The 55,437-nt window shown below is 60.1% G+C and carries 57 protein-coding genes and 1 pseudogene; 26 read left to right on the top strand and 32 right to left on the bottom strand.

Annotated features, from left to right (window positions below; genetic code table 11):
* Positions 1 to 571: 571 nt before the first annotated feature.
* Complete coding sequence (locus AC4PS7_RS27720; RefSeq protein ID WP_236267730.1) at positions 572 to 901, top strand: hypothetical protein; 330 nt, start codon at positions 572 to 574, stop codon at positions 899 to 901.
* An 8-nt stretch (positions 902 to 909) separates the two neighbouring features.
* On the opposite strand, the gene AC4PS7_RS27725 is transcribed toward AC4PS7_RS27720, so the two are convergent.
* Positions 910 to 1,545, bottom strand: a complete 636-nt coding sequence (locus AC4PS7_RS27725) for a LysE family translocator (protein WP_047543873.1) — start codon at positions 1,543 to 1,545, stop codon at positions 910 to 912.
* Between the two features lie 127 nt (positions 1,546 to 1,672).
* Between AC4PS7_RS27725 and AC4PS7_RS27730 the strand changes: the two genes are divergently transcribed.
* Entirely contained in the window at positions 1,673 to 2,044 is a 372-nt protein-coding gene (locus AC4PS7_RS27730) for a PH domain-containing protein (protein WP_010206413.1), read from the top strand.
* Between the two features lie 42 nt (positions 2,045 to 2,086).
* Positions 2,087 to 2,248 (top strand): annotated as a pseudogene (locus AC4PS7_RS27735) (DUF3916 domain-containing protein); the annotation flags it as partial.
* 87 nt (positions 2,249 to 2,335) lie between these two features.
* On the opposite strand, the gene AC4PS7_RS27740 reads toward AC4PS7_RS27735, so the two are convergent.
* Together AC4PS7_RS27740 and AC4PS7_RS27745 are read right to left on the bottom strand one after the other, a co-directional pair.
* Positions 2,336 to 2,713 carry a c-type cytochrome gene (locus AC4PS7_RS27740; RefSeq protein WP_010206414.1) on the bottom strand — a complete coding sequence of 126 codons (378 nt, stop codon included), beginning with the start codon at positions 2,711 to 2,713 and terminating at the stop codon, positions 2,336 to 2,338.
* Between the two features lie 43 nt (positions 2,714 to 2,756).
* Complete coding sequence (locus AC4PS7_RS27745) at positions 2,757 to 3,188, bottom strand: bleomycin resistance protein (RefSeq protein ID WP_021492136.1); 432 nt, start codon at positions 3,186 to 3,188, stop codon at positions 2,757 to 2,759.
* Positions 3,189 to 3,398: 210 nt separating this feature from the next.
* Here AC4PS7_RS27745 and AC4PS7_RS27750 point away from each other — a divergent pair, with 210 nt between their 5' ends.
* From AC4PS7_RS27750 to AC4PS7_RS27770, 5 genes are all read left to right on the top strand, one after another.
* Complete coding sequence (locus AC4PS7_RS27750; protein WP_010206417.1) at positions 3,399 to 3,779, top strand: response regulator; 381 nt, start codon at positions 3,399 to 3,401, stop codon at positions 3,777 to 3,779.
* A 195-nt stretch (positions 3,780 to 3,974) separates the two neighbouring features.
* Positions 3,975 to 4,589: a biliverdin-producing heme oxygenase gene (locus AC4PS7_RS27755; protein WP_010206418.1), complete on the top strand. Its 615-nt coding sequence runs from the start codon at positions 3,975 to 3,977 to the stop codon at positions 4,587 to 4,589.
* Positions 4,586 to 6,829, top strand: a complete 2,244-nt coding sequence (locus tag AC4PS7_RS27760) for an ATP-binding protein (protein ID WP_010206421.1) — start codon at positions 4,586 to 4,588, stop codon at positions 6,827 to 6,829. The genes AC4PS7_RS27755 and AC4PS7_RS27760 overlap by 4 nt, the downstream gene beginning before the upstream one ends.
* A gap of 593 nt (positions 6,830 to 7,422) precedes the next feature.
* Positions 7,423 to 9,309, top strand: coding sequence for an alkaline phosphatase D family protein (locus AC4PS7_RS27765; protein WP_492179853.1), 1,887 nt, complete (start codon positions 7,423 to 7,425; stop codon positions 9,307 to 9,309).
* Between the two features lie 137 nt (positions 9,310 to 9,446).
* Positions 9,447 to 10,460: a sensor domain-containing diguanylate cyclase gene (locus tag AC4PS7_RS27770; protein ID WP_492179854.1), complete on the top strand. Its 1,014-nt coding sequence runs from the start codon at positions 9,447 to 9,449 to the stop codon at positions 10,458 to 10,460.
* A gap of 12 nt (positions 10,461 to 10,472) precedes the next feature.
* Here the strand turns inward: AC4PS7_RS27770 and AC4PS7_RS27775 are convergent, their stop codons facing one another.
* The gene (locus AC4PS7_RS27775; RefSeq protein ID WP_485616948.1) at positions 10,473 to 11,501 is read right to left on the bottom strand and encodes an amino acid ABC transporter substrate-binding protein; all 1,029 of its coding nucleotides are present in this window, start codon (positions 11,499 to 11,501) and stop codon (positions 10,473 to 10,475) included.
* Between the two features lie 144 nt (positions 11,502 to 11,645).
* Between AC4PS7_RS27775 and AC4PS7_RS27780 the strand changes: the two genes are divergently transcribed.
* Positions 11,646 to 12,545, top strand: a complete 900-nt coding sequence (locus AC4PS7_RS27780) for a LysR substrate-binding domain-containing protein (protein ID WP_154847691.1) — start codon at positions 11,646 to 11,648, stop codon at positions 12,543 to 12,545.
* Between the two features lie 83 nt (positions 12,546 to 12,628).
* Entirely contained in the window at positions 12,629 to 13,879 is a 1,251-nt protein-coding gene (locus AC4PS7_RS27785) for a 2-aminoadipate transaminase (protein WP_047543870.1), read from the top strand.
* Here the strand turns inward: AC4PS7_RS27785 and AC4PS7_RS27790 are convergent, their stop codons facing one another.
* Positions 13,880 to 14,005, bottom strand: coding sequence for a hypothetical protein (locus tag AC4PS7_RS27790; RefSeq protein WP_373422435.1), 126 nt, complete (start codon positions 14,003 to 14,005; stop codon positions 13,880 to 13,882).
* Between the two features lie 217 nt (positions 14,006 to 14,222).
* On the opposite strand from AC4PS7_RS27790, the gene AC4PS7_RS27795 reads away from it, so the two are divergent.
* Positions 14,223 to 14,942, top strand: a complete 720-nt coding sequence (locus AC4PS7_RS27795; RefSeq protein ID WP_010206432.1) for a hypothetical protein — start codon at positions 14,223 to 14,225, stop codon at positions 14,940 to 14,942.
* Positions 14,943 to 15,073: 131 nt separating this feature from the next.
* Here the strand turns inward: AC4PS7_RS27795 and ptaA are convergent, their stop codons facing one another.
* The 8 genes from ptaA to hmpA form a co-directional block, all read right to left on the bottom strand.
* Positions 15,074 to 16,168, bottom strand: coding sequence for a pyoverdine biosynthesis transaminase PtaA (gene ptaA / locus AC4PS7_RS27800; protein WP_492179855.1), 1,095 nt, complete (start codon positions 16,166 to 16,168; stop codon positions 15,074 to 15,076).
* 145 nt (positions 16,169 to 16,313) lie between these two features.
* Positions 16,314 to 17,201, bottom strand: a complete 888-nt coding sequence (gene cyoE / locus AC4PS7_RS27805) for a heme o synthase (RefSeq protein WP_003194050.1) — start codon at positions 17,199 to 17,201, stop codon at positions 16,314 to 16,316.
* An 11-nt stretch (positions 17,202 to 17,212) separates the two neighbouring features.
* The gene (gene cyoD / locus AC4PS7_RS27810) at positions 17,213 to 17,554 is read right to left on the bottom strand and encodes a cytochrome o ubiquinol oxidase subunit IV (RefSeq protein ID WP_010206434.1); all 342 of its coding nucleotides are present in this window, start codon (positions 17,552 to 17,554) and stop codon (positions 17,213 to 17,215) included.
* Positions 17,554 to 18,180, bottom strand: a complete 627-nt coding sequence (locus AC4PS7_RS27815; RefSeq protein WP_010206435.1) for a cytochrome o ubiquinol oxidase subunit III — start codon at positions 18,178 to 18,180, stop codon at positions 17,554 to 17,556. The genes cyoD and AC4PS7_RS27815 overlap by 1 nt, the downstream gene beginning before the upstream one ends.
* A 3-nt stretch (positions 18,181 to 18,183) precedes the next feature.
* A complete protein-coding gene (gene cyoB / locus AC4PS7_RS27820; protein ID WP_010206436.1) occupies positions 18,184 to 20,202 on the bottom strand; it encodes a cytochrome o ubiquinol oxidase subunit I in 2,019 nt (672 codons plus the stop codon).
* A 3-nt stretch (positions 20,203 to 20,205) separates the two neighbouring features.
* Positions 20,206 to 21,147, bottom strand: coding sequence for a ubiquinol oxidase subunit II (cyoA, locus tag AC4PS7_RS27825; protein WP_010206437.1), 942 nt, complete (start codon positions 21,145 to 21,147; stop codon positions 20,206 to 20,208).
* Positions 21,148 to 21,939: 792 nt separating this feature from the next.
* Entirely contained in the window at positions 21,940 to 22,446 is a 507-nt protein-coding gene (locus AC4PS7_RS27830) for a disulfide bond formation protein B (protein ID WP_010206438.1), read from the bottom strand.
* A 214-nt stretch (positions 22,447 to 22,660) separates the two neighbouring features.
* Positions 22,661 to 23,842 carry an NO-inducible flavohemoprotein gene (gene hmpA / locus AC4PS7_RS27835; protein ID WP_044287851.1) on the bottom strand — a complete coding sequence of 394 codons (1,182 nt, stop codon included), beginning with the start codon at positions 23,840 to 23,842 and terminating at the stop codon, positions 22,661 to 22,663.
* 147 nt (positions 23,843 to 23,989) lie between these two features.
* Here hmpA and norR point away from each other — a divergent pair, with 147 nt between their 5' ends.
* Positions 23,990 to 25,513, top strand: coding sequence for a nitric oxide reductase transcriptional regulator NorR (gene norR / locus AC4PS7_RS27840; RefSeq protein ID WP_010206441.1), 1,524 nt, complete (start codon positions 23,990 to 23,992; stop codon positions 25,511 to 25,513).
* A 71-nt stretch (positions 25,514 to 25,584) separates the two neighbouring features.
* Here the strand turns inward: norR and AC4PS7_RS27845 are convergent, their stop codons facing one another.
* The gene (locus tag AC4PS7_RS27845; RefSeq protein WP_492179856.1) at positions 25,585 to 26,496 is read right to left on the bottom strand and encodes a DMT family transporter; all 912 of its coding nucleotides are present in this window, start codon (positions 26,494 to 26,496) and stop codon (positions 25,585 to 25,587) included.
* A 138-nt stretch (positions 26,497 to 26,634) separates the two neighbouring features.
* Between AC4PS7_RS27845 and AC4PS7_RS27850 the strand changes: the two genes are divergently transcribed.
* A complete protein-coding gene (locus AC4PS7_RS27850; protein WP_045791642.1) occupies positions 26,635 to 27,510 on the top strand; it encodes a helix-turn-helix domain-containing protein in 876 nt (291 codons plus the stop codon).
* Here the strand turns inward: AC4PS7_RS27850 and AC4PS7_RS27855 are convergent.
* The 8 genes from AC4PS7_RS27855 to AC4PS7_RS27890 all read right to left on the bottom strand — a co-directional run bounded on the left by AC4PS7_RS27855 (position 27,507) and on the right by AC4PS7_RS27890 (position 37,804).
* Positions 27,507 to 30,008: a LuxR C-terminal-related transcriptional regulator gene (locus AC4PS7_RS27855; RefSeq protein ID WP_492179857.1), complete on the bottom strand. Its 2,502-nt coding sequence runs from the start codon at positions 30,006 to 30,008 to the stop codon at positions 27,507 to 27,509. The two genes, AC4PS7_RS27850 and AC4PS7_RS27855, sit on opposite strands and share 4 nt — an antisense overlap.
* Before the next feature lie 167 nt (positions 30,009 to 30,175).
* A complete protein-coding gene (locus tag AC4PS7_RS27860) occupies positions 30,176 to 31,534 on the bottom strand; it encodes a DUF1329 domain-containing protein (protein WP_010206446.1) in 1,359 nt (452 codons plus the stop codon).
* Between the two features lie 26 nt (positions 31,535 to 31,560).
* A complete protein-coding gene (locus AC4PS7_RS27865; RefSeq protein ID WP_492179858.1) occupies positions 31,561 to 33,351 on the bottom strand; it encodes a DUF1302 domain-containing protein in 1,791 nt (596 codons plus the stop codon).
* Between the two features lie 483 nt (positions 33,352 to 33,834).
* Positions 33,835 to 34,746, bottom strand: a complete 912-nt coding sequence (locus tag AC4PS7_RS27870; protein WP_010206449.1) for an SDR family oxidoreductase — start codon at positions 34,744 to 34,746, stop codon at positions 33,835 to 33,837.
* Between the two features lie 173 nt (positions 34,747 to 34,919).
* Positions 34,920 to 35,825, bottom strand: a complete 906-nt coding sequence (locus AC4PS7_RS27875) for an alpha/beta fold hydrolase (protein WP_010206450.1) — start codon at positions 35,823 to 35,825, stop codon at positions 34,920 to 34,922.
* Positions 35,825 to 36,607 (bottom strand): class II aldolase/adducin family protein, encoded by a 783-nt coding sequence (locus AC4PS7_RS27880; RefSeq protein WP_010206451.1) that lies wholly within the window; start codon positions 36,605 to 36,607, stop codon positions 35,825 to 35,827. The genes AC4PS7_RS27875 and AC4PS7_RS27880 overlap by 1 nt, the downstream gene beginning before the upstream one ends.
* A gap of 149 nt (positions 36,608 to 36,756) precedes the next feature.
* Positions 36,757 to 37,443 carry an LrgB family protein gene (locus AC4PS7_RS27885; RefSeq protein WP_010206453.1) on the bottom strand — a complete coding sequence of 229 codons (687 nt, stop codon included), beginning with the start codon at positions 37,441 to 37,443 and terminating at the stop codon, positions 36,757 to 36,759.
* On the bottom strand, positions 37,433 to 37,804 hold the full coding sequence (locus tag AC4PS7_RS27890; RefSeq protein ID WP_010206454.1) for a CidA/LrgA family protein: 372 nt from the start codon (positions 37,802 to 37,804) through the stop codon (positions 37,433 to 37,435). Before AC4PS7_RS27890 ends, AC4PS7_RS27885 begins: the two co-directional genes overlap by 11 nt.
* Positions 37,805 to 37,902: 98 nt before the next feature.
* Here AC4PS7_RS27890 and AC4PS7_RS27895 point away from each other — a divergent pair, with 98 nt between their 5' ends.
* Positions 37,903 to 38,799 carry a LysR family transcriptional regulator gene (locus tag AC4PS7_RS27895; protein ID WP_137206600.1) on the top strand — a complete coding sequence of 299 codons (897 nt, stop codon included), beginning with the start codon at positions 37,903 to 37,905 and terminating at the stop codon, positions 38,797 to 38,799.
* On the opposite strand, the gene AC4PS7_RS27900 is transcribed toward AC4PS7_RS27895, so the two are convergent.
* Entirely contained in the window at positions 38,780 to 39,235 is a 456-nt protein-coding gene (locus tag AC4PS7_RS27900; RefSeq protein WP_021492149.1) for a flavodoxin, read from the bottom strand. The genes AC4PS7_RS27895 and AC4PS7_RS27900 overlap by 20 nt on opposite strands.
* Positions 39,236 to 39,372: 137 nt before the next feature.
* Here AC4PS7_RS27900 and AC4PS7_RS27905 point away from each other — a divergent pair, with 137 nt between their 5' ends.
* Positions 39,373 to 39,840, top strand: a complete 468-nt coding sequence (locus tag AC4PS7_RS27905) for a PAS domain-containing protein (protein WP_010206458.1) — start codon at positions 39,373 to 39,375, stop codon at positions 39,838 to 39,840.
* Between the two features lie 65 nt (positions 39,841 to 39,905).
* Positions 39,906 to 40,511, top strand: coding sequence for a hypothetical protein (locus AC4PS7_RS27910; protein WP_047543853.1), 606 nt, complete (start codon positions 39,906 to 39,908; stop codon positions 40,509 to 40,511).
* Between the two features lie 2 nt (positions 40,512 to 40,513).
* On the opposite strand, the gene AC4PS7_RS27915 is transcribed toward AC4PS7_RS27910, so the two are convergent.
* Positions 40,514 to 41,464 (bottom strand): MerR family transcriptional regulator, encoded by a 951-nt coding sequence (locus tag AC4PS7_RS27915; protein ID WP_492179859.1) that lies wholly within the window; start codon positions 41,462 to 41,464, stop codon positions 40,514 to 40,516.
* Positions 41,465 to 41,680: 216 nt separating this feature from the next.
* Here AC4PS7_RS27915 and AC4PS7_RS27920 point away from each other — a divergent pair, with 216 nt between their 5' ends.
* The 6 genes from AC4PS7_RS27920 to AC4PS7_RS27945 are packed head-to-tail and all read left to right on the top strand — an operon-like array spanning position 41,681 to position 44,606.
* Positions 41,681 to 42,238 carry an antibiotic biosynthesis monooxygenase gene (locus AC4PS7_RS27920; protein ID WP_010206465.1) on the top strand — a complete coding sequence of 186 codons (558 nt, stop codon included), beginning with the start codon at positions 41,681 to 41,683 and terminating at the stop codon, positions 42,236 to 42,238.
* 57 nt (positions 42,239 to 42,295) lie between these two features.
* Positions 42,296 to 43,006 carry a dihydromonapterin reductase gene (gene folM, locus AC4PS7_RS27925; RefSeq protein WP_044287863.1) on the top strand — a complete coding sequence of 237 codons (711 nt, stop codon included), beginning with the start codon at positions 42,296 to 42,298 and terminating at the stop codon, positions 43,004 to 43,006.
* Between the two features lie 20 nt (positions 43,007 to 43,026).
* Positions 43,027 to 43,581, top strand: a complete 555-nt coding sequence (gene folE / locus AC4PS7_RS27930) for a GTP cyclohydrolase I FolE (protein ID WP_010206467.1) — start codon at positions 43,027 to 43,029, stop codon at positions 43,579 to 43,581.
* Positions 43,582 to 43,583: 2 nt separating this feature from the next.
* Positions 43,584 to 43,955: a dihydroneopterin triphosphate 2'-epimerase gene (gene folX, locus AC4PS7_RS27935; RefSeq protein WP_003176029.1), complete on the top strand. Its 372-nt coding sequence runs from the start codon at positions 43,584 to 43,586 to the stop codon at positions 43,953 to 43,955.
* Positions 43,956 to 43,978: 23 nt separating this feature from the next.
* A complete protein-coding gene (locus tag AC4PS7_RS27940) occupies positions 43,979 to 44,275 on the top strand; it encodes a DUF1244 domain-containing protein (protein WP_010206472.1) in 297 nt (98 codons plus the stop codon).
* Positions 44,268 to 44,606: a HopJ type III effector protein gene (locus tag AC4PS7_RS27945; protein ID WP_010206473.1), complete on the top strand. Its 339-nt coding sequence runs from the start codon at positions 44,268 to 44,270 to the stop codon at positions 44,604 to 44,606. The genes AC4PS7_RS27940 and AC4PS7_RS27945 overlap by 8 nt, the downstream gene beginning before the upstream one ends.
* Before the next feature lie 186 nt (positions 44,607 to 44,792).
* Here AC4PS7_RS27945 and trxB read toward each other — a convergent pair whose 3' ends face one another.
* Positions 44,793 to 45,755 carry a thioredoxin-disulfide reductase gene (gene trxB, locus AC4PS7_RS27950; RefSeq protein ID WP_010206474.1) on the bottom strand — a complete coding sequence of 321 codons (963 nt, stop codon included), beginning with the start codon at positions 45,753 to 45,755 and terminating at the stop codon, positions 44,793 to 44,795.
* Positions 45,756 to 46,038: 283 nt separating this feature from the next.
* Between trxB and cysZ the strand changes: the two genes are divergently transcribed.
* Both cysZ and AC4PS7_RS27960 read left to right on the top strand, forming a co-directional pair.
* On the top strand, positions 46,039 to 46,806 hold the full coding sequence (gene cysZ, locus AC4PS7_RS27955) for a sulfate transporter CysZ (protein ID WP_010206475.1): 768 nt from the start codon (positions 46,039 to 46,041) through the stop codon (positions 46,804 to 46,806).
* Positions 46,807 to 46,860: 54 nt separating this feature from the next.
* Positions 46,861 to 48,063 (top strand): glycosyltransferase family 4 protein, encoded by a 1,203-nt coding sequence (locus AC4PS7_RS27960; protein WP_252959824.1) that lies wholly within the window; start codon positions 46,861 to 46,863, stop codon positions 48,061 to 48,063.
* Here the strand turns inward: AC4PS7_RS27960 and AC4PS7_RS27965 are convergent.
* The 7 genes from AC4PS7_RS27965 to rplU form a co-directional block, all read right to left on the bottom strand.
* The gene (locus AC4PS7_RS27965) at positions 48,032 to 49,135 is read right to left on the bottom strand and encodes an NADH:flavin oxidoreductase (RefSeq protein WP_021492154.1); all 1,104 of its coding nucleotides are present in this window, start codon (positions 49,133 to 49,135) and stop codon (positions 48,032 to 48,034) included. The two genes, AC4PS7_RS27960 and AC4PS7_RS27965, sit on opposite strands and share 32 nt — an antisense overlap.
* Before the next feature lie 221 nt (positions 49,136 to 49,356).
* Positions 49,357 to 49,839, bottom strand: coding sequence for a glutathione peroxidase (locus AC4PS7_RS27970; protein WP_010206483.1), 483 nt, complete (start codon positions 49,837 to 49,839; stop codon positions 49,357 to 49,359).
* A gap of 101 nt (positions 49,840 to 49,940) precedes the next feature.
* Positions 49,941 to 50,405, bottom strand: coding sequence for a CreA family protein (locus AC4PS7_RS27975; protein WP_045791638.1), 465 nt, complete (start codon positions 50,403 to 50,405; stop codon positions 49,941 to 49,943).
* A gap of 15 nt (positions 50,406 to 50,420) precedes the next feature.
* Positions 50,421 to 51,539, bottom strand: a complete 1,119-nt coding sequence (gene proB / locus AC4PS7_RS27980; RefSeq protein ID WP_031290869.1) for a glutamate 5-kinase — start codon at positions 51,537 to 51,539, stop codon at positions 50,421 to 50,423.
* Between the two features lie 109 nt (positions 51,540 to 51,648).
* On the bottom strand, positions 51,649 to 52,872 hold the full coding sequence (gene cgtA, locus AC4PS7_RS27985) for an Obg family GTPase CgtA (protein ID WP_010206489.1): 1,224 nt from the start codon (positions 52,870 to 52,872) through the stop codon (positions 51,649 to 51,651).
* Positions 52,873 to 53,064: 192 nt separating this feature from the next.
* Positions 53,065 to 53,322: a 50S ribosomal protein L27 gene (rpmA, locus tag AC4PS7_RS27990; protein ID WP_003176049.1), complete on the bottom strand. Its 258-nt coding sequence runs from the start codon at positions 53,320 to 53,322 to the stop codon at positions 53,065 to 53,067.
* A 34-nt stretch (positions 53,323 to 53,356) separates the two neighbouring features.
* Complete coding sequence (gene rplU / locus AC4PS7_RS27995) at positions 53,357 to 53,671, bottom strand: 50S ribosomal protein L21 (protein ID WP_007950961.1); 315 nt, start codon at positions 53,669 to 53,671, stop codon at positions 53,357 to 53,359.
* 239 nt (positions 53,672 to 53,910) lie between these two features.
* On the opposite strand from rplU, the gene AC4PS7_RS28000 reads away from it, so the two are divergent.
* Entirely contained in the window at positions 53,911 to 54,879 is a 969-nt protein-coding gene (locus tag AC4PS7_RS28000) for a polyprenyl synthetase family protein (protein WP_010206495.1), read from the top strand.
* Between the two features lie 197 nt (positions 54,880 to 55,076).
* A complete protein-coding gene (locus tag AC4PS7_RS28005) occupies positions 55,077 to 55,418 on the top strand; it encodes a zinc ribbon domain-containing protein YjdM (RefSeq protein ID WP_010206496.1) in 342 nt (113 codons plus the stop codon).
* Positions 55,419 to 55,437: the final 19 nt, after the last annotated feature.

Raw genomic sequence — 55,437 nt, forward strand, 5'->3', positions numbered from 1 at the left:
ATCTTGTTGACTATCAGTCTGACTCCACAAGCACCCACACGAATTGCTTGATTCAATTGTTAAAGAGCGGTTGGTTAAGATCTTTCGTCTCAACCGAGGCGTGCACTCTACAGCACATCTCTCAAGAAAAACACCCCTAAGACTTATGATTTTACTAATAAAATCAACTACCTGAGCCAGATTCAGTATCGAACTGCTCGTTAGCGGGAGGCGAATAGTACAGCATTAAAATACGGGGTCAACCCCTGCATCGAAATTCTTTTTCCTTACCGAAGACCCCCTCCGAGCAGCATCACTGAGATTGCCGAGCGTTCTGGCCAGCCAGCGTTGTGTCCAGCCGTGGTGGACCGAATACAGGCTGTCCACGTTTAAAGCGTACGGCGACGCGCTCGGGAAGTAGAGGCGTCCTAAGCCCTGCGCATAAGAATTGCCCCCAATAGCCCTACTCCAACGCGCAAAAACAACCACACAGCAGCAGATGACGTGTCGCACCAGGTCTTTTTTTTCCGCCAAAGAACAGGGATCATCGCCCTCCCCCCACCATCCCCAAAGACGCCGAGGAACCGAGAGCATGGAATTGACGCTGGAAGCGGTGGCGCTTTTTGCACTGAAGCTGGTGCACGAGACTGACGGCGGCAGCCCGGTTCTACGGGATGATCCGGTGATGGAGAGATATGACCGCGAGATGTTTGGGTTGTTGGTGCGGCAGGGGGACCTGATGGGGATTCAGTCGAAGCTCGATGAATGCCTGACGCTGGCGCTCGACGCCCTGGGCGGCGCCGGCACTGTAATGGGGCGCGAGCTGCATCGGCTTGCGGTGGACGCGCACCAAGCGTCGACACTGGATGAACTCAATGCCCCGCTCGGCGCCCTCAAGGACTATCTGAAAGCCATCCTATAAGGAACGACTTAGCGCCGCCCCTCCACCGCCATCCGCACCGCCAACCCCATCAGTACCGACCCCATCAACCAACGCTGCACCACCTGCCATCCCGGCCGGGTGACGAAAAACACTGCGATGGAACCCGCCATCGTGGCAATCACTGCGTTAACGCTCACGCTGATCAAAATCTGCGTGAAGCCCAGCACCAGCGATTGCGCCAACACACTGCCGTGGCCATTCGGGTCGATGAACTGCGGCAACAACGACAAATACATCACCGCCACCTTGGGGTTCAGCAAATTGGTCACCAAGCCCATGGTGAACAGCTTGCGCGGGGTGTCCTTGGGCAGGTCCCGCACCTGGAACGGTGAACGCCCACCCGGCCGAATTGCCTGCCAAGCCATGTACGCCAGGTACAACGCCCCGCCGAAGCGCAGTGCGTCATAGGCAAACGGCACCGCCATCACCAAAGCGGTGATTCCCAACGCCGCGCAGAGCATATAAACCAGAAACCCCAACGCTACACCGCCCAGGGACACATACCCGGCAGTGCGGCCCTGGCAGATCGAGCGGGAAATGAGGTAAATCATGTTTGGGCCGGGCGTCAGCACCATGCCGAGGGAGATCAGCGCATAAGCCAGCCAGTTGGACAGTTCAGGCATGGTCGGGCTCCGTTTTTTGAAACATCTGGCCAAGGTTGTAAGGTTGGCCGCCATGGTAGGGCGTTCAAAATGCCCGCGTTAGATACAGATCCGCGAGCAAAACGGCATACACCCAGGAGGCAGGCCCATGATCGACTTCAGCAACAAAGGCTTTTTCAAACTCAAGCAGAACAACGAATACGCCGAACGCGTCGCCGACCTGCTGCTGGACGGTGAAGAAGTGGTGGATGCGTACAAGGCCATGCGTGATGGGGTGGTGTTTACCACCAAGCGGATTATTGCGGTGAATGTGCAGGGGATAACGGGTAGCAAGAAGGATTTCACATCGCTGCCGTACAAGAACATCGTGGCGTATTCAGTGGAGACGTCCGGGACGTTTGATCTGGATTCCGAGTTGGAAATCTACTTTTCGTCGTTGGGGAAGGTGAGGTTTGAATTCACCGGCAAGACCTCGATCGTCGAAATCTCCCGGCTCATTTCCCGGCATCTTCTGACCTGATCAACAGGCAAAAAAAGACCTTGGCGTCCCAGGGTCTTTTTACTGCCTACGCGGCTCAACAGGTGCAAAGCGAAACACACCAGAATCACCGACCGAAGCCTGGCTTGTGAATGGGGGTTGGTCATTCCGCCAGACTTCCACGACGCTGGCTTTCACTTCACTCACGAGAACGAAGAAGGAATCGTCTTCGAGTCAGGGCATTGGTACTTCGGCGAAGTCAGCGCGAACGATGAAGACCCTGGCGGAGAGCGCTGGAAATATCACGCTCTCAGGTCCTTCCCGGCGCAACAGTCACTTGGGCTGAAAGGTCTCAAGGTACGCCAGAATGTTGTCTATCTTCTCTTGATCGCTGATGCCCCAGAAGATCATCCGCGTGCCACTCACTACCTTCTTCGGTGCTTCGATGTAAGCGGCGAGCTTGTCCCGGGTCCAGACCACACCGGAGTTTTTCATCGCATCGGAATACTGATAGTCCGCGGTGGTCCCAGCAGGCCTGCCGATGATGCCATTGAGCTGCGGCCCGAACCCACCACGCGCACCTTCGCCGATGCTGTGGCAGCCGCCGCAGGTCTTAGTGAATAGCTTGCCGCCCGCCTCGGCGTCGCCGGCCGCGAAGGCAGGGCCCGCGGTGAATACCAGGGCGAGGGTGATCAAAGTACGGTACTTCACGGAGACTCCATTTCAAGCGTTGCTGCGACGAAAGCCGGAGCAATTATGCCGGTATAAACGACCTTTCCCCCAACCGTTCAACCAAGCGCACCAGGTAACCGTCCGGGTCTTGCACGATGAACTGCCGCTGCCCCGCCTCTACGTCGCCGGCACGATACCAGGCATCTTCAACCCCCTTGAACAGCGGCCAGCCAATAGAGGCCAAGCGTTGCAGGATGGGGGTAACGCCGGGTACGTCGATTTGCAGATTGATACCGCGCCCGAAGGGTTGGTCCAATGGTGCGGTCAGCCATTGCCCCGCGTCGGGATCGTATTGCTCCAGCATGATTTGCGCGCCCTCCAGATCGAGGTAAGCGAAACCGTCTTCGACGCGCTGGTAAGCGAGGGAAAAACCCAGCTGTTCAACCCAAAAATCCAGACTGTTGCCGAGGTTGGTCACTATGAGTTCTGGAACCAAGGGGTTACGGGCAAACATACAATTCCTTTTGCGGTAGCGTTAAGAGCGCATGCCCATCCAGATCATGGTTTTTTTGGTCCACGCAGAATACCGCGCGATGTCGTTGAGGTGGCGCAGTATCCTGCAACGACATTGTTATGACCACCCATCGCCTCGAACACATCCAATCGAACCTATCCAGACGAGTTCTACTCCACCTGTATGAACCCTGATGGTGGAGTAAGAATCATGGCTCAGCCATCGATTTTGGTGTTGGAAGACGACGAAATCATTCGGGCGTTGATGGTGGATGTGCTGGAAGAATTCGGCGCAGTGGTGACATCGTTTCCTTCTGCAGATGAAGGAATGATTTACCTGGAACAGGGCGATGAGCCCGTGGACTTGATTGTCAGCGATATTCAGATGCCAGGTCTGCTTAACGGCTATGACTTGAGCAAGGTGGTCGCGCATCGCTGGCCCACGGTGCCGGTGGTGTTGACGTCCGGCAATAGCAAGCTGGCCTCGCAATTGGGGGCGTCGGTGCGGTTCCTGCCCAAGCCGTGGAGTACCGGTCATTTGATTGAGTGTGTGCAGACGGCGCTGAATCAACAGGGTCTTTCCCTGCATTGATAGCGTCGCGATATCACTGAAGCCGAACTTCGCGCAATGCTCTGTGGTCATTAATGATGCAAGGAGCGACTTTTCTGATCCGTCGGTCAGCCTTCTCGCCTTGTGCGTATAGAATAAGGCTTTGAGATGTGTAGAATCGCCGCCCATTTCCACGCGTCATTCATGGCCGAGAGGCCCACAGTTCGAGCTTACTGAATGCATTCACAGGCCCATGACGTTGGTGCGCCCTCTTTGCTGGAAGCGTTGCGCACAGGCACGGCCCTGTTGCACGTGGCATTGGAAAAGCGCCTGCCGTTTTTCTCCGAGGGCCTGGATGCCGATTGGTATCAGCGCTTGCTCCAGGCGTATTACGGTTTTTATCGGCCGTTGGAATCAGCACTGTACGAAAGTGGCTTGATTCCTGATGGATACGACGCAGTCTTGCGCGTGAAAACACCGACGCTCGTCTGCGACCTCGCTGCCTTGGGTTTGGATGACCAGGCTGTCAGCACCCTGCCGCGCTGTCTCGAACTCCCAATCCTTGATACCCCCGCCGCTTGCCTTGGCGCCCTTTATGTCTTGGAAGGCGCGACGCTGGGCGGCCAAGTGCTGCGTCGGGAAATGACCCAGCGCCTGAACGTGAATGCCCACAACGGCGGTGCGTTCCTCAATATCTACGGCGTCGAAACCGGTCGGCGCTGGAAAGACTTTCTCGACTACCTCGGCGACCAGCCACTGGACGCGCCGGCCAGACAGAGCGCGGTGAACGCTGCCCGTTCAACATTCAGCTGCTTTGAGCAATGGCTCGACAGCCAGGAGGTACTGCTGTGAAACCCGAAGACTTTGAAGAGCTGCTTGCCAACTGTGCCGACGAGCCCATCCGCTTTCCCGGAGCGATCCAACCCCACGGTGTGCTGCTGACGTTGTCGGAGCCGGACCTGAACATCATCCAGGTCAGTGCCAACGTCGGCAGCCTGTTCGGCCATGCTCCCGAGGCGCTGCTGGGCCAGCCGCTGCACACGCTGGTAGGCGCCGAACACGCCAAGGCGGTTGCCGTCATGGCCGATCACAATACGTTCTTCGATGCGCCACCTTTGCACGTCACGTTTAACGGCGCGGAATTCGAAGGCCTGCTGCATCGCCATCAGAATGTGCTGGTGCTCGAATTCGAACCGCTGCTCAAAGATTTCCGTCCCCGGGCGCTGAAGGGGCGCACCAGTGACTTGGGCAAAATGCTGCAGCGTTTGCAGTCGGCGAAAACCCTGCAAGCGCTGTACGAAATCAGCGTGAACGAAATCCAAGCCATGACCGGTTACGACCGTGTGCTCATCTACCGCTTCGAAGACGAAGGTCACGGCCAGGTGATTGCCGAAGCGTCGGCACCGTCCATGGAGCTGTTCAACGGGCTGTTCTTCCCCGCATCCGACATCCCCGAGCAAGCGCGCGAGCTGTATCGCACCAATTGGCTACGCATCATCCCAAATGCGGCCTACGAGCCCGTGCCACTGCTGCCCAAGCTGCGCCCAGACACCGGCCAGCCACTGGATTTGAGCTTCGCTACCCTGCGCAGCGTGTCGCCGATTCATTGCCAGTACATGCAGAACATGGGTGTGTTGTCGTCCATGAGCATCTCGCTGATGAAGGGCGACACGCTGTGGGGCCTGATCAGTTGCGGCAACCGGGAACCGTTGCTGGTGCCCAACGACCTGCGTACGGCCTGCCAGACCATCGGCCAGGTGCTGTCGTTGCAGATCAGCGCCATGGAAGCCCTGGACCTGAGCCGCCAGCGTGAAGAGAAAGTCGAGGCCCTGGCTTTGCTGGATCAAGCGATGAAGCGCTCGGAAGAGAACGTGTTCGACGGCCTGGCACAGCAGGGTCAGCTGCTGATGGACCTGACGCTGTCCGGCGGCGTGGCGATCATCGAAGACAAGCAACTGCACCGTTACGGCAACTGCCCGGAACCGGCGCAGATCCGTGCCTTGCACAAGTGGCTGCAAGAGGGCGGCGAGCCGGTGTTCTCCAGCCATAAACTGTCGTCGGTGTACCCGCCGGCGGCCGAGTTCCAGCAGGTGGCCAGTGGTGTGCTGGCAATGAGTCTGCCCAAGCCTGTGGATAACGGCGTGCTGTGGTTCCGCCCGGAAGTCAAAGAGAACATCAACTGGAGCGGCGACCCGAGAAAACCGCTGGACCTGGAAAACTCCGACTCAGGCTTGCGACTTCGCCCACGCACTTCGTTTGAAATCTGGAAGGTGGAAATGGCTGGCATCTCCACCAAGTGGAGCCATGGCGACCGCTTTGCTGCCAACGATCTGCGCCGCTCGGCTCTCGAAAACGACCTGGCCCGCCAGGTGCTGCGCGAACAACAAGCCGTGCGCGCCCGCGATGAGCTGGTGGCGGTGGTGTCCCACGACCTGCGCAACCCGATGACAGTGATCTCCATGCTGTGCGGCATGATGCAGCAAGCCTTCAGCTCCGATGGCCCCCACACTTCGCGGCGGATTTCCTCGGCGATCGACACCATGCAACAGGCCGCCGGACGCATGAATGTGCTGCTGGAGGACTTGCTCGACACCTCAAAAATCGAGGCTGGGCGTTACGTGGTGCGACCGGTGAGCCTGGATGTGAGCCAGATGTTCGATGAGGCCTACTCGTTGCTGGCCCCCCTGGCAATGGAGAAAGGCATCGACCTGTCGTTCAACGCCGAGCCGGGCCTGCAGATCAACGCCGACCCGGAGCGTCTGTTCCAGGTGTTGTCGAACTTGATTGGCAACGCCATCAAATTCACCCCGCGCCAAGGCAACATCGGTATCAGCGCCATGAGCAGTGGCGAAGAAATCGTGTTCTCGGTGCGCGATTCCGGCGAAGGTATTGCACCGGAACAACTGCCACACGTGTTCGATCGCTACTGGACCCAAACAGAAAACAACCCGACCGGCAGCGGGCTGGGGCTGTACATTACGCAAGGTATTGTCCAAGCCCATGGCGGCAAGATCGTTGCAGAGAGTGAAGTGGGTCGGGGCAGTGAATTCCGTTTCACGGTGCCGAAGGTGATTGACGATTCGCACACCTGAGTGCCCCTTGCTTGCCACGTTTTAAACAGGCAATACCCCCCGCCTCCAACCCTCGTGGTGGCGGGAAATCCCGTGGCGTTTGTGCGAAAGCGCAAGCAAGGCGCTACATCTCCTGGGCTAGAGAATTGCACGAACAGCCCCTCAGATGACGTCTGAAAGCGCCAACCCCCCTGGTCATATCTTGCAGCAGCGCGTTTATAGCTGACCCGTTTCGTCCCCTATAAGGTTGGCCTCACTTCGCCCCAACAGGCGAAGTAAGCCACTACTCAATAGAAGGAAACATCCATGCTTAGCGCTATCAATCACACACTGGGCAGCGTTCAATTCCCCCCCCTGCAGCAGGATGATGCAGAGCCCCAGCGCAGGAAGCGCAGCACTGATGCAACAGACCTGAACGCCGCCGACCCTGATCGTACGACGAACAACGGTCGCCGCAGAAGCGGCAGTGGACTGGACAGCCTCGGCCAAGGCCGATTGCTCTAACCGCTGCATACGAAGGGCAGTGCACGGCCCTTCGTACTCTTCCTTAACAAAACCATGACATTCACTGGATTAACCTTGCCGGTTCAAACCATCCTGGAAACCTCATCTGCATGCCGAACACCGACACACTGCCCGCCGTACTGGCTGGCCCACTGCTGCGACGCCTCGAACCACGGCGCCTGGTGTTGTGGTTGGTGGGGAGTCGCGCACTGGAATTGACGCTGACGTTGCCTGCACAAACACGGGTTATCTCGCCAGACCAATGCCAGGTCGTACGCGTGGGGCGCAATGCCTTTATCCACCTGATCGATGTGACGCTGGACGACGCGCTGCCCCTGGACGTGGCGATCAGCTACGACCTGTCGTTCGACAACACCGGCATCGCCGACTGGGCACCGCACCTGCTGTACGCCAACGCCTGCCTCCCAAGTTTCGTTTTGCACAGCCGCATCCATCAGTTGGTACACGGCTCATGCCGCAAACCCCATCACAGCGCCGACGAGGGTCTGCTGTGTGTCGACCGCCTGCTGGCCGATGCCCAAAGCCCGGCCGACCGCCCGGCGCTGCTGATGATGAGCGGCGACCAAGTCTACGCCGACGATGTAGCTGGGCCCATGCTACGGGCGATACATGCCTTGATTGCACGTCTGGGTTTGTTCGATGAATACCTGGAGGGCGCGGTGGTAGATGACAGCGCCAGCCTCTATGGACACAGCGCCAGCTATTACCATCGCGCCGACTTGCTGCCGGCGCTGGACAGCAACGAAACCCTGCGCGAACGCTTCTTCGGGGGCGTGAAAAAGCCGATCTTTACCAGCAGCACCGCCGACAATCACCTAGTGACCTTCGCCGAAGTCATCGCGATGTATTTGCTGGTGTGGTCGCCGACGCCCTGGACGCTGATCGCGCCTCAACCTCCGCAGCTCAATGCAGAACGACAGCAGCGTTACGCCCGTGAACAGGTCCAGATAGAACGATTCCGCGACGGTCTGCCAGGCGTCGCGCGGGTCTTCGCTCACCTGTCCTCCCTGATGATCTTTGATGATCACGACATCACCGATGACTGGAACCTCAGCGCCCAATGGGAAGAGACTGCGTACGGCCACCCCTTTTCCAAGCGCATCATCGGCAACGCGCTGTTGGCCTACCTGCTGTGCCAAGGTTGGGGCAACCAACCGGATGTATTTGGCGAACTGATCAACCAGACCCAAGCGCTCACTGCTCAGCCGCACGCCAACCATCTGGACGCCACTGCACAGGATGAACTGCTCGAGGCACTGCTGAAATTTCAACGCTGGCACTACGTACTGCCCACCACCCCTGCCCTGGTGGTGCTCGATACCCGCACGCGCCGCTGGCGCAGCGAGTTCACCCTCAAGCAACCTTCCGGCCTGCTGGACTGGGAAGCTTTGAGCGAACTGCAACAGGAACTGCTGGACCACCCCTCGGCCATCATCGTCTCGCCCGCGCCAATCTTTGGCGTCAAGCTGATCGAGACTGTACAGAAAGTCTTCAGCTGGTGCGGCTACCCTTTGCTCGTCGATGCGGAAAACTGGATGGCCCATCGCGGCGCTGCCCAGGTGATCCTCAATATCTTCCGCCACTCGCGCACGCCGGGTAACTACGTGATCCTCTCCGGTGACGTGCACTACTCGTTTGTTTACGAAGTACTGATTCGTTATCGCAATGCTGGTCCCAGGATCTGGCAGATCACCAGCAGCGGTATCAAGAACGAATTCCCACCACGCTTACTGGAGTGGTTCGACCGCCTCAACCGTTGGCTCTACTCGCCGCGTTCGCCCCTCAATTGGTTCACGCGCCGACGCACCATGCAGGTGGTGCCGCATATTCCGGAGCATGCCGAAGCCGGCGAGCGGCTGTGGAATTCGGCGGGCATTGGCCAGGTGTTTTTCAATGAGCAGGGCCGGCCTGAGGCGATTTACCAGCACAACGCGGATGGGCGGGCGCAGACAAGGATGGTGGCGCCGAATAAATAGCCAATAGCCATCAATCGTAAGCCGCACATCTGCCCTATTCAAAGGCCTCCAGTCCCGTTGTACAGTAGCGCCAGCCACGGAGTATCGGCGTAAACATCGGCAGGCCTTATGCGCCTGCCCAGGCAAGGAATGCGCAGATGACCGATATCTCCAGCAATAATCCGTTAGAGCAAGATTTCTCTCACTTCAACGCCGACATGCTGCACACCGTTCTGGAACTGGTCAGCGACGGGATCTGGGATTGGAACGCCAACACCGGGTTCGTCTACCGCAACCCAGGCTGGTACGAAATGCTGGGCTATCACCGCCACGCGCTGGAGAACAACGTGTTCACGTGGGAAAACGTGATACACCCAGACGACTACTCCCAGGTGATGAAGCTGTTTGACGACTACATCCACCGCCGCGCGCCCCACTACCAAGCCGAATACCGCTGCCGCAAAAAAGATGGCAGCTACCTGTGGATTGAAGACCGCGGCTACGTGATTGCGCGCAATGCTGACGGCTCGGTGGCGCGTATGGTGGGTGCCCACCGCGATATAGACCTGCGCAAAAGCTCAGTCGAACAGCTGGAACGGCGCAACCAATCCCTTGAAGCACTGGTGGCCGAACGCACCCGCGAGCTGTCACGGGTCAATCAACAGTTGCAACTGCAGTTGGATGAAAATCGCTTCCTGGCCGAACGGGACGCCCTGACCCTCGTCGCCAATCGCTACCGTCTGGAAAAAGTGTTGCTGCAAGAGTGCGACCGCGCTCAGCGCTTTCGCCTGCCACTGGCACTGATTGCGATGGATATCGACGACTTCAAGTCGATCAATGACCGATGCGGTCACGGTGTGGGCGATCAGACGCTGGTGCAGGTGGCTGAATGCCTGCAACGCTGTATCCGCCCTGATGACCTGTTAGCCCGATGGGGTGGCGATGAGTTTGTGCTGATCCTGCCCAAAACCTCGTTGGAGATCGCAAAAACAATGGCGGCGAATATCCGTCTGAAGTTGAAGAACAGCCCGCACAGGGACGACTTCAAGGTCACCCTGAGCCTGGGTGTGGCCGAGCGTCAAACGGATGAGCCCCCCGCCGCCCTGATGGTGCGCGCCGACCAGGCGCTGTATCGCGCCAAGGCAGCGGGGAAGGATGGGGTGTCCGAATAACACCCCGGCGTGTCAGCGAACCGGCGGCGCGTACTGGATACCGCCGTTGTTCCACAGCGAATTAAGCCCGCGCTTGATCTTCAGCACGCTGCCCTGGCCGATGTTGCGCTCGAACACTTCGCCGTAGTTGCCCACCTGCTTGACGATCTGCACCACCCAATCCTTGCGCAGCTTCAGGTCCTTGCCGTATTCGCCGTCCGCCCCCAGTAATCGCGCGACATCCGGGTTCTTGGTGGTCTTGGCCTGCTCTTCGACGTTCTGCGAGGTGATGCCCATTTCCTCGGCATTGAGCATCGCGAACAAGGTCCATTTAACGATGCTGAACCATTCGTCATCACCCTTGCGCACCAACGGCCCCAGCGGTTCCTTGGAGATCACTTCCGGCAACACCACGAACTCGTCTGGCTGGGCCATCTTGATGCGCTGGGCGTACAGGCCCGACTGATCGGTGGTCAGCACGTCGCAACGCCCGGCTTCCAGCCCCTTGGCGCTTTCGTCGGCCGTGTCGAAGGTGATCGGCGTGTACTTCATGCCGTGGGTGCGGAAGTAGTCCGAGACGTTCAACTCAGTCGTGGTGCCGGCTTGGATGCACACGGTGGCGCCGTCCAGTTGCTTGGCAGCGGTGACGCCCAGCTTGTTGTTCACCAGGAAGCCGATACCGTCGTAATAAGTCACGCCGGTGAAGACCAAGCCCATGCCCGAATCACGGGAGCTGGTCCAGGTGGTGTTGCGCGAAATCAGGTCGATTTCACCGGACTGCAACGCAGTGAAACGTTCCTTGGCGGTCAACTGGGTGAACTTCACTTTCGACGCATCGCCGAAAACTGCCGCCGCCACCGCGTGGCACACGTCCACATCGATACCGGTCATCTTGCCCTTGCTGTCCGGTACGCCAAAGCCCGGCAGCCCGTCACTGACGCCGCATTGGATAAAGCCTTTTTTCTGGATGGCGTCCAGTGTCGTGCCTGCCTCGGCGGTGCTCGCCAGGCCCAGCACGGCGGTTGCCCCGATAGCGGCCAAGGTGGTTTTGAATGGGTTCATGCAAGGCTCTCCCTGTCATTCCTTATTATTCGGCGCCCCACAGCCCGCGCCGGTTTATAGTGCTGCCGGGCAGTATCAACGGCTTTGCGCTACTGCCACAAACGACCTTTAGGCAAAGGCTCCTTCCGATTTGGAATGAAGTGCATGATTTCTAAACGTTTGACCCCTTCGATGACAGCCCTGCAATGCTTCGAAGCTGCCGCTCGCCATTTGAGTTTCACTCGCGCTGCCCAAGAGCTGCACCTGACCCAAAGTGCGGTGAGCAAACAGGTGGCGCAGCTGGAAGAGATGCTTTGCCACAACTTGTTCGAACGGGTGCGCCAGCGTTTGTACCTGTCGCCGGCCGGGTCGTTGTACCTGGCCGAAGTGCATAAGATCCTCACCCAGGTGGACATCTCCAGCCGCTATATCCTCACCTACGGCGGCGAGACCGAAGTGCTGCGCATCGCCACCCAGCCAACCTTCGGCGACCGCTGGCTGGTGCCCAAGCTCAAGGACTTTGCAGCGCTACATCCAAACATCCACCTGGATGTGCGCAACGAGCTGGAGCCTTTCGACGTGTTGCAAGCCAAGGCCGATATCGCGTTTTTCTTCGGCCAGGGCTCGTGGCCGGGGGCGACCTGCATTGAGCTTTTCCGTGAGGCAGTGGTGCCGGTGTGCGCACCAGGTTTCGTCGCCGAAGGCAGCCATGCATCGTCGCGCCACACGTTGCTGCAATGCACCTCGCGCCCGGAAGCCTGGCATGAATGGTTCCTGGAACAGGGCCTGCACTCGCAGAACAGCTACCACGGCCCGCGCTTCGACACGTTCTACATGTGCATCCGCGCGGCACAATCCGGCTATGGCGTGGCGTTGGTGCCGCAGTATCTGGTGGCTGATGAACTCGCACAGGGCAGCCTGATGATTCCCTGGGACTATGCGATGCCCAGCAGCGGCGCGCACTTCATCGCCCACGCCGAACATGCCGGCGAGATTCCCAAGGTGAAAGCCTTCCTCAACTGGATGGTGGACTATGTCGGCGCACATCCCGACTTTCAGTCATGACCCGGCGACTTTATTTCGTTTGCGACAAGGGCGGGCGCCCGGCTTAGATAAAAACACGCCCGCCACTGCCGAGTCCCCGATTCATGAGCCACGAAACCATTAGCCAGTCGATTTCCATCGTTCACCCCATCAGCCTCAGCCACGGTAAAAACGCTGAGGTCTGGGACACCTCGGGCAAACGCTATATCGATTTTGTCGGCGGCATTGGTGTGCTCAACCTCGGCCACTGCCATCCCGGTGTGGTCGAGGCGATTCGCGACCAGGCGACCAGGCTGACCCACTATGCGTTTAATGCCGCACCTCACGCGCCCTACGTCGAGCTGATGGATCGTCTTACCGCATTTATCCCTGTGGACTACCCGATCAGCGGCATGCTCACCAACAGCGGCGCGGAAGCGGCGGAAAATGCGCTGAAGATCGTGCGTGGCGCCACCGGCCGCACGGCAGTGATCGCGTTTGACGGCGCCTTCCACGGCCGTACCCTGGCCACGCTCAACCTCAACGGTAAGGTGGCGCCCTATAAGCAGAAGGTCGGTGTACTACCGGGGCCTGTGTATCACCTGCCCTACCCTAGCGCCGATAACGGCGTGACTTGCGCCGAGGCGCTGAAAGCCATGGACCGCCTGTTCAGCGTGGAAATCGACGTCAGCGATGTGGCCTGTTTCATCATCGAGCCGGTGCAAGGCGAAGGCGGGTTTCTCGCGCTGGATATCGAATTCGCCCAGGCGCTGCGACGCTTTTGCAACGAGAACAACATTCTGCTGATTGCCGATGAAATCCAATCGGGCTTTGGCCGTACCGGCGAGCGTTTTGCTTTCTCGCGCCTGGGGATCGAGCCGGACTTGATCCTGCTGGGTAAAAGCATCGCTGGCGGTGTGCCGCTGGGCGCAGTCGTAGGGCGCAAGGCGCTGATGGACAACCTGCCCAAAGGTGGCCTGGGCGGCACCTATTCCGGCAACCCCATTGCGTGCGCAGCAGCATTGGCCACCCTCGACGCCATGACCGATGAACACCTGAGCGCCTGGGGCTCACAACAGGAAGAAGCCATCGTCAGCCGTTATCAAACCTGGCGCGCACACGGCCTGACACCTTACCTCGGCCGCCTGACCGGCGTGGGCTCCATGCGCGGCATCGAACTGGCCAACGCTGACGGCACACCCGCGCCGAAACAGCTCACCCAGTTGCTCGGCCTGGCGCGGGACGCCGGTTTGTTGCTGATGCCCAGCGGCAAGTCGCGGCATATCATCCGCCTGCTGGCACCGCTGACCATCGAGCCCGCGGTGCTGGAGGAAGGCCTGACCATGTTCGAAGCTTGCCTCAAGCAGTTGGATTAATCACGCGCATCGACCGGTTTCCACCGTGCCGGCGTTGAGATGGCAGTCGCTGCAGAACTGCATGTAACCCAGGCCACCATGGCGGGTGAACAGGTCGGCGGGCGGCGCGGCGGGGGCTCTGGACACAGCCGGCATGGTCAGGTCTGCAATTGTTTTTATGCGTCATCAGGCGAATCGCTGGGGCGGGCTAAGTCCCAGCGTTGTTGTAGCGAGTGTCCCCAAGGCGCCTGTTGATATGGATCAGCAGAACCTGAGGGCATTGTGCTGCCTTGACCTGACCTCCCTCCCCCCTGAAAATGCCCGACGCTTTTTTGTCCTCGTTTACTGAAGTAGTGAAATTTCAATGTCCGATTCTTACACCGAAAAATCCGCCCCCGAAGAATCCGTAGTCGCCTTGCCTTCCAAAGCCGAGTACGAAAACGCCATCAATCTTTCACAGCATCTGCCAGCGGCCAAGATCATCAGCGAGATGGTGCTGGACGCTTTTCACACGTCCAAGGAAAGCGATCAGATCCGCGAACTGCGCGTGGCCATCCGTCAGGCCCACGATGCTTTTGACGACGACAAGGCCTACGACCTGATGGGCCAGCTCAAGCAACTCAAGGACGCCGAAGCCGCCGATAACGCTGCGCTGGAAAACTTGAGCAGCCAGTTTTCGATCAGCCGCATTCTGTCCTGCTTCAAGGACGACCCCGAGTTCCAGGAGTTGGTCTACGGCCTGGCGTTGAAAGTGCTGAACCAGAGCCACCAGGCCATCAGCAACCCGAGCGCCGGCAAGAGCAAGGCATCACGGCCGAAGAAAGAAGCCGAAGTGTTTGTGATCAGCAAAGATGGCATCAGCGTCACGCTGCCGCTGCGTACGCCGCGTTCGAAGCTGAACGTGGACCGCGAGGCGTTCGAATTCCTGGGTTTCAGCTTTGTGGGTGAAGGCGATGAAGCGGAGCTGGAGGTGGAGAGCTTTGTGGATAACGCAGGCGCCGAACAGCCGCTGAGCCGCAAGAGCGTGATCACTGCATTGCAGCAGCAGACGGCGTTTGAGGGTTACAGCATCGCGCAGCAGTAACCCGAAGCAAGCTGCACCGCAGAATCAAATGTGGGAGCTGGCTTGCCTGTGATGCAGCCCCTCGGTCAATCAGCGAAACCGAGGTGATGCGATCGCAGGCAAGCCAGCTCCCACATTTGTTTTGCAGGGGGTTAACCCGCGCGTTCGACCTGCGCTGCAAACACCTCGCGAAACCGCGCCATCTCCCGCTTATCGCCCACCGTCACCCGCACCCACTGCGGCCAGCTTTCAAACACCCGGCCGATCATCACGCCCTGCGTCGCCAGTTTCTCGATCACTTGCTCCGACGGTTGTTTCACATCGATCATGAAACAGTTCGCCTGTGACGCCGTGCAAGTGAAACCACGCCCCTTCAACCACGCCACGGTCTCATCACGCAGTTGATTATTGAGGGCCTTGCGTTGCGGCAACAGCTTCACGTCTTCCAGGCTGGCAAGGCCGCCGAGCAAGCTGGTGCCCGCCGGCACGTTGTCGCCGCCAAACACGGCCAGCCGCTCCAGCAGCGCCGGGTGGCCGATCGCCAAACCCAGGCGGGCACCGGCCATGCCGTAGATTTTCGAGAACGTGCGCAGTACCAGCAGGTCGTCATGGTCCTTCACCCAACTGACCACGCTGGGCACGTCGGCGAAGTCGATGTAAGCCTCGTCCACCACCAGCACGCTGCCTTTGGGCTTGTTCGCCAACGCGTGGCGGATGGCCTCGGTCGGTGTGATGGTGCCAGTAGGATTGTTGGGGTTGCACACGTAGAGCATGCCGGCCTGTGGATCGGCGGCAAGCATGGCCGGGATGTCGTGGGCGTGGTCGGCCCCCAGGCTGACTTCCTTCACAGGTGCCTTGTTCGACTGCGCCGCTTGGCGCGGCACCTCGTAGGACGGCATGGCCATCACCAGGCCGCGGCTCTCAGTGGTGAACGCCAGCACCGCATAGCGCAAGGCCGCCATCGAACCCGCAAAGACCGCCACCTGCTCTTCGGCAATCCCCTGCTGCTGGGCGAACAGTCCTGCCAACGCATACATAGAGTCGTAAGGATAAAACCCAGCGGTAGCGATACCCCGCTGCATCGCCTCACGCGCAGCGCCTGAGGGGCCGTAAGGGCTTTCGTTGTAATTGAGCCGCACCTTGTCAGGCTTTTCCGGCGGCGGCGCTGCAACCGCCCAATCGAGGCGCCCCAGCAATGGCAGGGCTGCACCCAGGGCGAGAAGGGACCGACGACTGACGCTGACCATAGGGCTAATCCTGGTAGATGGGTGATGGATTCGCACAACTCGTACAGAGGGGTATGACGAGAAAACCCTGCGCAGATTTAAAACCACACCCAAGAAAAAGCCCCGCGCGTCTCTCGACGGCGGGGCTTTTTCACTGCGGGACCACTCAGTGAGCGTAGGTCAGCAACAGCTCTTTCGGCACTTGGAAATCCAGGGACATCATCACGCTGAGCGCGGTGATGGTGAAGATCGAGAACACGAACAGCTTGCGTGCCCAGACGGTGTCATCCACCGCCTTGTAGCCGGTCCAGGCCATGTACAACCAGTACATGCCCATGGCGGCGGCGACGGCAAGGTAGCTCATGCCGGCGTAGCCACTGAAGGTCAACATCAAGGTCGCCACAAGGAAGGCCAGGATGTACAGCAGGATGTGTTTCTTGGCGACCTGGATGCCGCGTTTTACCGGCAAGACCGGAATCGAAGCAGCCAGGTAGTCATTGAAGCGGAAAATCGCGATGGCGTACGAATGCGGCATCTGCCACAGGCTGAACATCACCAGTAGCGTCAGCGCGGCCATGTCGAAGCTATTGGTCACAGCCACATAACCAATCACCGGCGGCATCGCCCCCGACAGACTGCCCACCAGCGTGCCGTGAACCGACTTGCGCTTGAGGTACAGGCTGTAGAGGCCGACGTAGATGACAAAGCCGATCACGGCAAACAGCGCCGCCAGCGGATTGGCCACCTTGTACAACAACGCCACACCGGCAACACCGAGGACGGTCGCGTAGATCAGTGCCAGCTTCAGGGAGATGAGGCCCTGGACCAGCACGCGATTCTTGGTGCGCTCCATCTTGATATCGATGTCACGGTCGATGCAGTTGTTGAACACACATCCGGAAGCTACCACCAGGGAAGTGCCGATCATTGCAGCCAGGAAGATGGCCAGATCGACATGTCCCTTGGAGGCCAGGAAGAAACCGCCCGCCACAGAAAGCACGTTACCGAAAATGATCCCCGGTTTGGTGATTTGGATAAAGTGCTTAAGCGACATCGGGTCTTACCTCACTTCGCCATCATGAACGTATGGATGCTGAACATGATCCATATCGACAGGCCAACCAGCAGCAGGATTACCAACCCTGCAAACACGAACGCAATCACGTTGTCGCGCTGCTCTTTGGAACGGTCCAGGTGCAGGAAGTACACCAGGTGAACCAGAACCTGAATCACCGCGAACGCCAGTACGATCATCAAAGTGATCGACTTCGGCAGAGTCGGGTACATCACCAGACCGAACGGGATGAGCGTCAGGATTACCGACAGGATGAAGCCGATGGCGTACGACTTAACGCTGCCGTGGCTCGCATCATGGCTGTCATGGTCATGGGAGTGTGCATTAGCCATTACAGAGTCCCCATCAGGTAAACAACGGTGAAGACGCAGATCCAGACCACGTCCAGGAAGTGCCAGAACAGGCTCAGGCAGCTCAGGCGAGTCTTGTTGGTGTTGGTCAGGCCGTGTTTATTGACCTGATACATCATCACCGCCATCCACAGCAGGCCGGCCGTTACGTGCAGACCGTGGGTGCCTACCAGCGTGAAGAACGCGGACAGGAAGCCGGAACGGTGCGGGCCGTAGCCTTCGGAGATCAGCAGGTGGAACTCGTTGATCTCCATGCCGATGAAGCCCAGACCGAACAGGAAGGTCAGGGCCAACCAGCTCAGTACGCCTTTCTTGTTGCCCTTGTAGAAGGCCAACATGGCGAAGCCGTAGGTGATCGAACTGAACAACAGCAAGGCGGTTTCGCCGAGCACGTAAGGCAGTTCGAAGATGTCGTGGCCCGACGGGCCACCCGCTACGTTGTTTACCAGTACCGCGTACACCGCGAAGATCGACGCAAACAAAATGCAGTCGGTCATCAGGTAGAGCCAGAAACCGAAAACGGTCATCGGCCCCGAGTCGTGGTGATGGTCATCGTGCCCATGGTCATCGACATGGGCGTGTCCAGCATTGGTCACTAAGTTCGACATGGTTTAAGCCTGTTCCAACGAGGTTTCTACACGGTTGGCCGGAATCTTCTTCTCGGCTACCAGGCGAGCGTGCTGCTCGGCTTCGATGCGTTCGATCGTTTCGACCGGCACCATGTAGCCTTGATCATCACGGGCAGCGTGAATGATGAAGTAACCGATAGTGCCCACCAGGCTCGCGATTGCCAGCCACCAGATGTGCCAGATCATCGCGAAACCAAACACGGTCAACAGCGCACCCATCACCACGCCAGTGGCGGTGTTGCTTGGCATGTGGATAGGTTCGTAGTGCTTAGGACGCTGGTACGCAGTACCGTCTTCCTTGGCTTCGGTGAACGCATCAATGGTGTTCGCAGTCGGGATCACGGCGAAGTTGTAGAACGGCGGTGGCGACGAAGTCGACCATTCCAGGGTGTGGCCATTCCATGGGTCACCGGATTCGCAAGCGTTCTGCTTACGGTCACGGACACTCACGTACAGCTGGATCAGCTGGCAAGCGATACCCACAGCGATCATCACCGCACCGAACATGGCGACGTACAGGTACGGCACCCACTCAGGGTTGGTAGTAGCGTTCAGACGACGGGTCATGCCCATGAAGCCCAGAGCATAGAGCGGCATGAACGCGACGAAGAAGCCCGAGATCCAGAACCAGAATGCAGCCTTGCCCCAACCTTCGTGCAGCTTGAAGCCGAACGCTTTCGGGAAGTAGAAGCTGAAGCCAGCGATGTAACCGAATACCGCACCACCGATGATCACGTTGTGGAAGTGAGCGATCACGAACAGGCTGTTGTGCAGGACGAAGTCAGCACCCGGGATGGCCAGCAGTACACCGGTCATGCCGCCGATGGCGAAGGTCACCATGAAGCCCAGGGTCCACAGGACCTGGCTGGTCATGCGCAGACGACCGTGGTAGATGGTGAACAGCCAGTTGAATAGCTTCACCCCCGTCGGGATGGAAATCAGCATCGTCGCCAGGCCGAAGAAGGCGTTGACGCTGGCGCCCGAACCCATGGTGAAGAAGTGGTGCAGCCAAACCATGAAGCCCAGTACGGAGATTGCGCCCGATGCATAGACCATCGAGTGGTGACCGAACAGGCGCTTGCCGGTAAAGGTCGAGATCACTTCGGAGAAGATACCGAACGCTGGCAGGATCAGGATGTACACCTCAGGGTGACCCCATGCCCAGAACAGGTTCACGTACATCATTGGATTGCCACCAAGTTCGTTGGTGAAAATGTGGAAATCCAGGTAACGGTCAAGCGACAGCAGCGCCATGGTAGCGGCCAGGATCGGGAACGAAGCCACGATCAGGACGTTGGCCCAGGTGCAGGTCCAGGTGAAGATCGGCATGTCCATCAGTTTCATGCCAGGGGCGCGCATTTTCAGGACGGTGGCCAGGAAGTTGACCCCCGTCAATGTCGTCCCGAGTCCTGATAACTGTAGCGCCCAGATGTAGTAGTCCACACCCACGCCAGGGCTGTATTGCAGGCCCGACAATGGCGGATACGCAACCCAACCGGTCTTGGCGAACTCGCCGACGCCCAGGGACACGTTGATCAGCACCACGCCGGAAACCAGCAGCCAGAAGCTCAGGGAGTTCAGGAACGGGTAGGCAACGTCACGGGCACCAATCTGCAGCGGCAAGGCAAGGTTCATCAGGCCGGTGAAGAATGGCATCGCCATGAAGATGATCATGATCACACCGTGAGCGGTGAAGATCTGGTCATAGTGTTCAGGTGGCAGGTAGCCAGGCGAACCCTCGGTGGCCATGGCCAACTGGGTACGCATCATGATGGCGTCGGCAAAACCACGCAGCAACATGACCATGGCAACGATGACGTACATGACGCCGATTTTCTTGTGGTCGACCGACGTCAACCACTCGGTCCACAGGTAGGTCCACTTCTTGAAGTACGTGATACCTGCAAACAGTGCCAGACCACCCAGCGCGATCATGGCGATGGTCACCATTACGATCGGCTCGTGGAACGGGACCGCATCCCAACTTAATTTACCAAACATCGTTTACTCCTCTGCCCCAGCAGTTGAATGCGAGCCCGTGTCAGAACCTTCAACCGCGGCCACTTCTTTCTTCTCGTGCTTGACCGGCTTGCCTGGCTTCATACCTTCGTACTTGTCGACGATTTTCTGAAACAGGTTCGGCTCATACGCGGAGTACAGAGCGACTGGGTTGTTCTGGCTCGGTTTGGTCAGGGCATCGTATTCAGCTTGATCAAGCTGTTTAGGTGCGGCCTTGACTTCGGCTACCCAGGCGTTGAAACCTTCCTGGCTCGTCGAGATCGCTTTGAATTTCATGCCGGTGAAGCCAGCGCCGCTGTAGTTTGCGGAGATGCCTTCCATTTCAGCTTTTTCGTTGGCGATCAGGTGCAGTCGGGTCTGCATGCCTGCCATCGCGTAGATCTGACCGCCCAGGGCTGGGATGAAGAACGAGTTCATCACGGCGTCGGAGGTGATCCGGAAATTAAGCGGAGTGTTCTCCGGGAACTGGATCTCGTTGACCGTGGCGATACCCAGGTCCGGGTAGATGAACAGCCACTTCCAGTCCAGCGCGACCACTTCGATATTGATCGGCTTGACGTCGGACTCCAGCGGACGGTACGGGTCCAGCTCATGGGTCGACTTATAGGTGATGTAACCCAGGGCGATGATGATGAGGATCGGTACCAGCCACACCGCGATTTCGATCTTGGTGGAGTGCGACCACTTCGGCGCGTAGGTCGCGTTGGTGTTCGACGCGCGGTATTTCCAGGCGAAGGCGAAGGTCATGATGATCACAGGCACCACGACCAACAGCATCAGCAGGGTGGCGGTGATGATCAGGTTTCGTTGATCCAGACCGATCTGTCCTTTTGGGTCCATCAAGGTCCACTTGCAGCCTCCCAGCATTAACATCATGCCAAGCAGCGGCAAAAAGCCTAGTAATCGGGGGTACCTGTTTTTACTCATCTCACGACCTCTAAAGCAGCTTGCGCAATGCAGTTGGGTTTTGATCGCCAACACTTCACCCTGCCAAGGGTTGGCATTTCTCTTCGATTGAATAAGAGCCTGCCCGGCACGCCATAAGGGGGCGTTTCACGGACCTGCGGTGAGTTCTTATTCGATTTCGTGGTTAAAGGCCTTGTTACAGACCAATTCCATTTGGTGCGGATAGTTGAAAGGCTGCCGGAACCTTGGGGTCGCACAGAGCCATCCATCTGCCCCTCGACCGCTCCTGTGCTCAAATATTGAACAGCGCAGGACATTCAGTGCGGGCGATTGTAGTTAGCTAGCGATGTATAAACCATGTCTTATAAAGAAATAATTTTTATCGATTACAGCAATAATCCTTCACCAATATTGCAAAGGTTCGCGATCTTATCGCGTTAGATTCTCAACAAAAACCACAAAAATTGCCGTGTTATAGGCCCATCCGCCGCAGCCCTTACGGGGTGTAAGGGCAAGCCAAACCGATGCAAGCCCCCATAAAACAAGGCATTCGGACATCACGCAATTGCTGGCGCGGCGTGAGGTTCGCGGCCCTGTCGCCACCACGAACTGACAGCACATCTTGGCGGTTTTATGCAAATTTTGGCGGCAGTTCGGCGGGTCAGAAACGTCCTGCGGACGCTTCCGTGTGACAACATGTCGCACACTGCGCGCACCCAAAATTGTCCGGTGTCACGTTCTGTTCACAAATCCCTACAAGCAAAAACGCCCCGGTCTTCCCTCAAGAAGGACCGGGGCGTTTCAGGGACGGGCTCAGGCTTTGCGCTGGCGATTCCGGTAAATGCCCAACGGCACCAGGATCACGGTCAGCACGAACGCGACCAGCGCCCACTGCGCCAGGGACAGACCCAGCACCGGCGGATACGGGGTGCTGCAGAAGCCATCGACCTGGAAGCCCAGGGGGAACACCTTGGCGAGGGGCAGGTCGTCGACGATCGGTTGCAGCACATCAATGCCGCAGCTGACCTGCGGGAAGAACTGGGTGTAGACGTGGTGACCGGCTGCGGCCACACCGCCGAGGGCGCTGAGTATCACCAGCCCTTCGAAAAACGTGAGAGCCCCTTTGGTGCGCATGGCCGCGCCAATGAACGCAAAAATCGCGATCAGCAATAAGGCGTAGCGCTGCAGGATGCACAGCGGGCATGGCGCCTCGCCCAACACCACCTGCATATAAAGCGCACCGCCGATCAGCGCCAGGCAGATGATGCCCAGCAACACCAGAAAGCGCCGCTCCCTGCCTAAACGCAATTCGTCACTCATATCCGCTTCCCTTTGTTTGGTTGTGCCAATGGCCGCAAGTTTACACACAGGGAGTGGTTTAAACAGAGAGGGGTTAACGGGGGATTAATCTGGAGAAATGTTGTGGCAGTACGGACGCCATCGCGGGCAAGCCCAGCGCCCACAGGGGGGGTCGCATTTCCCCGTGGGAGCCGGGCTTGCCCGCGACGATGCCGACTCGGTTTAACGCCGAACCTTATTCCAGTGCCGCAGCCGGGCCGAAGAACTCGTAGCGGCTTTGTTTCTCGGGTACACCCAGGGCCTGGAGGTGGCGTTTGATCGCGGCCATGAAGCCTTTAGGGCCCAGGAAATAGGCGTCGATGTCACGCTGCTCTGGCAACCAGGCGGCCAGTTGGTCCTGGCTTAGCAGGCCGACCTTGTCCGCCGCGGGGCTTACACCGTCATCTTCGGCGTAGCAGTAGTAGCGCTTGAGCTGCGGGTGTTTGGCCGCCAGGGCATCCACCCAATCACGGAACGCATGCACCCCGCCGTTACGTGCGCAGTGGATAAAGTGCACCGGACGCTCGGTGGCCAGGGCCGCTTCGAGCATCGGCAAGGTCGGCGTGATGCCCACCCCACCGCTGATCAACACCAGCGGTTTGTCGCTGGCCGCCAAGGTGAACTCACCCGAAGGCGGGAACAGGTCAATGGTCGCCCCCACCTGCATCTGGTCATGCAGGTAGTTGGACACCCGCCCGCCGGCTTCGCGCTTGACGCTGATGCGGTACACGCCGGCGTCGGTCAGGGCCGACAGGGAATAGTTGCGGCGCACTTCCTCACCATCGAGCAGCAGTTTCATGCCGATGTATTGGCCTGGCGCGGCAGCGAGGATCGGGCCGTTGTCAGCCGGGGCAAAGTAGAAGGAGATGATCTCGTCACTCTCCTCCACACGCTTGACCAACAGGAACGGCCGCGCCCCTCGCCAGCCACCGGGCGCCTGGGCTTTCTCTTCATAGATCGCCGCCTCGGCGCCGATCAGGATATCCGCCAGCTGGCCATAGGCCGCGCCCCAGGCACTCATGACCTCGGGGGTCGCAATCTCGCTGCCCAATACTTCGGAAATCGCGCGCAGCAGACAGGCACCGACGATCGGGTAATGCTCCGGCAGGATCTGCAAGGCCACGTGCTTGTTGATGATCTTGGCCACCAGGTCGCCCAGTTGGTCGAGCTGGTCGATGTGCCGCGCGTACATCAACACGCCGTTGGCCAGGGCACGGGGCTGGTCGCCGCTGGCCTGGTGGGCCTGGTTGAACAGCGGGCGAACTTGCGGGTACTCAGACAGCATCATGCGGTAGAAATGGGTGATCAGCGCTTCGCCGCCGCTTTCCAGCAGGGGCACGGTGGATTTGACGATGGCACGGTCTTGGGCACTAAGCATGAGAGCCTCCTGGGCTTTTTTACTGATTGCCTTTACCTACTCAGTATTCGTGCCAACTAATAAATCCAATATTTTCAACAACTTAATTAATATGTAGTCAGTCTGACCTCCTAGACCTTATAGTCATAAGGACTACAAGGAGTCATTATGACTGCGCAATCGCTGCTCACCACCCTGCTGCCCCTGGTCGCCGACCTGTCCCGTGAACTGCCCGAAGGCGAGCGTTATCGCCGTCTATTACAGGCCATGCGCGCCCTGCTCCCCTGTGACGCCGCCGCGCTGTTGCGCCTGGACGGCGAATGGCTGGTGCCGCTGGCGGTGGACGGTTTAAGCGCCGACACCCTGGGCAGACGCTTCAAGGTCAGCGAACACCCGCGTTTTGCCGTGTTACTGAGCAGCCCAGGACCCACGCGGTTCGACAGTGACAGCGAATTGCCCGACCCCTACGACGGCTTGGTCGATGGATTGCACGGACACCTGGAAGTCCACGATTGCATGGGTTGCCCACTGTTCGTCGACGATCAGCCCTGGGGTCTGCTGACATTGGACGCCCTCGACACCGAGCGCTTTGAACGCGTTGAACTGGATGCCCTGCAAGCCTTCGCCAGCCTCGCCGCCGCCACCGTCAACGTCGCCGAACGTATCGAGCGCCTGACCCTGCGCGCCGAAATCTACCGCGAGGCGAGCGGCCAGCAGCACAAGGAAATGATCGGCCAAAGCAAACCCCACAAGCGCCTGGTGGAGGAGATCAAGCTGGTGGGTGGCAGTGACCTCACCGTGCTGATCACCGGCGAAACCGGGGTGGGCAAAGAACTGGTGGCTCAGGCCATCCACGCCGCCTCGACGCGCGCCGATAAACCGCTGATCAGCCTGAACTGCGCCGCCCTGCCGGAAACCCTGGTGGAGAGCGAGCTGTTCGGCCATGTGCGCGGCGCCTTTACCGGCGCGTTGAACGAACGCCGCGGCAAGTTCGAACTGGCCAATGGCGGCACGCTGTTCCTCGATGAGGTGGGCGAGCTGTCACTCACCGTGCAGGCCAAGCTGCTGCGAGTGCTGCAAAGCGGCCAATTGCAACGCCTGGGCTCGGACAAGGAGCACCAGGTGGATGTGCGCCTGATCGCCGCCACCAACCGCGACCTCGCCGATGAAGTGCGCAATGGCCGCTACCGCGCCGACTTCTATCACCGCCTCAGCGTGTACCCGCTGCAAGTACCGGCGCTACGTGAACGCGGGCGCGATGTGTTGCTGCTGGCCGGTTTTTTCCTCGAACAGAACCGCTCACGCATGGGCCTGGGCAGCCTGCGCCTGACCAGCGACGCCCAGGCGGCACTGCTGGCCTATAACTGGCCGGGCAACGTGAGGGAACTGGAGCATTTGATCGGACGCAGCGCGCTGAAAGCCCTGGGCAACTGTCGCGAGCGTCCGAAGATTCTCAGCTTGAATGCCCAGGACCTGGACCTGCCCGATGTCAGCGCACCGTTGATCGAAGAGCAAACCGGCAGCGCACCCGTCGTGACCGGCGACCTGCGCCAGGCCACCGAGCAGTATCAGCGCCAGGTGATCAGCGCCTGCCTGGAGCGCCACCAGCACAACTGGGCCAGCGCCGCCCGCGAACTCGGCCTGGACCGCGCCAACCTCGGCCGCATGGCCAAACGCCTAGGCCTCAAATAACCCAAACAACCCTGGTCAAATGCAGGAGACAACACTATTCGAATGTGGGCGCTGGCTTGCCTGCTCCCACATTAAATTTGTTTTGCCTGGAGGACCGGATTCACAGCCTGAACCACCCTCACCCGCCGAAACACCAACACATTCCCCACCATCACCAACACCAACCCCGCCAATGCCGGCGCCGTCCACTGATACCCCTCGGCATACGCCGACACATTCAGCGCCACCACCGGGAACAGCACGGTGCAATAAGCGGCGCGCTCCGGTCCCATGCGCCCGACCAGGGTCAGGTACGCGGTAAAGCCGATGACCGAACCTGGGATCACCAGGTACCACAGCGCGCCGATGTAGCGTGCACTCCAGTCCATTTCGAAGGGAATCCCGCGTACCACACAATAGGTCCCAAGCATCGCCGCACCATACGCCATACCCCAGGCATTGGTGGTCAGCGGCCTGAGCCCGGCCTTCTGTTGCAGGCTCGACAACAGGTTGCCCGCCGAGAAACACAGGGTCCCGAGCAACGCCAACCCCAAACCGAGCAAGGTCTGCGGGCTGGCGGCATGCCCCACCAGTTCCGGCCAGAACAGCAGGCCCAAGCCCATCAAGCCGAGCCCGCCGCCCATCAACACATTACGCGCCACCCGCTGGCCGAAAAACACCCGGGCATTCAGCGCGTTCCACAGCGTGGCCGTGGAAAACACCACCGCCACTAACCCACTGGGAATCCACTGGCTGGCCGTCAGAAAACATATGAAGTTGACGCAGAACAGGCACAGCCCCTGGGCCAGGCAGATCAAGTGCCCACGCCGGTTCATCACCTGCAACTGACGGCTAAGCAACAACAGCGCAAACAACACCAGCGCCGCCAAGCCAAAGCGATAAACGATGGACACGGGGATTGCCACCACGCCCAGTTGCCACTTGAGGGCAATCCAAGTGGTGCCCCAGATCAACACGGTGAGTAAATACAGGGAAAGGTTCATAGCGGGCTCCATCGATTGAGCCACAGTGTGGCCTGCGACCCATCGCGCGCTCTTGCACAATCTTGCGCTTTTGTCGGGCGGTGGGCGCACAGCGTCCGCCGCGCGGAGTAGGATGCAAGGCGTCGGAGAGTACGAACCATGCCTGATCTGGAATCCCTGCAAGTCTTTCAAGCCCTTAACCGCTCGCCCAATGCACGCCTTGAAGCCTGCGCCGAGCTCGGTGACGGCTTGTCTGCGGCCTTGTGGAGCAACCATCACGATGCCCAGGATTACCAGGCGCCCAGTCATCACACCTTGTCGTGCTACATCGGCGGCGGCACCGGCACGTTTCGGCGCGACCAGCCAGGCACCAAGGGCGGGCCGGACAAGTTGTGCATCCTGCCCGCCGAGCATCAGTCAGCCTGGGTGATCAACGGCGAAATCCGCCTGGCCCATGTGTACTTCAGCCCGGAGCAATTCGCCCTGGGCTGCGTCACCTTGCTCGACCGCGAACCGCGCACCCTGCAACTGCGCGAAAGCACCTTTCTGGAAGATGCCAGCCAGGCCCGGCGCTTTCACCAGTTGATCGCACTGAACTGGCACGAGCCCGCCGAGCGCCTGCTGACCAGCAGCCTGGCCCATGAAATGCTCAGCCACACCCTGCTCAGCCAGGTCGGCGCCCGCGAAGGGCTGAGGTTGAAAGGCGGGCTGGCGGCACATCAGCGACGGCGGTTGGCGGAGTACATTGACCAGCATCTGGAAGACCCGATCAGCCTGGGTCAATTGGCCGGGATGTGCGCGCTGTCGGAATACCATTTCGCACGGATGTTCCGCCAAAGCTTCGGCCTGCCGCCCCATCAATACCTGTTGGCGCGCCGCCTCACCCGCGCCCAGGCACTGCTGCGCAGTGGCGCCCTGCCCTTGGGTGAAATCGCCTTGATGTGCGGGTTCTCCAGCGCCAGCCACTTTACCCATCGCTTTCGCCAGGCCATGGGTGCCACCCCCGGCGAATACCGCCAGGCGTTCTGCGCCTAGGCCATCAACCCCAGGGTCTTGGCCTTGGCCACTGCTTGCGTGCGTCGCTCCACACCGAGCTTGCTGTGGATACGCCGCGCGTGGGTCTTGACCGTATGCAGGGAGATAAACAGGCGGTCGGCGATTTCCAGGTTGGAGTTGCCCAGCGCGATCAACTGCAGCACCTCCAGCTCGCGCTGACTGAGTGGACTCTCTACCGCACCCGAGACGGGCGCTTGCGGCTCCATGCCCAGTTCACTCAACAACCCCGGCGATCGCAACCGCAGTTCGCGAATCGCCTGTTGCACCTGGCAACGCGCGGCCAACTCCAGCCCGGTTTGCAGCGAGCGGCGCGCCAGCGCACAGTCGCCGACTTGCCAGGCCACTTCGCCCAGCACCAGGCGCAGTTCGGTTTCCAGGCAGAGCATGCCGCGCTGATGGGCGGTTTCCAGCAAGGCCGTGAGCCGTGCCACGGGTTGATCGGCACCCCCCAGCTTCACTTCAGCCAGCACCAGCAGATACTCCAGGCGCGGCACCAATTCCAGGGTGGCGGGCGGGGCCTGTTTGGCCTGGGGCCCACGAAAGTGGCGAAGCACGCGGCGCACCGCTTCCACCGTCAGTTCGGCACGGCCCTGCTGCAACCAGAAATGCCCACTGACCAGCAGCAACACCGCGCGATACACCGTGTCCGGCACCTGACGTTGTTGCATCAACCGTTCGGCGTCGCGCAGCTGCACAAAGGCCTGGGCGTAGTCACCGCGGTTGGCGGCCAGCAATGCCAGGCCGAGAAACCCATAGAGCACGCGCTTGTCCTGGCTGTGCAGGCACATCTTCAAGCCCGCCTCGAAACACTCGGCAGCCAGGCTGTCCTGCCCCTGGCGCAACGCCAGATGCCCCCGCCTCAAGGCGATGCGCCCGACCAAGGGCCCGGCCTTGAGGCGCTGCTTGAGCAACATCGCCTGCACATTTTCCAACAGGCTCTGGGCCCGGTAGGGGGCACCACGCTGTTCCAGCAGTTGCGCGTGGTCCAGCTCCAACAAGGCCTCGAGCAGCAACGAGCCATGGGCGCGGGCCAGGCACAAGGCTTCGCGGCTCAGGCCTTGGGCCACGTCCAGCTCACCGCGCAGCAAGGCTTGCTGGGTCAGGCCCGAGAGGCACATCAGTCGCGACGTCCAGGCGCTGTCGGGCAAGGCGTGTAGCGCTTCGAGGAAATGCTCCCGCGAGCGCTCGGCATCACCGCCCAGATGCAGCAACCAGCCCCACTGCGCCTGCCAGCGGGCCAGCAGATAACGCTGTTTCGCCGCCGTCGGCTGCGGCGCGAACCGCGCCAGTTGGTGGATGCATTGCGCGGCTTGCTCGAAGCGCCCGGCGAACAGCAACGCCGCCGTCAGCAACCCGACCAACTGCGCCGAGCCGAGCATCAGTTCATCGCCATGCTGTTCATGCAGGCGCAACAGCAGCATCGCGTTCTGCTGGCGGAACAGGTCCTCGAAACTGAAGTGCTGCAACAGGCTCACCGCCACTTCATATTCTTCGGCGAGCAGTGCGTGTTCAAACGCAGCCTGCCAGTCCTGTTCGGCGGTGAACCATTGGCAGGCGCGACGGTGCCATGAACGTTTGGCCGGCCAAGGCTCATCACGCAGCAAATCGGCGAGTGGTGGAAAGACCTGCAGCCACTCGGTGTCTTCCCAGGGCTGGATAAACGCGCCGAGGGCCTGCAGATCGTGCAGATATTGATCACCGTCGCCAAAGCCGAACAGGTGCTCGCACAATCCCGCATTGAAGCGCGGCAGATGGGCCAGTACGCGCCAGGCTTCGGCCAGTTCGGGTGGCAAGGTACTGAACAGTTCGTGTTGCAAGTAATCGAGCAAGGTCTTTTCCGGGTGGCCGTCACCCAGCAAGGCAATGCGTGCACCGGCACACCAGCCGGCGCTGAACTGCAGCACCTGGTCGACGGACTGCCCTGGCGCATAAGTGAGCAGCTGCTGGATCTCGACCGGGCTGAACGCCAGGTCTGCGCCGCACTCCAGCAATTCATCGTCAAGCAGCAGCCGTGGCCAGTTGCACAGCGGGCGCCGCCGCGTGCCCAGCCACCAAGTCAGCGCCGGGCTGCTGGCGGTGAACAGGCGATCGAGCAAGGCGTCGGTGTCCGGCGCGGGCAAACGGCAGAAGTCATCAAGGAACACCCACGCCGGGGCCTGCCAACGCGCAAGGTCCGACAGCAGTGTCGCTTCATCGATGAACGGCAGGTCGAGGTTCTGCGCCAGGCGCTGGCAAAGATCGAGGGGGCTCAGGGCAATACCGTTGAGCGGCAACCAGTGCACCGGGCAATCCTTGGGTGCCTGTAGCGCGCATTCGGCGAACAACGCACTTTTGCCACTGCCAGCGGGCGCGCACAACAACTTGACCCTCACCTGCGCCGCCAGCAAAGGCTCGGCCAAGCGTGGGCGCAACAGATGGTGGGCGGACAGCCGAGGCATGAATCCAGGACGGTCCAGGCAGCGGGTCATGGCGGTCATTGCTGCATCCTGCTTTTTATTGTTATGCAACCTGGCACCTACCCTAGTCCTGTGGTCGGCGGTTGTTGAAGAAGTATTCAGCAGGGTGATTGGCGGGCATAAAATTCAAGGCATACACCCCCACTGTGCGAACACGCTCGCACAGTGGGGGGCATTTCACATCGGGATCAGCGCACGCCTTCAGCCCTCAATGCCGCTGGCGTGTAGTCCGCCGCCTTGGCATTGAAACCGAACACAAAACTGCTCTTCTCCTCGTTCTTCATGCCCAGCGCGATATAGCGCCCGGCGATGATGTCGTACAGCGTTTCCACGGTATACGCCGGGGTCTGGTGGTTGTAGTAGAACTGCGCATGCCCCTCGGCGACACGCCACAGTTGGCCACGGCCGTCGTAGTGATCCACCAGCGCCACCTGCCAGCTGTCTTCATCGATGTACATGTGGCGCTTGGCGTAGATATGCCGCTCACTCGGCTTGACCGTGCCCACCACCTCCCACACGCGGTGCAGCTCATAGCGAGTCAGGTCCTGATTGATGTGGCCGGCCTTGATGATGTCGTCGTACTTGAGTGTCGGCTGGTCGAGCTTGTAGCTGTTGTAGGGAATGTACATCTCCTTCTTGCCGACCAGCTTCCAGTCGTAGCGGTCCGGGGCACCGGAAAACATGTCGAAGTTGTCCGAGGTGCGCAGACCGTCGGAGGCCGTGCCCGGACCGTCATACGCCACTTGCGGTGCGCGGCGTACGCGACGCTGGCCGGCGTTGTAGATCCACGCCAGGCGCGGCTCCTTTACCTGGTCGAGGGTTTCATGCACCAGCAGCACGTTGCCCGCCAGGCGCGCCGGGGCCGTCACCGACTGCTTGAAGAAGGTCAGCACGTTGGCCGCCTTGGCCGGGTCCATGTCCGGGATCAACTGCGGCACCGCCACTTCCTCTTCGAAGCGGATCGGCGTGTAGCTGCCGTTGGTCTGCGGCGTGGCCTGGGTAATGATGCGCCGCAAGTTGCCGCCGTGGTAACGGGTGATGTGGTTCCACAGCACTTCCACGCCATTCTTGGGAATCGGGAAGGCGTAGTAGCGATTGCCGGTGAAGTTTTCCAGGCCGTTGCCATCGTTGATCGGCTTGACGTTCAGCGCACTGCGCTTGATCGACTCGTAAATCTCCGGCGGCAGGTTGACCGTGCGGTGACTTGGGTACACCGGGATCTTATAGGTCTCGGGATAGCGCTTGAACATCGCCACCTGGCCGTCGGAGAGTTTGTCCTTGTACTTGTCGACGGTGGCTGCGGTGATCACAAACAGCGGTTTTTCACTGGCGAACGGGTCGGCCAGGAAGCCCTTGCTGTCCACCGCACCGGCATTTTTCGGAATGCCGCCGGTCCACGCCGGAATCGAGCCGTCGGCGTTGCCGGCTTTTTCGGCGCCCACCGGGGTCAGGGTGGAGCCCAGCTTGGCCGCCTCTTCCGGCGACACCGCTGCCATCACGTTGGCGGCCAACAGGCTCAGGGCCAACACTGCAATTGTCTTACGCATGGATGTTTGTCCTTGTTTAAGCCAGATCAGAAGTTCACGCCGAAGCTGAGGGCGAGGAAGTCGCGGTCGGTCAGGGTGTTGTAGTCGCCGCCAAAGAAGTCGGTGTAGCTGAGGCTGGCGGTGTAGGTGTTGCGGTAGTCCGCGTCGACCCCTGCGCTGATGGCCTTGGCGCCCTTGTTGAACAGGCCATTGGGGCCATAACCGGCGACGTCATGGGACCAAGACAGGTTGGGCTTGAGGTTGATCCCGGCAATCACGTTGTTGTAGTCGAGGATCGCCCGCGCGCGATAACCCCAGGAAGTGGAGGTGACAAAACCGTCGGTGTCACCCTGGAAACCGTAGGCGCCGTACACCGAGTCCCGGCCGTAACGCAGTTTGCTTTTATCTTCCAGGCCTGCGACGTGCACGATGGCCGCTTCACCGACCACCGTAAGGCGCTCGGCGCCCAGGACCTGGTCGAAGAACTGGGTCATGGAGCTTTGGATCTGGGTGATCTCTTTACGGCGATAGCCTTTGTTGTCGTCGCCGAAGTTGCTGCGGATGGGTGAGGCCAGCTGGCCGGCGACGGGGTTGATCAGGGCCAGGGTCAGATCGGTAGTATTGAGTTGCACCGGGGCATTGGGCCGGTAGCTGATCTCACCGGTCCACGCGGTGCCGGTGGGCAAGGTGGTGGAGAAGCTGGCGCCGAACAAGCGGATGTCTTCCGGGTAATCCAAGTAGTACTGGCCACGGCCGAGCATGAGGCTCTGGACCAAGCCCGCGCCGGAGCCGGGCACGATGCCGTTGGCGGTGCCGGAAATAGCACCCAGGGTGGCCAGGCTGGTGTTGTTGGTGATGGTCCCCACCGTTGGCGTGCGGCTGTGGTAGTTCATGAAGTACAGGCCGTACTCGGTGTCGTCCCCCAGCCAGCGCAGGGCGGCGCCGAACTGGCCGGAATCCCGTGCATCACGGTCGCCGGCGCGACGTACGATGACCCCTTCACTGGTCGCGCCAAATCCTTGGCCGAACGCCGCCGCCACAGGCTGCAATGGCCTGATTGCCGGGTTCCCGACGGTGTAGTTGTTGGTGCAGCCGTCCGCTGCCACGTCGCCACCAAAGAAGGTGCCGCAGTTATCCAGCACCGTCTGGTCCCACTCCAACTGGTAGAAACCTTCGACCGTCAGCTGATTGGTCAGGCTCTGGGACGCGAACAGCATGTTGACCGGAATCAGCCCTTCCTTGATCTCGGCCCCCGGACGGCGGAACGCCGACACATCAATCGGGTTGATGCTGTTGATGGAGTTACCGATGAAGATACTTTCGCCCCAGCTCACCACCTGCTTGCCCGCTCGCACGGTGCCCGGCAGATCACCCAGCGAATAGTTGTGATAGACGAAGGCATCCAGAATCTGCGCACCGCTGGACTTGGCGCCTTCCTTGCGGTTGTGGTCACTGATCGGTTTGAACTCGCGGTCTTCATCCTTCAGTTCAAAGTCGTACCAGTACTTGCCGCGCACGAATACACCCGTGTCGCCGTACTTCAACTCAAGGTCATGCAGGCCCTTGAAGATCTTGGAGAAGGTTTCGCCCTTCTTGAAGTTCAAGCGCCCGTCATCACCGGTAGACGCCTGGCCGGTACCGCCGTTGACGGTGCCCACCAGCTTTTTATCGGCGTCGCGCATGCCCCAGCTCGCACCCACCGACAGCGAAGAATCGAATTGCCCTTCGATCTCGCCAATGTTGAATGAAACAGCCTGTGCCTGAGCACAGCAACCCAACGCAACCGCAGCGGCCAGCGCCTGTGGCCTGAAGATGGCGCGCATTGTTGTTCTTGTCATGCGTCTTCCCCGGTGAGTGACAGAAGGCCCCACCCTACTGCCGCCCATCAGGAGCGATAAGCGCACCAAGGAGGGATTCGTGTTGTCACTCAAAAGGATGACTGAGCGCTCTGGCCGGGGCTCCGGGCGCAGGCATGCATTGGATGGATGGCGGGTTATCAGGGGAATGTATGGAGAACGTCGAAACTGTTGCTGATTCAGCAACAGTCCTTGTCACGAATCGGCATTACTCATTTTGTTACAAGCGGCTATTCTTATCGGGCTTTCAGGGCAAACGGCCCGCTTCCTCAACCGGAAGGAAAGCCAGATTTACATAGATTGATGACTGTTTTCAGTCTATTACCGGTGTTCACTGACGTTGATTTGTCGCTCCTTGATCCAACGTCTACTTCGGCCGCTGCCTATGCAGCGGCCTTTTTTATGCCTGGAATAAAACGGGGCGCCATCAGCGCCCCGTAGGATTCAAGCTTTTTCAAGCAACGATCACAGGCTGTATCTCTGCAAATTGGCCATCATCTCCTTCAGCGCTTCGATATTGTCCTTGGGGTGCGCTGCCCCCTCGAAGTCGCAGATCTGTTGCCAATGCGCCGCCACGTCATCGGGCGAGAAGCCCGCCTCCGGATCAAAGCCCACGCCCAGGCTGCGCTCCCAGCGGGTCTTGCCAATCCAGCCGCCGCCGACTTCAAACAACCCCGAGGTTTCCTGGCAGGCTTCGCTGCCCAGGTACACCACCAATGGGCTGACCAACTCCGGCTTGAGGCGCTCGAACACCTGCGGCGGGATCAGGCCTTCGGTCATGCGCGTGCCGCCGGTGGGAGCAATGGCGTTGACCAGGATGTTGTTCTTGCGGCCTTCCAGCGCCAGGGTGCGCGTCAGCCCATACAGACCCAGCTTGGCCATGCCGTAGTTGGACTGGCCGAAGTTGCCATAGATGCCCGAGGTGGACGCGGTGAAGATCACCCGGCCGTAACCCTGCTCACGCAGATGGGGCCAGGCGGCACGGGTGACTTTGTAGGCGCCTTCGACGTGCACCCGGTAAACCAGGTCCCAGTCGCTGTCGTCCATTTTGTGGAAGGTCTTGTCGCGCAGAATGCCAGCGTTGTTGACCACCACATCGATACGGCCAAAGGCGTCGAGGGCATTCTGCACAATCCTGTCACCGTCGGTGACAGAGTCATGATTGGCTTCGGCGATGCCGCCGGCTTCGCGAATCTCAGCCACCACGCGGTCGGCGGCCGAGGCACTGGCGCCTTCGCCCTGGGTGGAACCGCCCAGGTCGTTGACCAGCACTTTTGCGCCATGTTTGGCGAACAGCAGCGCATGGGCACGGCCCAACCCGCCGCCGGCACCGGTGACGATCACGACCTTATCCTGAAACTGCACTGACTCACTCATACCGAACTCCAATGGCGACAATGGGAATGGGTCGAGTGTCAGGCACGGGGGCCATGGTCACAATAACCACGGCTGAGCCTGAATGGTGCTCGATAAGGCAGAGGGATGATCATGTGGGAACGGGCGTAACGACGATGCAAGCGCCTCGACCTTTGAGTTGAATCGCCGCGACGCTATCGCAGGTACGCCAGCTCCCTCACCGGGCCAGCAATGCGCTCGCGAAACGCCAGGTAATGCTTGAGCACCTGCACCGGCGCCTCGATCTGCGGGTAGTGCCCGATATTGGCCAACAGCACCGTGTCGGCGTGGGGCACCAACTCGCAATAACGCTCCACCATATGAGCGCCCGAGATCGGGTCCATCTCGCCATCGATCACTCGCAGCGGCACTCCATCGCGTTGCATCGCCGCCACCCAACGCTCACGCATACGCCCGCGCTGAGGGATATACGCAATGAGTTTGTGCAGGATGCGTGTGCCGTCATGGCAGTCGATCAGGCTCCAGAAATCATCCAGGGCGCTTTCGCTGGGGCGGGTATTGGGGCCGAAGATCTGGCTGAAACTGTTCGCCAAGGCATTGCGCCCGAAGGCGCGGCCGATCATCCAGCCCAACGGGCTGAGCAAGAGTTTTTGCACCAGTGCCGGGCGATGGGTTTCGGGAAACAGCCCACCGTTGAGAAACACGCAACTGGCCATGTGAAAGCGCCCTTCGTAATGCCGGGCCAGCAGTTCCTGGGCGACGCTGTCACCGTAGTCGTGTGCCAGCACATGCACCGGCTGCTCTACGCGCAAATGTGCCAGCAGTGCCTGCTGCAAATCTGCCTGTTCCAGCAGGCAATAACCGTGATCCAGTGGCTTGGCCGAGTCGCCGAAACCGAGCATGTCGCAGGCAATCACCAGATTGCGCTGGGCCAGGGGCTGCCACAGGTAGTGCCAGTCCCAGCTGGCGGTGGGAAAGCCATGGATCAGCAGCAACGGTTCGCCCTGCCCCGCCACCCAGTAACGAAGGGTGCGGCCGTGGAAGTCGAACGTCTGGCTGCGTTTGCGCCAGGCGCTGAGCGGGATCTCGGTAAGTGGCATCAGGTTTTATACCCGGGATCGAGGCTGTCCAGTTTGCGCAGCAACGCCGGCCAGGCCAGCGCGCCCCCCATGCCTTGTGCGCTCTTTGTGACCGCCGCCACCATTGCCTTGGCGCCGGCGAGAATCTGCGGCCCGATGTTGATCAGTTCAACGCCACCGCTTTGCGCCAACACCTGGATGTCGCAGGCGCGCTGGAAGGTGAACATCATCAAGAAGGTATCGGCGATGGTGCTGCCGCAGGTCAGCAAGCCGTGGTTGTGCAGCATCAGGAAATTGTTTTCGCCCAGGTCGGCCTGCAAGCGGGCCTTCTCTTCGTGGTTCAGCGCCACGCCTTCGTAGGCGTGATAGGCCAGACTCGACAGCACGAATATCGACTGCTGGCTGATCGGCAACACGCCTTGTTTCTGCGCCGCCACTGCGACCCCTGCGGCGGTGTGGGTGTGCAGCACACAGGTTACATCGTGGCGCACTTCATGGATGGCGCTGTGGATGGTATAGCCCGCCGGGTTGATCTCGTAGGGGCTGTCCATCAGCTTGTTGCCGGCCTGATCGACCTTGACCAGGCTCGATGCGGTGATCTCATGGAACATCAGCCCATAAGGATTGATCAGGAAGTCATCGGTGCCCGGCACTTTGGCCGAGATATGGGTGAAGATCAGGTCGTCCCAACCGTGCATCGCCACCAGGCGATAACAGGCTGCCAGGTCGACGCGGGTTTGCCACTCGGCGGCGCTGACCTGATCTTTGACATTCTGTGGCGATAGAACGGGGGCTAGGCTCACGGCAACGACCTCCTTGGCGCATTTTCTTATTGTTTTTTGAGTGATGGGCCAGTCTAGTCAGACCTTGAGGCTGCCGGAGTTGCCTTGGCAGCCAGCTTGATGACCGTGCGAGTCAGGGTTGAGGATAGTTCAATCTCGTACTCGCAATGTCAGAGAAGTGCCGCCAATAAAGGCGCGGCGAACAGGTTGAGCAGGCCCGTCAGCACCATCACCAAGCCTGCGACGGAGCCCTCTTCGCCGCCCACCTCATGGGCACGGCTCACGCCCGCGCCGTGGGCGCCCACGCCGAATAACGCACCGCGCGCCAAGGGTGTGCGCAGCGGCAACCACTTCAGCAGCACACCGCCGAGCATGGCGCCGAACACGCCGGTGAACATCACAAACACAGCCGTCAGTTCCGGCACGCCGCCAAGGTCGGAGGACACCGGCATGGCGAACGGTGTCGTGATGGAGCGTGGCACTAGGGACAGGGCTACCGAGGGATCCAACGCCAGGGCCTTGGCCAAACCGAACGAGGTGGCAATGGACGCTGCGCTGCCCGCGATCATGCCCAGCAACAAGGCCGACCAGTAACGCGCCAGCAACTTGCGCTGTTGCCAGATCGGCACCGCGAACGCCACTGTCACCGGGCCAAGCACAAGCATCAGCCAATGGGTGTCGGCAGAGTATTCGGCGTAGGCGGTGTTCATCGGCACGGCCACGGCCAGCAATAGCACCGGTACCAGGATCAGTGGTGACAATAGGTAACGCCCGGTGCGGCGGTAGATCCAGCGGCTGAAGATATAAGCACTCAAGGTCAAGGCGAGCCAGAACACCGGCATCAGTTCAAACTTCATGGCGCAGCTTCCAACGGCACACCAGTTCGACGGTGAACGCGGTCACCAGCATGACTGCCAGGGTGCTGAGGCCAATCACCAGCAGGATGCGCCAGCCGTCATTGCGCAACAGGCCGCCATAGTCCAGCAGGCTCATCAGCGCGGGAATGAAGAACAGCAGCATCTCAGCCATCAACACACCGGCCCCCAATTGCAGGGCAGCCGGCTTGATCAGTCCGCTGGCGAAGGTTGCCAGCAGCAGTCCCAAACCCACCACGCCACCGGGGATCGGCAGCGTCAGCCATACGGCCAGCTGGCAACCGAGCAGGTAAATGGCCAGCAGTGCGATCAGTTCAATCAACAAACGGGTGAAACGTTTCATGGGCTTTGGGTCCTCGCAGGCCTTCATTTTAGAGAGACCTGCCCCATCCCCACAGCGAATTGTTAGACTGTCAGCTATTCCACTTTGGAATTGAAGGCATGGAATTCAAACAACTGCGCAGCTTTGTCGAAGTGATCCACCGGGGCGGCTTCACTCAGGCCGGGAAAACCCTGCACATCAGTCAATCCGCCGTCAGTAAACAAGTCGCGCAATTGGAACAAAGCCTGGGCACGCCGCTGTTGGAACGTACCGGTTCGCACATCCGCCTGACCGCCGCCGGGGAGGTGGTGCTGCAACGGGCTGAAGCCATGCTGCGTTTGCAGACGGAATTGCTCAGTGAGCTGGATGATATGCAGCAACTGACCCGTGGCGAGTTGCGCCTGGGTTTGCCGCTACTGGCGGGCGATATCTTGTTCGCCGGGCTGTTTGCCGAGTACCGCAGGCGCTACCCGAACGTCACCATCCAGTTGCTGGAAGGTGGCAGTCGCACGATCGAACAGGCGATTCTCAATGGTGAACTGGATGTCGGCGGCTGCCTGAACTCAAGTGATCCGGCCTTCGCCCGACAAGCCTTCTGCGATGAACCGCTCGACGCCCTGCTGCCGATGGACCATCCCCTGGCGCAGAATGCCCAAGTGCGCCTGGAGGAACTGGCGGACACCCCGTTTCTGATGTACCAGCGCAGCTTTGTGCTCAATGATCGGTTGATCCAGGCCTGCCAGCAGGTGGGCTTCACCCCGAGGGAAATCGGCCGCAGCGGCCAGGCTGACTTCCTCGCCGCCCTGGTCGCAGCCGGCCAGGGCGTGGTGCTGCTGCCCAGCGTGGTCGCCCGTGGACTGTTGCGACCGGGCGTGGTGCGCCTCACCTTGAAGGCGCCCGACTACCTGCGCTGGGACATTGCGTTTACCTGGCGTGAGGGCGCGTATCTGTCAAAAGCCGCCCAGGCCTGGCTGGCGTTGTTGCGCGAGTTTCCGGTCAGCCGCGCAGTGCAGTGACCAGCTCGGCCAGCCACGGTTCGGCATCGGCTTCCGGGGTGACGCTTTCGCTGGCGTCCAGGCGCAGCATCGGCAGCACTTCGCGCACGCCCAGTTCGCTAAACAGCTCGCGCATTTGCTCGCCGCCGCCGCAGAAGGTATCGCCATAGCTGGCGTCGCCCAGGCCGATTACCGCACCCGGCAGGCCGCGCCAGGCGGCGGGCAGTTGGTCGCGAATGCTGGAGTACAGAGGTTGCAGATTGTCGGGTAACTCGCCCATGCCCGTGGTGGAGGTCACCGCCAGAAATGCGTCCGGCGCAAACGCCTGTACATCCGCCAGGCTGGCGCGAGCGTTATGCCAGGCCTCAAAACCGGCGGCATTGAGGATATCGGCAGCGTGGCGGGCGACTTCTTCAGCAGTGCCGTAGACCGAGCCGGAAAGGATGGCGACTTTCATCAATCTGATCCTGTGGTTGAGCGAAAGCGTGGGATATTAGCAGCTCGACCGCCCCCTACAAAAAAACGTCACGCCCGCTGGAAAGATTGCCACGCTGTCTTAAACTTGCGACTCCTCAAATGGATGGATCCACCTGAATGATTAATGCCCAATTGATGCAAATGGTCATTGATGCCTCGAATGACGGCATCGTTATCGCCGAACGGGAAGGCAAGGACCTGCCGCTGATCTACGTCAATCCGGCCTTCGAGCGCCTCACCGGCTACACCCGCGACGAGATCCTCTACCAGGATTGCCGTTTCCTGCAGTCCGGTGACCGCGACCAGCCCGCTCTGATCGCCATTCGCGAGGCCCTCAGCGCCGGCGAAAGCTGCCGCGAAACCTTGCGCAACTACCGCAAGGACGGCACGCACTTCTGGAATGAGCTGTCGCTGTCCACCACTTACAACCCGGCGGACAAACAAACGTATTTCGTCGGCGTGCAAAAAGACGTGACGGTTCAGGTCAAAGCCCAGCAGCGCGTGGCTCAACTGGAGGCGCAAGTCGCAGAACTCAAGGCTGAACTGGCGGCACTCAAAGCGACGAGTGGATCTAACAAAAATTAGAAAAAACGCTCATTAAGAGGATAATGGCGTTTTAGCACCTCCCGCCCCCCCGTTGAGCAAGCCCCATGCGACGCGATGCACTCCTGACGCAGGACGAGTTGGATTTCATCCAGACCCTGCAGCACAATCCGCAATTGAACCTGCGTGATGCATCGTCGAGCTTGACGGTCAACGGCGGTGCGCAGATTCGCGACCTCCTCACTCGCCTGGCGGCCCACGACCACGTCACCATCCAGGCGCAGTTCGACAACCAGCAGCTCACCTTCCCACTGCACTTGGTGGAAGATGAGTTTCATGCCGTTCACCTGCGCCTGGGCGTGCCGAGTATTTTCGAGGACGGGCCAATGATCCGGCCGTGGCGCCTCGCACTCGAGACCCCGGTGGCGTTGGAAAATGTCAGGGGCAACCCGGGCGCGCTGTGGGTACATGAGGTGTCATTCAAGGGTGTGCTGGTAGAAATTCGCGGCCGGATCAAGCCGCCGAAAACCTTTTCCCTATGGTTCAGCCCTTCGGGTTACGAACGCATCGCGGTGCGCGGAACGTTCGAACGGGAAACCGCACGCGGCCTGTTCGCTTATCGGCTCAGCCAAGACGTCGCCGATGAAACCGAGCGCCTGCGCCATTTCATCCTGCACCAGCACCGCCTCGCTCATCCTGAAGTGCACGCCTGATATCAGGTATCCAGGCCACCGCTCAGGAATTGCTGCAAGCGCCGCTGCATCAGCGGGCCATCATTGCCCAGGCAGCCGATTGACGAGCCAGCGAGGCGTTCCTGCACCAAGTCCGCGGCGTCACCGGCCAGCAGCAATGGACAATCGATGGTCAGCGCCAGCCGCTTGAGCCGCGACGGCAGCTCATTGCTGGGGGCGCGATTGGAAAACAGCACCAAGGCTTGCGGATGGGTCTTCTCACAGACCAGTGTCAGTTCGTCGAATGGCTGGCCCACACCCAGGATCTTTACAGCGAGCTTTTCACCGGTCAGCAGCAGGCCTGCCACCAACACCTCCAGCTCGCGGCATTCCCCGGCAATGGCGGCCAGCAGAACCCGAGGCAGCGGCGCGGCGGCTAACACCTGCAGACGTTGCGCGGTGCGTGAACGCAAGAAATTATCGAAGAACAGCCACTCGCTGGCCTGGCCGAAGCGCCCTTGATGACGCAACAATTCCTGCCAGAGCGGCATGAGAATGTCTTGAAAGACCACGGCGAGCGGGTAGGCGGAAAAAATCTGGCCGTACAGCCGATCCAGTTGGCAGTCATCGAACGCGCTGATTGCGTTGCGCAATTGCCCGTGCCACTGAGCCCACTCCACACCCTCTTCAGAAACCGTGCCGGGTTCGCGGAGCGGCTCGCCGCGCGCGAGGATCCTGCCCACTTTGCTCACCGCGACGCCGCGTTCGATCCAGTCGAGAATGCGGTGCACCGTGTCGATATCGGTGCGCGAGTACAAACGATGCCCACTTTCGGTGCGGATCGGCTGGATGAGGCCGTACCGTCTCTCCCACGCCCGCAGGGTGACCGGGTTGACGCCCGTTAGCCGAGCGACTTCGCGAATCGGCAAAAGATCATCGGAAACAGCGGTGCGGTCAGTGGTTGTTTCGCGCTGCGGAGCAATAGTTTCGGGCATCAGAGGTCAAGAACATCCATGTCGATTTGGGTCCCATTTAACGCTTTTTCGATTGAACGATTCAAGCTGCGCAGCGAACCGACAGAAGTGTCTGGCGTATTTCACTAAAACAGGAATAATCCTTGCCTGCTTTTTCAAGGCGCAGCCGCATCACCCCGCGACTGCACCTGGTGCCGTACCTACCCGGTCACGTGCCCCCTTATTTGGAGATACACAATGTCTACCTCTCCCGTCACCTTGATGGTTGCGCGCCGCGTGGCCAAAGGGCGCTACGAAGAACTGATGGCCTGGCTGCGCGAAGGCGAGCAATTGGCCACGGACTTTCCCGGCTACCTGGGCTCGGGTGTCCTTGCACCGCCGCCCAACGATGATGAATTCCAGATCATTTTCCGCTTCGCCGATGAACAGACTCTGCATGCCTGGGAGTTTTCGGCTTCCCGCAGCGCCTGGTTGAGCCGTGGCAGCGAGCTGTTTGCAGACCCGTCCGAGCACCGCGTACGTGGTATCGATGGCTGGTTTGGCGCAGTCGGCGCCCGCCCTCCACGCTGGAAGCAGGCAGTGGCGATCTGGCTGGCGTTTTTCCCGGTGTCGCTGCTGTTCAACTTCGTCCTGGGGCCCTTGCTCAACGGACTCGACCTGGCGCCGCGCGTACTGGTCAGCACCATGGCCCTGACGCCGCTGATGGTGTACTGGTTCATCCCGCTGTCGACGCATCTGTTAGCCAATTGGCTGCATCCCTCCCCGCCACGCAAGGTCGCTGAAGCCGCCGCGTGAGTACAGGGGCGCCCGGTCGCTGGTATAGTTTCAATCTGCCAGCGACTCGAGCCTCCCATGACTGCAACGAACGCCCCGATCCTGATCACCGGCGCCGGCCAGCGTGTCGGCCTGCATTGCGCCCAGCGCCTGCTGGATGAAGGCCACCCGGTGATTTTCAGCTACCGCAGCGAGAGACCCGGCGTGCAAGCCCTGCGCGCACGTGGTGCAGTGGGGGTGTTTGCCGACTTCTCCAGTGAGGCCGGTATCCTGGCGTTTATCGCTGAATTGAACACCCATACCCAGAGCCTGCGCGCGATCATTCACAACGCCTCGGCCTGGATCGCCGAAACGCCCGACGACGAAAGCCGCGCCTTTACCGACATGTTCAGCGTGCACATGCTTGCGCCGTACCTGATCAACCTGCATTGTTCACCCTTGTTGCAACGCTCTTCCCCCGCCGACATTGTGCACATCAGCGATGACGTGGTGCGCAAGGGCAGCCGCCAGCACATCGCGTATTGCGCCACCAAAGCCGGGCTCGACAGCCTCACGTTGTCGTTTGCCGCACAGTTCGCGCCGCTGATCAAGGTCAACGGCATCGCGCCGGCGATGGTGATGTTCAACGACGGCGACGACGCAGACTATCGCGCCAAGGTGCTGGCCAAGTCGGCACTGGGCATCGAGCCCGGGCCCGAGGTGATCTACCAGAGCGTGCGTTACCTGCTGGACAACCCTTATGTCACCGGTACCACCCTGACCGTCAACGGCGGGCGGCATATCAAGTAAGCCGTTTGTGAGGATGTTGTATGACCCTGCCCCACCACTACCGCGAAATCCTCAAAGGCCTGGGCGAAGACCCGGAGCGCGAAGGCTTGCTCGATACGCCCAAGCGCGCTGCCAAGGCCATGCAGTACCTGTGTCACGGCTACGAGCAGAGCCTTGAAGACATCGTCAACGGCGCGCTGTTCACCTCTGACAATGACGAGATGGTGATCCTCAAGGACATCGAGTTGTACTCGCTGTGCGAACACCACCTGCTGCCCTTCATCGGCAAGGCCCACGTGGCCTACATCCCCACCGGCAAGGTGTTGGGCCTGTCGAAGCTGGCGCGCATCGTCGACATGTACGCTCGGCGCCTGCAGATCCAGGAAAACCTCACGCGGCAAATCGCCGACGCAATCCAGGACGTGACCCAGGCCGCCGGCGTGGCCGTGGTGATCGAAGCCCAGCACATGTGCATGATGATGCGCGGTGTGGAAAAACAGAATTCAACCATGAACACCTCGGTGATGCTCGGCGCGTTCCGCGAGTCGAACACCACGCGCATGGAGTTCCTGCAACTGATCGGACGGAGCAAGTAGCAATGCCACAACTTCAACCAGGCATGGCGCGCATCCGGGTCAAGGACCTGTGCCTGCGCACTTACATCGGCATCAACGAGGACGAGATCCTCAACAAGCAGGATGTGCTGATCAACCTGACCATCCTGTATGCCGCCCAGGAAGCCGTGCGCGACAATGACATTGACCACGCCTTGAATTACCGCACCATCACCAAGGCGATCATTGCCCACGTCGAGGGCAACCGCTTTGCCTTGCTGGAGCGCCTGACCCAGGAGCTGCTGGACCTGGTGATGAGCAATGAGTCGGTGCTGTACGCCGAAGTCGAAGTGGACAAGCCCCATGCGCTGCGCTTTGCCGAGTCGGTGTCGATTACCCTGGCGGCCAGCCGCTAACCCCTGAATTGTCAGTGAGCCCTATGAACGACCAACAACGCCTCGAACTCGAAGCCGCTGCCTTCCGCAGGCTGGTGGCGCACCTGGACAGCCGCAAGGATGTGCAGAATATCGACCTGATGAACCTCTCGGGCTTCTGCCGAAACTGCTTGTCCAAGTGGTACAAGGCCGAGGCCGACGAGCGCCAGATCGAGCTGAGCCTCGATGACGCCCGTGAAGTGGTGTACGGCATGCCGTACGCCGAGTGGAAAGCCCAATACCAGAAAGAAGCCAGCGCCGACCAACAGGCGGCGTTCGCCAAAGGAAAAACCCATGACTGATTTGAACACCCTGCGCGCCAGCCTCGACAGCGGCGAACACGTTTTTGCCGATACGCTGGCCTTTGTCGCCGCAGGTTATGACTACCAGCCGCAAGCCTTTACCAATGGCGACGTGGAAAACGCCGCTGGGCAGAACGAAGGTTCGTGCAAGACCTTGGGTTTGGCCCTGTTGGAAGGCCTGAGCGACCAGGAAGCGCTGCTGGCGTTTGGCGAGCATTACCGTTCGGTGCTGGCGACGCCTGAGGGCAGCGACCATGGCAATATCCGGGCGCTGATCAAACATGGGCTGGCTGGGGTGAAGTTTGCCGCGCAGCCACTGACCCGCCGCTGATTCAATTTGATAACCCGGTTAATGTGGGAGCCGGGCTTGCCCGCGATGGCCGTGGTGGCTGACACGACGCTATCGCAGGCAAGCCAGCTCCCACAGTGATTGGGTTGACACATCGAAACTGTGGTGCGACTTGAATTGCGCGCATAAAAAAACCGGCCTCTCAGCCGGTTTTTTCGTTTCAACGGTTTAGAACGAAGCGTCCTTCAAACCGTCGAGGTAACGCTCGGCATCCAGTGCCGCCATGCAACCGGCGCCGGCCGAGGTGATGGCCTGGCGGTAGACGTGGTCGGCCACGTCACCGGCAGCGAAGATACCTTCGATGTTGGTGGCAGTGGCATTGCCTTCGCGGCCGCCCTGAACGACCAGGTAACCGTCTTTGGCTTCCAGCACGCCCTCGAACAGCGAAGTGTTCGGAGTGTGGCCGATGGCGATAAACACGCCGTCGACTTTCAGCTCGTCGAAGCTGCCGTCGTTGTTCTTCAGGCGGGCACCGGTCACGCCCATGTTGTCGCCCAGGACTTCGTCCAGGGTGGCGTTGAGCTTGAGGATGATCTTGCCTTCAGCCACACGGGCGTGCAGCTTGTCGATCAGGATCTTCTCGGCGCGGAAGGTCTCGCGGCGGTGAACCAGGGTCACGGTGCTGGCGATGTTGGCCAGGTACAGTGCTTCTTCCACGGCAGTGTTGCCACCACCGACCACGGCGACTGGCTTGTTGCGGTAGAAGAAACCGTCGCAGGTCGCGCAGGCGGAAACGCCCTTGCCCATGAACGCTTCTTCCGACGGCAGTCCCAGGTAACGGGCGCTGGCGCCAGTAGCGATGATCAACGCGTCACAGGTGTACACGCCGCTGTCGCCGGTCAGGCTGTAAGGCTTCTTGGAGAAATCGACCTGGTTGATGTGATCAAACACGATCTCGGTTTCGAAGCGCTCGGCGTGTTCTTTCATACGCTCCATGAGCACCGGGCCGGTGAGGCCGTGGACGTCGCCCGGCCAGTTGTCGACTTCGGTGGTGGTGGTCAGCTGACCACCCGCCTGCATGCCGGTGATCAGCAGTGGCTTGAGGTTGGCCCGGGCAGCGTAAACGGCAGCGCTGTAACCGGCAGGACCGGAACCGAGAATAATCACTCGCGAATGACGGGTATCAGACATGACTCACTCCTATCGACCACCTGGACTACAAGGCGGCTGGAATAAAAAAGGGACCACGAAGCACTTGGGGAAGGCTTGAACTCGCAGGCCCTGAAAAATAATGGGTGCAGCGTATCGAGGGGGGCAAGATTAAGGAAATACGGAATAACAATCCAGCTCATAGGTGGTCTCTATGCAGTCGGCTAGATTGATCGATGCCTTTGTTACTGCTGATGTCGCCGCTTTCGCCCAAGATGCAAAGCCGGTAAGGTCGGCGCGTTCGTCCCCTTGTTCGGAGTTCTCCATGCCCGCCCCCGCTCTTTCCGGCCCGCAATACCTGCGCGAAGGCCTCAAACTGGTGTTGAGTCCCAGCTTGCGCCTATTTGTGCTGCTGCCGCTGGCGATCAACCTGGTGTTGTTCGTCGGCTTGATCTATTTCGCCGGCCATCAGTTCAGTTTGTGGGTCGACCATCTGATGCCGACGCTGCCGAGCTGGTTGGGTTTTCTGAATTACCTGCTCTGGCCCCTGTTCGTCGTGCTGGTGGTGCTGATGGTGTTTTTCACCTTCACCATGCTCGCCAACATCATCGCAGCGCCCTTCAACGGCTTTCTCTCGGAGAAGGTAGAAGTGGTGGTGCGCGGCACCGATGACTTCCCGGCCTTCAGCTGGGGCGAGTTGATCGCCATGGTCCCGCGCACCCTGGCTCGCGAGATGCGCAAGCTGGGCTATTTCCTGCCCCGGGCCATCGGCCTGTTTATCCTGTCGTTCATTCCGGTGGTCAACCTGATCGCCGCCCCCCTGTGGTTGCTGTTCGGCGTGTGGATGATGGCGATCCAATACATCGACTACCCGGCGGACAACCACAAACTGGGCTGGAACGAAATGCTCGCCTGGTTGCGGCAGAAACGCTGGCAGAGCATGAGCTTCGGCGGGATCGTCTACCTGGTGCTGCTGGTGCCGGTGGTCAACCTGTTGATGATGCCGGCCGCGGTGGCGGGAGCCACGTTGTTCTGGGTACGTGAACAAGGGGCCGAGGCGATGGCACAGCAGCAGAAAGTGACCCAGTCATAAATCCATCATCTCGATGACACAATGACGACATGGCCCACGGCGAGACTGTGGGTCATGACGACAGCTTCGCTTCACATCACCCTTATTACCGAAACCTTCCCGCCAGAGATCAACGGGGTGGCCAATACCCTTGGTCGCCTGTGCGAGGGTTTGCGTGCCCGTGGCCATCAAGTCGAACTGGTGCGCCCGCGCCAAGGCGTCGACCAGAGCCGCCCCAGCGACGATGCGTTGCTGCTGTGCCGTGGCTGGCCGCTGCCGGGTTATCCAGGCCTGCAATGGGGGCAGTCGTCGATGCACAAGTTGCTGCGGCGCTGGACCCGTCAGCGCCCGGACGTGCTGTACATCGCCACGGAGGGGCCACTGGGCCTGTCCGCCCTGCGCGCCGCACGCCGCCTGGGGATCAGCGTGGTCAGCGGTTTTCACACCAACTTCCAGCAGTACTCCAACCAATACGGCTTGAGCCTGCTGAGCCGGATGGTCACCCACTACCTGCGCTGGTTTCATAACCGCTCGACCCTGACCCTGGTGCCCAGCGCCAGCCAGCGCCTGGAGCTGGAACGCCGGCATTTCGAGCGCCTGGGCATGTTGTCACGCGGCGTGGACAGCCAGCTGTTCCATCCTGCCAAACGCGATAACGCGCTGCGGGAAAGCTGGGCACTAAACAGCGAGCAAACCGCCGTGCTCTATGTGGGCCGGCTGGCGCAGGAAAAAAACCTGGGGCTGCTCAAGCGCTGCTTCGAGACGTTGCAGGACACCTATCCACTGCGCCAGATGAAACTGATCATCGTCGGTGATGGCCCGCAACGCGCGACGATGGAGAAGGAGCTGCCAGAGGCGATCTTCTGCGGGACCTTGCGCGGTGAGGAACTGGCGCGGCATTACGCGTCAGGCGATGTGTTTCTGTTCCCCAGTCTGACCGAAACCTTCGGCAACGTTGTGCTGGAAGCAATGGCGTCGGGGCTGGGTGTGGTGGCCTACGACCAAGCCGCCGCGACCCAGCATATTCGCCATGGCTACAACGGTGTATTAGCGATGCCGGGGGACGAGAACGCGTTTTGCGAGGCGGCCAACTGGCTGCTGGAGGACGCTGAAAGTCTGCGCCGCATGCGCCTGAATGCGCGTCAACATGCGAGCCGCCAGGGTTGGCCGGCGATTATCGAGCAGTTTGAGCGACAACTGCGCGGGGTCTGCAAGGACGGGCACCCGGTGCCCGCCCTGTCGCCGCTTACACCAGGGTCGTCAACGCCTCACGACTGAACGGCAGAATGTCGCCCTCACGGCCTTCACGCACCTTCACTGCCCAATCCGGATCGACCAACAGCGCACGGCCCACAGCGACCAGGTCGAACTCATCGTTGTTCAAGCGCTCCAGCAGTTTCTCCAGGCTGGCCGGTTGCGCGACCTTGTCGGTGTTGACCATGAACTGCAGGAACTCGCCGTCCAGGCCGACGCTGCCCACGGTGATGGTCGGCTTGCCGGTGAGCAGACGTGTCCAGCCGGCCAGGTTAAGGTCGGAACCTTCGAACTCCGGCTCCCAGAAACGACGCGTGGAGCAGTGGAAAATATCCACGCCCGCGTCGGCCAGTGGCTTGAGGAATTCGCCCAGGGCTTCTGGGGTTTGCACCAGGCGCGCGGTGTAGTCCTGCTGCTTCCATTGGGAGAAACGGAAGATGATCGGAAATTGCGGGCCGACCGCGGCGCGGGTGGCCTGGATCAGCTCAATGGCAAAACGCGAACGGTTGGCCAGGCTGCCGCCGTATTCGTCAGTCCGCTGGTTGCTGCCTTCCCAGAAGAACTGATCGACCAAATAGCCATGGGCGCCGTGGATTTCAACGCCGTCCATGCCGATGCTCTGGGCATCCTTGGCGGCTTGGGCGAAGGCATTGATCACCTCCTTGATGTCTTGATGGGTCATGCCGTGCACGACCACATTGCCATCCTTGAGTTTTTCCATCGGGCCATAGGCCGGCACGCTGGCATCCGGCTCGGTGCCGATCCGACGCACGCTGCCCACATGCCACAGCTGCGGGACGATCTTGCCGCCTTCGGCGTGTACCGCGTCGACGACGTTCTTCCAGCCAGCCAGAGCAGCTTCACCGTAGAAGTGCGGCACGTTGGGGTAACCATTCGAGGCTTGATGGCCGACCACGGTGCCTTCGGTGATGATCAGGCCCACGCCGGCAGCGGCGCGTCGGCGGTAGTACTCGATCACGCTGGAACTGGGTACGCCACCAGGCGAGAACGAACGGGTCATCGGCGCCATGACGACACGGGTCGACAGTTGCAATGCACCGAGCTGGAAGGGTTTGAACAAGGCTTGGACGGGCATGGGGCACTCCACGGAAGACGGGGTTTATGATGTGGATAATATTGACCGTGGGCGAACCTGAACAGCACTATTGATCTGAGTGATTAAAGGGTAAAAGCGCCTTGATCACTGCAGGCGCGAGCTTGCTCGCGAAAATCGCCAACGATAACCCGGGACATTCTGGGTGAACGTAGCGCGCTCAGGCTTTTCGCGAGCAAGCTCGGTGCTACAAGGGGAAGTATTCAGGTCAGGGCTTTTTCGATGGCCTGGACGATCGTCGGATCATCCGGCGCAGTGCGCGGGGAGAATCGTGCAAGCACTCGCCCATCCTTGCCCAGCAAGAACTTCTCGAAGTTCCAGGTGATATCCCCAGGAAACTCGGCCCCCTCGCCTGCCAGCAAGCGGTACAGCTGATGACGATCAGGCCCATTGACTTCAAGCTTGCTGCCCAACGGGAAGGTCACCCCGTAATTCAGGCTGCAGAATTCCTGGATTTCTTCCTCGGTGCCCGGTTCCTGGCCTGCAAATTGATTGCACGGCAGGCCAAGCACGATAAAGCCTTGGTCCTTGTATTGCTGGTAGAGGTTTTCCAGCGCGGCGTATTGCGGGGTCAAGCCACATTTGGAGGCCACGTTGACCACCAGTACCACCCGCCCCTTGAAGGGCGCCAGCGGCAGCTCTTGTCCGTCCAAAGCTTTGAGTTTCAGGTCGTGGAAAGCACTCATGACGAACTCCAGATATCCCATGTTCTTCGCATTGCGGCACGTCGAGATTACAACCCGCAAGCCTGCAATCATAGACGCCCGTTGCAAAACTCGCCTGCAGGTTACTGAGCGGTCGGCCAGGGCAAAATCGGAATCGCTGTCACGGCGTTCTGCGGGCTGCCTTCGATCAGGCGGTCGCTGTATACCAGGTAAACCAGGGTGTTGCGCTTCTTGTCGAGGAAGCGCACCACCTGCATGGTCTTGAACACCAGGGAGGTGCGCTCCTTGAACACTTCGTCGCCATCCTTGAGCTCGCCCTTGAAGCGGATCGGGCCAACCTGACGGCAGGCGATCGAGGCTTCAGCGCGGTCTTCGGCCAGGCCCAGGCCGCCTTTGACGCCGCCGGTCTTGGCGCGAGACAGGTAGCACGTCACGCCGTCGACCTTGGGGTCATCAAAGGCTTCAACGACGATCCGGTCGTTGGGGCCGACAAACTTGAACACCGTAGACACCTGGCCGACTTCTTCGGCGCAGGCCAACAACGGCATGGCCAGCAGCAGGCCGAACAATCCTTTCATGACACGCATTGTGTATTCCTTTGTTTAGACCAGGATCAGGTTATCGCGGTGAACCAGTTCTGGTTCGGCCATGTAACCCAAGAGTCCGACAATCGCATCAGAGGATTGTCCAATGATTTTCTGTGCTTCGAGGGCGCTGTAATTGGCCAGGCCGCGGGCAATCTCACGACCATCCGGCGCCACGCATACCACCATCTCGCCACGGCGGAAACTGCCCTGCACCAACTTGACGCCGACCGGCAGCAGGCTTTTGTTGCCTTGGGACAGCGCAGACACTGCGCCATCGTCCAGCACCAGGGTGCCACGGGTTTGCAGATGACCGGCCAGCCACTGTTTGCGCGCCGCCAACATGCCGCGCTCTGGCGACAACAGCGTACCGATGCGCTCACCGGCCTTCAGGCGGTCCAGCACGCGCTCGATGCGCCCGCCGACGATGATGGTGTGCGCACCGGAACGTGCCGCCAGGCGCGCCGCGCGCAGCTTGGTCTGCATGCCGCCACGGCCCAGAGCGCCGCCAACGCTGCCGGCCACGGCGTCCAGTGCCGGGTCATCAGCACGGGCTTCGTAGATCAACTGCGCGTCGGGGTTGTTGCGTGGGTCGGCGTCGAACATGCCGTCGCGGTCGGTAAGGATCACCAGCAGATCGGCTTCCACCAGGTTGGCCACCAGGGCGGCCAGGGTGTCGTTGTCGCCGAAACGGATTTCGTCGGTGACCACGGTGTCGTTCTCGTTGATCACCGGAATGACCTTGAGCTCCACCAGGGCGCGCAAGGTGCTGCGGGCGTTGAGGTAGCGCTTGCGGTCGGACAGGTCGTCGTGGGTCAGCAGGATCTGCGCCGTGTGGCGGCCGTGATCGGCGAAGCTGGATTCCCAGGCTTGCACCAGGCCCATCTGGCCGATGGCGGCGGCGGCTTGCAGTTCGTGCATCGCGCTGGGTCGCGCGGTCCAACCGAGGCGGCTCATCCCGGCGGCAACCGCTCCGGACGACACCAGCACCAACTCCACACCGGCCTCATGCAAGGCCACCATCTGCTCGACCCAGACGCTCATGGCTGCACGATCCAGCCCCTTGCCATCCGCCGTCAGCAACGCACTGCCGATCTTTACGACCCAGCGCTGCGCACCTGTCACTTTGCTCCGCATCATCTTCAACCTTAGATTGAGGGCTGCGCGACCCAGCGCGGCCCATAACGTTAAACCCGGATACTAAAACGCCGCTCCAGGGAGCGGCGTTCAAGTTTATCGCAACGGATCAATCACGCACGTAAATGATTTCCGGACCGTCTTCATCATCCACATCTTCCTCGTCCCAATCATCGTCGCCGATGTCATGGACCGACTTCACGCCGCTGCGGCGCAAGGCACGCTGGTCGTCCAGGGCTTGCAACTGGGCACGGGCTTCGTCTTCGATGCGCTGGTCGAGTTCGGCCAGTTCGGCCTTGAACACCGGGTCGGCCGCCAGGCGGTCAGCGCGGTCTTCGAGGTAACGCATGATGTCGCGGGTCAGGCGCTCGGTGCCTTCTTTGGCGATAGCCGAGATCACGTAGACCGGACCTTCCCACTCCAGGCGGTCAACGATTTCCTTGACGCGCTCTTCGTGCTCTTCTTCAAGAATCTGGTCGCACTTGTTCAGCACCAGCCAGCGATCACGCTCAGCCAGGGACGGGCTGAACTTGGTCAGCTCGCTGACAATCACTTCGGCGGCGTCCGGCGCGCTGGTGTCATCCAACGGGGCCATGTCGACGAGGTGCAGCAGCAGACGGGTACGCGACAAGTGCTTGAGGAAGCGAATCCCCAAACCTGCGCCATCGGAAGCGCCTTCGATCAGGCCGGGAATGTCGGCGATCACAAAGCTTTTCCAGCGGTCGACGCTGACCACACCCAGGTTCGGCACCAGGGTAGTGAACGGGTAGTCGGCGACTTTCGGCTTGGCGGCCGAGACCGAACGGATGAAGGTACTTTTACCAGCGTTCGGCAGACCCAACAGGCCCACGTCAGCAAGTACTTTCATTTCCAGCTTGAGGTCACGCTGCTCGCCCGGCTTGCCTGGCGTGGTCTGGCGTGGCGCACGGTTGGTACTGGACTTGAATCGGGTGTTACCCAGACCGTGCCAGCCGCCCTGCACCACCATCAGTTTCTGGCCAGCCTTGGTCAGGTCGCCGATCACTTCCTGGGTGGCAGAGTCGATGATCGTGGTGCCGACCGGTACGCGCAGTACCAGGTCTTCGCCTTTTTTACCGGTGCAGTCGGTGCTGCCGCCGTTGGAGCCACGCTCGGCATCGAAGTGCCGGGTGTAACGGTAGTCGACCAGGGTGTTGAGGTTTTCGTCGGCCATCATGTAGATGGAACCGCCGTCACCGCCGTCACCGCCGTTGGGGCCACCGTTTTCGATGAATTTTTCGCGACGGAAACTCATGCAACCGTTACCGCCGTCGCCTGCTTTTACTCGGATGGAAACTTCATCAACGAACTTCATAACAAAACGCCTCTCGTCGCATGGACGAGCTTAAGAAACCAAGACATAAGACTCTTGCAAAAATGAGCGCAGCGACCTCAATCAGCGACCGCAAACCAGCGTCTGAGCCCATTACAAACAGCTTTGCAAGAGACTCACTCCACAAACGAAAAAGCCCCGTCGCAAGACAGGGCTTTTCCAGCGATCTCGCAATTAAGCTGCGACAACGCTCACGTAACGGCGGTTGAACGCGCCTTTTACTTCAAACTTGATCACGCCTTCGATTTTCGCGAAGAGGGTGTGATCTTTACCCATGCCTACACCGTAACCGGCGTGGAATTGGGTGCCGCGCTGACGCACGATGATGTTGCCCGGAATGATTTTCTGGCCGCCATACATCTTAACGCCAAGGCGTTTGGCTTCTGAGTCGCGACCGTTACGGGTACTACCACCAGCTTTTTTGTGTGCCATGAGTCAATTCTCCTAGTGAGGAATTAGGCTGAAATTAAGCCTGAATACCGGTGATTTTGATCTCGGTGTACCACTGGCGGTGGCCCATACGCTTCATGTGGTGCTTACGACGACGGAACTTGATGATGCGGACTTTATCGTGACGACCTTGGGAGATCACTTCAGCCACAACGGTAGCGCCAGCAACAACTGGAGCGCCGATGTTCACGTCATCGCCATTGGCGACCAACAGAACGCGATCAAAAGTAACGGATTCGCCGGTAGCGACTTCCAGTTTTTCGATCTTCAGGTATTCACCTGGGGCGACTTTGTATTGCTTGCCACCAGTAACAATTACTGCGTACGACATGGTATTTCTCCGATAATCCTGCTCACCCAGCGCTTTATAAGAAGAGGTATTGGCTGGCATGGCTGCATGGGATGGACGTCCCAAATGCAATTGCGTAAGGCAGGTGCTGCCCAGGAAGTTCAGGGTGCGCGATTGTACGCAAGGTAAATGGGTGTTGCAAGGGGCCGTCTATCGCGCCTTGACACTGGGGGGCCTGGGTCCTAGCATGCCGCGCAACCCTTCTGGAGCGACTGTCGCTGATGCAACCCCAAGCTTTCTACCGCGCGGTCGCGGACGATTTTAGCGCCGTCGACGGCATCATCAAGAAGCAGCTGACTTCTAAAGTGCCGCTGGTCTCCAAAATTGGCGACTATATTACGTCGGCGGGCGGTAAGCGCCTGCGTCCTTTATTAGTGCTGCTGTGCGGCAAGGCCCTGGGTCGCGAAGGCGATGACCTGCGCCTGCTGGCCGCCACTATCGAATTCCTGCATACCGCCACCCTGCTGCATGACGACGTGGTCGACATGTCCGGCATGCGCCGTGGCCGCGAGACCGCCAATGCGATGTGGGGCAACGCTCCAAGCGTGCTGGTGGGTGACTTCCTGTACTCGCGCTCGTTCGAAATGATGGTTGAACTCGGCTCGATGCCGGTGATGAAGATTCTTTCGCAGGCCACACGCATCATCGCCGAAGGCGAAGTGTTGCAACTGTCGAAGGTCCGCGACGCCAGTACCACCGAAGAAACCTACATGGAAGTGATTCGCGGCAAAACCGCGATGCTCTTCGAAGCCTCCACCCACAGCGCCGCTGCGTTGTGCGGCGCAACGGCCGAGCAGGCCGAAGCCCTGCGTACCTTTGGCGACCACCTGGGCGTGGCGTTCCAACTGGTGGACGACCTGCTCGACTACAAGGGCGACGCCGAAACCCTGGGCAAGAACGTCGGTGACGACCTGGCTGAAGGCAAGCCAACCCTGCCATTGATCTACACCATGCGCGAAGGCACGCCGGAACAGGCCGCCCTGGTGCGCAAGGCGATCCAGAAAGGCGGGATCGAAGACCTGGAGGCCATCCGCGCCGCCGTGGAAGCCTCGGGTTCCCTGGAGTACACCGCTCAACTGGCGCGTGACTACGTGGCCCGTGCCATTCAGTGCCTGGAAGCCCTTCCCGCCAGCGAATACCGGGACGCTCTGGTCGAGCTGAGTGAGTTTGCGGTCGCGCGTACGCACTGACACAAATCTGTGGCGAGCAGGTTTGTGTGGGAGCGGGCTTGCTCGCGAAGGTTGAGTGTCAGTCAGCACATGTAGCAGCTGACCCGCCGCCTTCGCGAGCAAGCCCGCTCCCACATTTAGATCGCGTATAGCCTGCCACACCACAAAACCCTATATAATGTGCGACTTTTAGCCATCCTAACTCCTAAGGAGCTTTAGTGAGCACGTTGCCACCCTGCCCGAAATGCAATTCCGAATACACCTACGAAGACGGCGCCCAGCTGATCTGCCCGGAATGCGCCCATGAGTGGTCCGCCAATAGCGAGGCCGAAGCGGCCAGCGACGAAACCGTGAAGAAAGACTCCGTCGGCAATGTACTGCAGGACGGCGACACCATCACCGTGATCAAAGACCTCAAGGTCAAGGGCACTTCCCTGGTCGTGAAGGTCGGCACCAAGGTCAAGAACATCCGCCTGTGCGATGGCGACCACGATATCGACTGCAAAATCGACGGTATCGGTCCGATGAAGCTCAAGTCCGAGTTCGTGCGCAAAGTCTGAACGTATTGCCTCCATCCCG

The sequence above is a fragment of the Pseudomonas sp. DW-iso3 genome (assembly GCF_058725305.1).

Bases quoted from the DNA above. Each gene is read 5' to 3' on its own strand.
- AC4PS7_RS27940 (WP_010206472.1), top strand. From the start codon at position 43,979: ATGAACGACCAACAACGCCTCGAACTCGAAGCCGCTGCCTTCCGCAGG.
- AC4PS7_RS27770 (WP_492179854.1), top strand. From the start codon at position 9,447: ATGACCGATATCTCCAGCAATAATCCGTTAGAGCAAGATTTCTCTCAC.
- AC4PS7_RS27870 (WP_010206449.1), bottom strand. From the start codon at position 34,746: ATGAGTGAGTCAGTGCAGTTTCAGGATAAGGTCGTGATCGTCACCGGT.
- AC4PS7_RS27765 (WP_492179853.1), top strand. From the start codon at position 7,423: ATGCCGAACACCGACACACTGCCCGCCGTACTGGCTGGCCCACTGCTG.
- AC4PS7_RS27755 (WP_010206418.1), top strand. From the start codon at position 3,975: ATGCATTCACAGGCCCATGACGTTGGTGCGCCCTCTTTGCTGGAAGCG.
- AC4PS7_RS27730 (WP_010206413.1), top strand. From the start codon at position 1,673: ATGATCGACTTCAGCAACAAAGGCTTTTTCAAACTCAAGCAGAACAAC.
- cyoE (WP_003194050.1), bottom strand. From the start codon at position 17,201: ATGTCGCTTAAGCACTTTATCCAAATCACCAAACCGGGGATCATTTTC.
- AC4PS7_RS27750 (WP_010206417.1), top strand. From the start codon at position 3,399: ATGGCTCAGCCATCGATTTTGGTGTTGGAAGACGACGAAATCATTCGG.
- AC4PS7_RS27970 (WP_010206483.1), bottom strand. From the start codon at position 49,839: ATGAGTGCTTTCCACGACCTGAAACTCAAAGCTTTGGACGGACAAGAG.
- AC4PS7_RS27900 (WP_021492149.1), bottom strand. From the start codon at position 39,235: ATGAAAGTCGCCATCCTTTCCGGCTCGGTCTACGGCACTGCTGAAGAA.
- AC4PS7_RS27725 (WP_047543873.1), bottom strand. From the start codon at position 1,545: ATGCCTGAACTGTCCAACTGGCTGGCTTATGCGCTGATCTCCCTCGGC.
- hmpA (WP_044287851.1), bottom strand. From the start codon at position 23,842: ATGCTTAGTGCCCAAGACCGTGCCATCGTCAAATCCACCGTGCCCCTG.
- AC4PS7_RS27780 (WP_154847691.1), top strand. From the start codon at position 11,646: ATGATTTCTAAACGTTTGACCCCTTCGATGACAGCCCTGCAATGCTTC.
- AC4PS7_RS27850 (WP_045791642.1), top strand. From the start codon at position 26,635: ATGCCTGATCTGGAATCCCTGCAAGTCTTTCAAGCCCTTAACCGCTCG.
- folX (WP_003176029.1), top strand. From the start codon at position 43,584: ATGCCACAACTTCAACCAGGCATGGCGCGCATCCGGGTCAAGGACCTG.
- proB (WP_031290869.1), bottom strand. From the start codon at position 51,539: ATGCGGAGCAAAGTGACAGGTGCGCAGCGCTGGGTCGTAAAGATCGGC.
- cysZ (WP_010206475.1), top strand. From the start codon at position 46,039: ATGCCCGCCCCCGCTCTTTCCGGCCCGCAATACCTGCGCGAAGGCCTC.
- AC4PS7_RS27960 (WP_252959824.1), top strand. From the start codon at position 46,861: ATGACGACAGCTTCGCTTCACATCACCCTTATTACCGAAACCTTCCCG.
- AC4PS7_RS27785 (WP_047543870.1), top strand. From the start codon at position 12,629: ATGAGCCACGAAACCATTAGCCAGTCGATTTCCATCGTTCACCCCATC.
- AC4PS7_RS27855 (WP_492179857.1), bottom strand. From the start codon at position 30,008: ATGACCGCCATGACCCGCTGCCTGGACCGTCCTGGATTCATGCCTCGG.
- AC4PS7_RS27895 (WP_137206600.1), top strand. From the start codon at position 37,903: ATGGAATTCAAACAACTGCGCAGCTTTGTCGAAGTGATCCACCGGGGC.
- AC4PS7_RS27975 (WP_045791638.1), bottom strand. From the start codon at position 50,405: ATGCGTGTCATGAAAGGATTGTTCGGCCTGCTGCTGGCCATGCCGTTG.
- AC4PS7_RS27885 (WP_010206453.1), bottom strand. From the start codon at position 37,443: ATGAAGTTTGAACTGATGCCGGTGTTCTGGCTCGCCTTGACCTTGAGT.
- trxB (WP_010206474.1), bottom strand. From the start codon at position 45,755: ATGTCTGATACCCGTCATTCGCGAGTGATTATTCTCGGTTCCGGTCCT.
- AC4PS7_RS27815 (WP_010206435.1), bottom strand. From the start codon at position 18,180: ATGTCGAACTTAGTGACCAATGCTGGACACGCCCATGTCGATGACCAT.
- AC4PS7_RS27860 (WP_010206446.1), bottom strand. From the start codon at position 31,534: ATGCGTAAGACAATTGCAGTGTTGGCCCTGAGCCTGTTGGCCGCCAAC.
- norR (WP_010206441.1), top strand. From the start codon at position 23,990: ATGACTGCGCAATCGCTGCTCACCACCCTGCTGCCCCTGGTCGCCGAC.
- ptaA (WP_492179855.1), bottom strand. From the start codon at position 16,168: ATGGTCAGCGTCAGTCGTCGGTCCCTTCTCGCCCTGGGTGCAGCCCTG.
- AC4PS7_RS27845 (WP_492179856.1), bottom strand. From the start codon at position 26,496: ATGAACCTTTCCCTGTATTTACTCACCGTGTTGATCTGGGGCACCACT.
- cyoB (WP_010206436.1), bottom strand. From the start codon at position 20,202: ATGTTTGGTAAATTAAGTTGGGATGCGGTCCCGTTCCACGAGCCGATC.
- AC4PS7_RS27945 (WP_010206473.1), top strand. From the start codon at position 44,268: ATGACTGATTTGAACACCCTGCGCGCCAGCCTCGACAGCGGCGAACAC.
- AC4PS7_RS27865 (WP_492179858.1), bottom strand. From the start codon at position 33,351: ATGACAAGAACAACAATGCGCGCCATCTTCAGGCCACAGGCGCTGGCC.
- AC4PS7_RS27920 (WP_010206465.1), top strand. From the start codon at position 41,681: ATGTCTACCTCTCCCGTCACCTTGATGGTTGCGCGCCGCGTGGCCAAA.
- cyoA (WP_010206437.1), bottom strand. From the start codon at position 21,147: ATGAGTAAAAACAGGTACCCCCGATTACTAGGCTTTTTGCCGCTGCTT.
- rpmA (WP_003176049.1), bottom strand. From the start codon at position 53,322: ATGGCACACAAAAAAGCTGGTGGTAGTACCCGTAACGGTCGCGACTCA.
- AC4PS7_RS27875 (WP_010206450.1), bottom strand. From the start codon at position 35,825: ATGCCACTTACCGAGATCCCGCTCAGCGCCTGGCGCAAACGCAGCCAG.
- AC4PS7_RS27915 (WP_492179859.1), bottom strand. From the start codon at position 41,464: ATGCCCGAAACTATTGCTCCGCAGCGCGAAACAACCACTGACCGCACC.
- folE (WP_010206467.1), top strand. From the start codon at position 43,027: ATGACCCTGCCCCACCACTACCGCGAAATCCTCAAAGGCCTGGGCGAA.
- AC4PS7_RS27890 (WP_010206454.1), bottom strand. From the start codon at position 37,804: ATGAAACGTTTCACCCGTTTGTTGATTGAACTGATCGCACTGCTGGCC.
- AC4PS7_RS27830 (WP_010206438.1), bottom strand. From the start codon at position 22,446: ATGAGTGACGAATTGCGTTTAGGCAGGGAGCGGCGCTTTCTGGTGTTG.
- AC4PS7_RS27905 (WP_010206458.1), top strand. From the start codon at position 39,373: ATGATTAATGCCCAATTGATGCAAATGGTCATTGATGCCTCGAATGAC.
- AC4PS7_RS27910 (WP_047543853.1), top strand. From the start codon at position 39,906: ATGCGACGCGATGCACTCCTGACGCAGGACGAGTTGGATTTCATCCAG.
- AC4PS7_RS28000 (WP_010206495.1), top strand. From the start codon at position 53,911: ATGCAACCCCAAGCTTTCTACCGCGCGGTCGCGGACGATTTTAGCGCC.
- AC4PS7_RS27775 (WP_485616948.1), bottom strand. From the start codon at position 11,501: ATGAACCCATTCAAAACCACCTTGGCCGCTATCGGGGCAACCGCCGTG.
- AC4PS7_RS27745 (WP_021492136.1), bottom strand. From the start codon at position 3,188: ATGTTTGCCCGTAACCCCTTGGTTCCAGAACTCATAGTGACCAACCTC.
- cyoD (WP_010206434.1), bottom strand. From the start codon at position 17,554: ATGGCTAATGCACACTCCCATGACCATGACAGCCATGATGCGAGCCAC.
- AC4PS7_RS27965 (WP_021492154.1), bottom strand. From the start codon at position 49,135: ATGCCCGTCCAAGCCTTGTTCAAACCCTTCCAGCTCGGTGCATTGCAA.
- folM (WP_044287863.1), top strand. From the start codon at position 42,296: ATGACTGCAACGAACGCCCCGATCCTGATCACCGGCGCCGGCCAGCGT.
- rplU (WP_007950961.1), bottom strand. From the start codon at position 53,671: ATGTCGTACGCAGTAATTGTTACTGGTGGCAAGCAATACAAAGTCGCC.
- cgtA (WP_010206489.1), bottom strand. From the start codon at position 52,872: ATGAAGTTCGTTGATGAAGTTTCCATCCGAGTAAAAGCAGGCGACGGC.
- AC4PS7_RS27720 (WP_236267730.1), top strand. From the start codon at position 572: ATGGAATTGACGCTGGAAGCGGTGGCGCTTTTTGCACTGAAGCTGGTG.
- AC4PS7_RS27795 (WP_010206432.1), top strand. From the start codon at position 14,223: ATGTCCGATTCTTACACCGAAAAATCCGCCCCCGAAGAATCCGTAGTC.